Genomic DNA, 47,215 nt, shown 5'->3' with positions numbered 1-47,215 from the left:
CGCACATTCCCCCTTCTCCATTTCAGCCGCTCGGTGGCTAACCAGGCAGGGCCGGATGTCCCAAAACTTGGAGATGATCGGCGGCCGGGAAACCAGCGGCCTGGTCACCGGAAGCCCGATCGCGCGGGTGCGCCCCGCCGCCGCCCATCACCTCGGTTCCGAACAGGTGCTGCAGGGGCGCCAGGTAGACCTGGTCGGGGCCGTCTATCGCCGGCCTGCGGGCCGCCTGCCGCCTCGACAGGCCCCGCGGCCCTGTCCCCGGTTCCTTTTCATTGCCAGAGGGCTTCGGCCTCTGGCAATGAAAGGACGTTGGCCTCTAGTCGCCGAGTCCACGCGTAGGTCAACTAGAAGAAGGGAGGTCGGTCATCACTCTGTTCGCGGACGGGACGGCACGGGCGGTGGCGGCGACACCGACCGAGGTCGAAGGGGAGAAGTCATGAAGGCAGCAGTCGGAGACCGGTTGGTGATCCAGAGCGCTCACCTGGGGGAGGAGCGCCGCATCGGCGTCATCATCGCTCTGCACCACGATGACGGCACGCCGCCGTATGACGTCCACTGGCTCGACGAGGAGCACGAAACGCTGGTCTATCCAGGGCCGGATGCCCACGTCGAGCCTCGGGAGACCCGGGCCTGAACGCATGGCTGCGTAACGGCACAAGATGGCCGGGGACCGTGGAGAAGGAGAGATTTCTGCCATGGAAGCCAAGGAATGGTCCGTACGGATCGACATCACCGAAGAGGGCGACGGCACCTCTGCCCGAGCGGTCCTGTTCACTCGGGACAGGACCAGTCTGGCCGGGGTCGGGACCGCGCGCCGCAATCCGATCGACCGATCGGTGCCAGAGATCGGTGACGAGCTGGCGGCAGGCCGCGCACTGGCCGACCTGGCACACAAGTTGCTGGTCGTCACAGCCGAGGACATCGCTGAACTGGCCCGGCAGCGGCCCGGTTTCGCCGGAGGCGCGCCATCGGGCCGCGCCTGATTTCCTCAAGTTCAGGTCCGCGTGGCGGGGAGGGCGAATCGGCCGGCGTGGATGGCGACTCTTCGAAGGTCATGGCCTTGCATGAGCAGGTAGGCATCGACTCGGTCGAGGACCTGGAGGCGGCGATCCGCGCAGGCAGGCTGCACGGCATCGGGGCCAGGGCCGAGGAGAGTCTGCTGGACGGCATCGACGCGCCCGTCACCGTGGTACGCATGTGACCGAGTAAGCCGTATTGACCTGGGGAAATACGCACACAGGGCGATCAGGAGAGTGCATCGCAAGACGAGCCCCGCCCGTCGAGCCAGGTCTCGGCCACATGGGCGGCAGAGCGCGGAGGCGTCATCGATGGGACCGTGGGCACAGATCAAGGAGACGCATTCCGCAGTGGTGATCCTCCTCGGGGATCAGGCCATCAAGCTGAAGAAACCGGTGAATCTCGGTTTCCTGGACTACACCACTCGCCAAGCACGGCGAGCCGTGTGCCACGAGGAGGTGGAGCTCAACCGGCGGCTGGCACCCGATGTCTACAAGGGGGTCGCCGACGTCCTCGGCCCCGACGGGGAAGTCTGCGAGCATCTCGTCGTGATGCAGCGCATGCCCGAGGAGCGCCGCCTCGCCACGATGATCCGCTCCGGGAACCCGGTGGACGAGCATGTTCGCCAGGTCGCCCGGATGGTCTCGAGCATGCACGACCGTTCCCGGCACTGCCTGCGGATCGACAGACAGGGAGAGGCACAGGCACTGCGGTGCCGCTGGACGGCGAGCTTCGCGCAGGTCCGCGCGCTGCCCGATGCGACTCTCGACACCCAGGTGATCCAGGAGATCGAACGACTCGCTCTGCGGTTCATCGACGGCCGTGAACGCCTGTTCTCCACCCGGATCAGCGAAGGGCACATCGTGGACGGCCACGGCGACCTGCTCGCCGACGACATCTTCTGCCTCGACGACGGGCCACGGATCCTGGACTGCCTGGAGTTCGACGAACGGCTACGCTTTCTCGATCGCCTGGACGATGCCGCCTTCCTGGCCATGGACCTGGAACGGCTGGGCGCCCCCCGGCTGGCCGAGCTGTTCCTCCACTGGTACACCGAGTTTTCCGGTGACCTCGCATCGCCCTCGCTGTGGCATCACTACGTCGCCTATCGGGCCTTCGTCCGAGCCAAGGTCGCCGGCCTCCGACGTCAGCAGGGAGACCTCGGCGCGGCGCGACAGGGCCGTGAGCTCGCTGAGCTGGCGCTACGCCACCTGCGGGCCGGCGCGGTGACCTTGGTCCTTGTCGGTGGGACTCCGGCCACCGGCAAGACCACCATCGCCGCCGCCATGGCCGACCGGCTCGGCTACACGCTGCTGAACAGCGACCGCATACGCAAGGAACTCGCCGGCATCACGCCCGAACAGCCGGCGCCAGCCCCTTTCGGCGAGGGCATCTACAGTCGGGAATGGACCGAGCGCACGTACCAGGAACTGCTGTCCCGGGCTGAAAGGCTGCTACGTCACGGCGAGCCGGTCATCCTCGACGCTTCATGGAGCGATGCCGAGCAGCGGGAGGCCGCCGGGCGCCTCGCGCGGCGCACATTCAGCGACCTCGTGGCCTTGCGCTGCACCGCTCTGCCGCAGCTGATCGCGGAGCGCTTGGCCCACCGTGCGGGTGGGATGTCGGACGCGGACCAGGCGATCGCCACTGCCATGACGGCGAAGGCGGCGCTCTGGCCCGATGCCATCGAGATCGACACCAGCGTGTCCCCGGAGCAGGCGCTCGAGCGGGCCCTGGCGGCGATCCACGCCCGCTGGACGACGGTGCCCTGGCGGTTCCGTCGCCCTGAGCTGGAACCAGGCTGATCGCTTACCGGCTTGGTCAAAAAGGGGCTCGGAAGCGTTAAGGACATCATCGCCACCCGCGTCCGACGCATGGTCAGTGGGCATCCGAAGGTGGTGGGGCCAGTCCCCGGTCATGGACCAACGGCATCCGGTTTTGGGACTTCAGCCCCGGGCGGTCGGGACCTCTGTTCGCGAGGCTTGGGCTCGGGTGGGGGCCGGACGAGAGGGGTGCGTGATGGCAGGACAGATCATAGTAGGCGTGGACGGTTCCGCTTCGGCGACCGCGGCGGTCGAGTGGGCGGCCGCTGACGCGAGCCGCCGCGGGCGCTCGCTACGCCTCGTGCATGTGTGCGAGCAGTGGTCGCCCAGCCTGGGCGAGGCCCAGTGGCCGCTCAGCCTGGACGAGGCTCAGGCGGAGTACTGCGCCGAAGCGCTCCAGGCCGCCGCCAACCGGGCGCGCGAGCTGGCGCCGGGTGTGGAGGTGACCACGGACCTGCGCGAGGGCAACGTCATCGAGCAGTTGATCGCCGAGTCGGCCTCGGCCGACAGCGTGGTCCTGGGCAGCAGGGGACTCGGCGGGTTCACCGGGATGGTCCTCGGCTCAGTCAGCACGGCCGTGGCCGGGCATGCCGCCGGGCCCGTCGTCATCGTGCGTGGCCCCGTCGAGGCCCTCCACGGGCAGATCGTAGTGGGCTACGACGGCTCGAAGGGCGCGCAGGCGGCGATGGAGTACGCCATCGACCAGGCGCGTGCCCGCCAGGCCCGCTTGCAGGTGGTCTACGCCTGGCAGGCGCCGCTGTCCGCGCCGTACGCCCGCGCCTACAGCAGCGCGCTGGACAGCGCCTTCGAGCAGCAGCAGCGTGCGGCCCGTGAGGCGGTGAACCCGTGGCGGGAGAAATATCCGGACGTCGAGCTCACCGATGAGCAGCTGTGTGAGCATCCCGTCGCCGCTCTTATGAACGCCTCGGCCTCGGCCGATCTGGTCGTGGTGGGCTCGCGTGGGATGGGCGGCTTCGCCTCTGCGGTGCTCGGCTCGGTCAGCCGCGGTGTGCTGCACCACGTCACCTGCCCGGTCGCGGTGGTCCGGCCTCGGAGTGAGCGGGCGTCATGAGCATGAGCCGGTATCACGGCCGAGGAAACGACTCAGGCGGCGCTTGACCCACCACTCGTGTTCCGCCCAGAGCCTTCCGCATGCCCCTGGCCCGTATGGAGACCCAAGCTCACGGAGGCGGAATCAGTCGACGATCCAGGTGGGGCGGGCGAAGCGCAGCGGCTCGCCGCCACTGATCGACGGGCAGGCTGGTGATCACGCCCGTCCGGCGGGCGCGCCGGATCTCGGGGGTGTGGGCGTCGAACAGCCATCGTTATGCGTCTTGCGGTACTTGGTGAAGATCTTCCGTACCAGGGGATCGAGGATGTGGCCGTAGGCGGCGAGGCCGGATTCCATCATGCGCGGTCCGCCCGCGGGCATGATGGCGCGCTTCAGCGGTGCGTCGGTCTGCAGGCCGACGATCAGCTCCCGGTCGGCGCAGCAGTGGAATGGGCCGCCGCCGACGCGCGGCGCAGAGGGCTTGACCTGCGGCTCGTACATGTGTGCGAGCAGTGGCCGCACGGGGTCGGCGAGTTCAGCACGAAGTACTGCGCGGGTGCGCTGGAGGTCGCCGCCGACCAGGCGCGTGAGCTGGCCGGTGGGGTCGGGGTGTCGACGGAACTGCGCGCCGGGAACGTGATCGACGATCTGATCGATGAGTCCGCGTCGGCCGACAGCGTGGTGCTGGGCAGCCGGGGGCTCGGCGGGATGGTTGGCGGGGCAGGCCGAGAGTGATCGAGTCTTCAACGGGGGGTGACAGCGGCGTCGGGGGCCGTGTTGGTGTGGCTGGAGGCGGGCAGGACACCGGTTCGCTGGAGCCTGTCGCGGGCTGCGGCGATGGCCTGGGGGGTAGTGGCGAAGACATGGCCGGCTTGATCGAGGCGGGCGATGACGCCGAGAGCATGCAGGGGCTGGTGATGGCCGTCGCGGATGCCGGAGATGTAGACGGTGATGCCACGCCGCTGTAGCCGTTGGATGGCGTCGCCGAGGACCAGAGCGCCGCTGGCGTCGAGGGTGGTGACGCGGGACATGCGCAAGATCACCACGGAGACGGTGGCGACTTCGGACAGCTCCAGCAGGAAGCGGTGGGCCGCGGCGAAGAACAGCGGCCCGTCCAGGCGGTAGGCGACGATGTGCTCGGCGAGCAGGGCGTGTTCCTGCTCGGTGTGGTCGCCGGGCAGGTCGGGGTGAATCGGCATCGCGTCCAGGCGGACGTCGCGGGCGATGGCACGCAACGCCAGCGCGCCGGCCACGATCAAGCCGAGGATGACGGCCTGGACCAGGTCGAGGGCGAGGGTGGCGAGCGCGGTCAGGGCCAGCACGACGGCGTCGCCACGGGTGGAGCGGATCATGGCCTTGACCGAGCCGACTTCGACCATCCGCACCGAGGTGGCCAGCAGCACGCCGGCTAGCGCGGCCAGCGGGATCCGCGCGACCAGGCCGGCCGCGCTGAACACGATCACCGCCAGGATGCCCGCGTGTGCCAGGGCAGCCAGCCGCGATTGGGCGCCCGAGCGGACGTTGACCGCGGTCCGGGCGATCGCCCCGGTGGCCGGGACGCCGCCGAACAGTGGCGTCAGGAGGTTGGCCAGACCCTGCCCGAACAGCTCCCGGTCGGGGTCGTGCTTGTGGTTGACGCTCATGCCATCGGCGACGGCGGCTGAAAGCAGCGACTCCAGCGCGGCCAGGGCGGCGACCGCGACCGCCGGGGCCAGCAGTGAGCTCAGCGCGGCCGGGTCCAGGAAGGCCAGGGAGGGGGCGGGCAGCCCGGCGGGCAACTGCCCGATCCGGGCCACCGGCAGATCGGCCAGCTCGGTGGCGAGGGTGGCGGCGGCGACGGCGAGCAGGGAGAACGGCAGCGTGGGCCGCCAGCGTGCGCCCACCAGCATCAGCGTGGCCACCGTCAGAGCGATGCCCAGAGCCCACCAGCGCGGCTGGGCGAGGAAGTCCTGGACGGCGTGCCAGGCCACGGCGGTGACCTTGTCCCCCGTGGGAGTCGCCACCCCCAGGGCGGCCGGGATCTGCTGCAGGCCGATCACACAGGCGATGCCGATGGTGAAGCCCTCCACCACCGGGGCCGGGACCAGGGCCATGTACTTGCCGGCACGGGCCAGCGCCAGCGCGATCAGCAGCAGCCCGGCCAGCACTCCGACCATCAGCACCCCGGAGGCGCCATGAGCGTGCATGATCGGCACGAGTACTACCGTCATCGCCCCGGTCGGGCCGGACACCTGCAGGCCCGAGCCGCCGAACAATGCCGCCAGCGTCCCGGCGACCACCGCGGTGGCCAGCCCGGCTTCGGCACCCATGCCGGAGGAGATGCCGAACCCCAGCGCTAGCGGCAGCGCCACGATCGCCACGGTGAGCCCGGCCAGCAAGTCACGGCGCGGGCGACGGCCCATAGCAGCCAGCTCCCCGCTCTCGGGCAGCACACCGCGGATACGGGCCCAGCCCGAGGAGAACAAGAGGGTCACGAGGCGCCGGTCTCCGCCTTGAGCAACTCGCTCAGCAGCTCATGCTGACCGGTGAGCTTGTGCGTCAACAGCGTGCGCGCCGCGCGCAGCAGTTCGGCCACATCCCCGCCGGACAGGGCATAGGTCACGGTCGAGCCATCACGGTGGGCAGTGACCATGGCCGAGCGGCGCAGCACGGCCAAATGCTGCGACAGCCCCGTGGCCTCCACCTCGATGGCGGCCAACAGGTCCCGCACCGGCATCGGCCCGTCCTGCAACAACTCCAGCACCCGGATCCGGACCGGATGGCCCAGCAGCTTGAACAGCTCCGCCTTGGCCTCATACAGCGGCATCGACATCACTGGGCCGCCGCCTCGCCTGTTATGGGGCCGCCCGAATCGGTGGTGCCCGCATCGGCATCCAGACGCATCCCGTGTGAGCGGGCCAAGTGCGTCACGTCCTCCCACTCCGCCTCGGCCAACATCAGCGCGTCGACGTCATCCTCGGCGCGGGCGGCCTGAAGCGCCGCGTCCGCCAGACGTAGTCGTTGCCTGACCGCGGCGGCAAAAGACCCGCTCACATCACGCTCCTGGTTCTCGATCGCCAACTAAGCCAGCCCTATGATGTATCAAATTGCGAAAATGCGCAATTCATGGAGGTGCGGATAGCGTAGCAAAGAGGCCAGCCCGATGACGCAGCGGCGCCACGTGATCTCGAAGCGGAGAGTTCGCGAAAGGTCAGAGGTTGTCGGGTCCTTCGACGTCATCTCTCCAGAGGTCGGTGGGACCGCTCTTCGCTGGAGTGTTCCTCTCTGATGCGCTCAGATTCGCCGTCGCACTTAGGACGAAGGCCTGTCATTCTCGCCGATCTGCCCGCAGCCGGGCGGCCAGTGCGGCGGCCTGGGTACGGCGTTGCATGTCGAGCTTGGACAGCAGGTTGGACACGTAGTTCTTGACCGTCTTCTCGGCCAGGAACATCCGCTCGCCGATCTGCCGGTTGGTGAGCCCTTCGCCGATCAGGTCGAGGATGTTGCGTTCCTGATCGGACAGGGCCGCGAGCGGGTCCCTTCTGGCGGCCTGCTCCCGCAGTCGTTGAAGCATTGCCGCGGTGGTCTGCGGATCGAGCAGCGACTGGCCGGAGGCGACCGTGCGCACGGCGCCGACCAGGTCGGAGCCGTGGATCTGCTTGAGGACGTAACCGGCGGCGCCCGCCATCACCGCCTCGAACAGCGCGTCGTCGTCGGCGTAGGAGGTCAGCATCAGGCACGCCAGCCCGGGCAGCCCGGACCGGGCCTCACGGCACACGTCCACGCCGTTACCGTCGGGCAGCCGGACGTCCAGCACCGCGACGTCCGGCTTGAGCGCCGGAATGCGGGCGATCGCCGACTCCGCGGTGCCGGCTTCGCCGATCACCTCTATGTCGTCCTCGGAGTCCAGCAGGGCGGCCACGCCTCTCCGTACCACCTCATGGTCGTCGACGAGGAACACACGAATCATGCTCCGACGTTAACCGGTTCAGCCCACCACAAGAAAGAGCCAAAGCCCCTATTCAGGGCAGCGGTTTCCCTGAGGTGAACAGCTCCGTTCCTCCGAGCCCTTCTCAGGTTCGGCGGCTTTCGTCTGAGAGGCATTCGGTGCCAGGCCGCCGCGGCGGCGCTGGTGCGAGTAGGCCACGCGCGTACTCCGGTACTCGCCGGGCAGGCGAGTGAAGACCACAGCACAAAGCATTCAGCAGGCAGGACGATCTACGGTCGCCACCTCCGAGGGCGATCGGCAGCCGTCACGGGACTTTCGTCCCTAACCCCTCAGGCAGGGGCGCTGACAGGCTGACGGCATGAAACTCGACTCGGCCGGCCTGCAGGTGCTCTCCCACGAGGAGTGCATGCGCCTGCTGCCCTCCTGCCCGATCGGGCGGATCGTCTTCACCGACAGCGCCCTGCCAGCCGTGGAACCGGTCAACTTCTGCCTGGACGGGGAGGACATCGTCATCCGCACGGCGGCCGGTTCTAAGCTGGCCGCCGCCACACGCCATGCGGTTGTGGCCTTCGAGGTGGACGACTTCGACTCAGTGGAGCGCACGGGCTGGTCAGTCACCGTCGTGGGGCTGGCTCGTGTCGCCGACGATCCCGCGCAGATCGCCCGGCTGGAAAGCCTGCGGCTGACGCCATGGACACGCAGCCCCGACCACTTCATCGTCATCACCACGGTGGAGGCCACCGGCCGGCGCATCCAGCAGTCCGCCTGACCATCCAGATCCGGCAAGCAGACGGTGCGGCCCCCACAGCACAGGCACCCCGGGATTTCGTCCCCGACGCCAGTGTCACGGTCCTTCGTTGATAACGGAGTCGCCGGCACGTTTGGAGTCGTCGTGCTTCCAGAGCAGCTTGTCGATGATGTCGACGACGCCGTTGACGCGGTGGGCCATGCGTGTGGCGAGCATGGTTTCGCCGCGTCGGTCCATCCAGCCGTTCAGTGTCACCACTCCCCGGTCGACGTGTACGGCAACGTCTGAGGTCTCCATGCGCAACGAGCCCTCCAGAACCTCCTCGCGGATCTCGCGGGCAATGTCGGAGTCGGCTCGCACGAACGTCTTGAGCAGATCGCCTCTGCTGACGATTCCTTCGAGGTAGCCGTCCTCGGCGACGATCAGGCGCTTGACGCCGTGCTTGTTCATGAGACGGGCGGCCGTGACAGTCGAGGAGCGGGGCGAGATCGTCACCGCGGGCGATGTCATGAGTTCGGCGGCCGTGTCACCCACCGCCTTCCGCCGGAGGCTGCCTCCTTCCTGCGCCATCAGATGGCGTAGCCGCGCGCGCAGCGGCGGTTGGTAGGCGTCGCCGTAATACTGTTCGCGGAACTCCTCCTTGTACAGCAGGTCCGCCTCGGACACGGCTACCTCGGCCGCCGGTCTCGGGGGCTCCGCACTGTCGCCGCATCGCCCATACCCATCTGGGGCACAGTGGCGGCGTCGCGCTCGCCGTGGACGACGTAGGTGACCAGCGGTGTCCGGCCGCCACCTAGGGCCCGGTGCAGGCGCTGCTGGAGGCCGGTGTTTGCGCAGGCAGCCAGCTGGGCGAGCACCCGCGGCCGCAACGGAACGGGGCGGCTTCTGCGGTAGCGGGTTGGCCCCATTCCGCTCCAGACGCACGGCCGCCTCCATGGAGGACAACCCGGCGGATCCAGCCTGCCCTGGTGACTTAGGTCACACCACTCCGGGTCGTTCGCCCCGGGTGCGCGAAGAAGATCGGAGAGAGGGTGAGGTCACCACCAAATCCTGAGCGAACAAGGGCGATCGAAATGTCTGTTTTCCTGGGTATGACGCACGCCGAGAATGACTTCCTCAGCGAGACGTACTTCACGAGAGCGGCCGGTGCGCTGGATGTACACCGCGCGGGTTCGGGGCACGCCTGCCTCTCCTGTGCCGCCGCATGGCCGTGTGCACCTGCGTTAGCCGCAGCCTTCATGCTCGATCTGCACACCGCCTGATGAACATCGAGGTTGGGAAGGTGTGCCCACACGCGTGTTGGATGACGCCAGGCAATGCGTACGTCCTACGGATTGGCCCGTAGGTGACCTTGTCGTGGCGGTCGTGGCCGTCGGCCTGGTCGAAGCGGACCTGCAGCAGTGCGCTGCCGACCGCGTTGACCGTCTGCCCGGAGCCGTCGGCGATCAGCTTGGACACGTAGCGGACGTCGCGCCGGGCCGGTAACCGGCCCGGAACTCGAAGACGAGCCGGTCCAGGCCGACCTGGTGTGCGGCCCGGATGCCTACCAGCATGGGTGGGACGGCCTGCTGAGCGGCCTGCGCCGGTACGGCCATCAGCCCAGTGGCACTGATCACCATCGCGGTGGCGATGAGAGGGCGGATCGAGAGCATGATCGGCGAATTGGATCCGCTCAGGCCGTGGGAGCGACTGGTGAGGAACCGCATGTCCGAGCTAAGGTGATTTTGCCAATAGGGGACATTCTTCATCAAGGATGGTCTGCACTGACGATGGCCGGACGTGGAGGCGACAGGGATCGCAGCGGGACGGGGCAGGGGATGCTTCCGTTCGTCCTGCTGGCGTTGGCCGAGGCTCCCATGCACGGCTATGTGCTGGCCGCTCGCATGGCCGACCTCAGCTTTCGCCGAGCCGCCGAGGACCCGTCCGTGGTGTACCGGGTGTTGCGCCAGCTCGCCGCCGACGACATGGTGACGGACGAGTGGGTGCTCGGCGACGACGCGCCACCCCGGCGCACCTACCGCCTGACCCCCTCGGGCGAGGCGTACCTGCACGAACGCGCTGCGGACCTGCGACGACAGGCCCGGCGTATCGAGGTGTTCCTCGACCGTTACCGCCAGTTGTTCCCCCATGAAACAGCCGCCGACAGCACCTCTCGCCGCACCCGCGAACCACGTACACCCGACGGCAGAAAGGCAAGCGGATGAGCTCCAATCAAGGCGACGACACGACACGCGAGGCGGAGGGTCCGCGGCTGACGCGGCGGCACGCGGTGCAGGCAGCCGGGCTGCTCGCGCTGGGAGCCGTGGCAACGGTGGGGTCCAGGCCTGCCATGGCGGTCTCGACCAGCACCACGACGCGCACCGGCGTGATCCGGCTGGCCAGCGTCCGGACCGTTCAGGATGGCGGTCTGCTGCCGCGGTTGCTCGACGCGTTCGAGGGCCAGAGCGGTCAGCAGGTGCAGGTGCACACCGGTGAGGACGTGTACGCCAAGGCCCGGGCCGGGCAGGCGGATGTGGTCTTATCGCATTTCGGGCACAAGGACGCGCAAGCTTTCATCACCGACGGGCTCGGGCAGTGGCCGCGGATGGTGCTGTTCAACTCCATCGCCCTCATCGTGCCCGCCGGCGACCCGGCCCATGTCGCGCAGCTGGCGGATCCGGTGAAGGCGTTTCGCCGGATCGCGCACGCCCGCGCGCCGTTCATCGTCAACGGCATCCCGGAATTGGTCTATCTGACCGACAACCTGTGGCAGGCCGCCGGGCGTCCGGACAAGACGGGCTGGTATCGCGACACGGGCCTGCAGCAGGAGGCGGCCATGCGGGAGGCCGCCCAGCAGCGCGGCTACAGCCTGTGGGGCGCCACCCCGTTCCTGGTCTTCCAGCAGGACAACCACCTTCCACTGCGGCCCGTGCTCTACAGCGACCAGCTGTTCCACCGGATCATGGCGACGGTCGTGGTCAACCCGGTCGCCTTCCCCGGCGCGAACGTGGCCGGCGCGCTGGCGCTGCAGGAATTCCTGCTCACCCCGGCGATTCAGGTGCTGATCCGCGGCCATCGATATCCCGGTGTGGACCAGCCGCTGTTCTGGCCCGCGGGCCGCAACAACGCCACGGAAATCCTGCTGCCCTCACCGTCCGGTTGACCCAGTTCTAGGGCGTGACGGCGGCCGCGGCGAGGACGTCGCCGCGTTCGGGTCTGTTCGTCAGCCAGCGGTCGAGGTCGTCTTGGCGGGGCTCGGCAGTTCCCTGCTGATGATCCAGCCAGGAGGTCGAGGGCGATCAGGATCCGGCGGCGCAGTTCGCGGCCGATCGAGGTGGGGAACTGGCGCCTTCGCCGCGCCGCCGTGATCGCTCATGTACGTGATAACAGATCATTATCACGTACATGAAGCTCTCCGCGGATCAGGAAGCAGCGACTTCCGCTTTCCGGATTCATCGAATATCGTCGATGGACGATGGATGAGGAGAAGCGCCCGCTGCCGCGTGCGGAGGCCGAGGAGTACGCGAGCTGGTTCAAGGCTTTGGCCGACGCCACGCGGATCCAGATCGTGTCGCTGCTGGCCCGTCGGCGCGCGCCGATGAGCGTCGGCGAGATCGTGACCGCGTCCGGAGTGGGCCAGTCCACCGTCTCGCACCACCTGAAGATCCTGGCCGAGGTGCGGTTCGTGCTGGTCGAGAAGCAGGGCACCTCCAGCCTGTACCGGATCAATGAGACCTGCGTGAGCTGTTTCCCGACCGCCGCCGACGTGGTCATGGGCAATCCCGTGCCGGCCGCGCCCACCTGCGAATGAAGGGAGTTTCGCCATGGCGCACGACGAGATCATCGACCACTACTCCGCGCTGGCCCGCGCCGCGGCCGCCGACCGGACGGCCGCCGACTGCGGGCAAGACGCGTTCGAGCAGGGCTGCTTCGGCGCGGCCGACTATGACGAACTCGGCGTGCTGCCTGCGGGGGCGGTGCGGGCCGGCCTTGGGCGCGGCAACCCGGTGGCCGTCGCCGAGCTCCAGCCCGGTGAGACCGTGCTCGATCTCGGCTCGGGCGGCGGCATCGACGTGCTGCTGTCGGCACGCCGCGTTGGCCCGCACGGCAAGGTCTACGGGCTGGATGCCAGCGTGGACATGCTGGCGCTGGCCCGGCGCAACGCCGAGCGGGCGGGCGCGCGCAACGTGGAGTTCCTGCACGGCACGATCGAGCACGTGCCGCTGCCGGACCGGTCGGTGGACGTGGTCATCTCCAACTGCGTGATCAACCTGTCCGACGACAAGGCCGCGGTGTTGACCCAGGCGTTCCGGGTGCTGCGGCCGGACGGCCGGTTCGGCGCCAGTGACGTCGTGGTCGACGGCGACCTCGACCCGCAACGGCGGCAGGCGGCCGAGCAGCGCATCGGGTGCGTGGCCGGGGCACTGCCGATGGCTGAGTACCGTTCGCTGCTGGCGGCGGCTGGGTTCGTCGATATCCGGATCACGTTGACAGCTGATCATGGCGACGGGGTGCACTCGGCGATCGTGCAGGCCGTCAAGCCCGCCGCAGGGCAGGACGTGGAGATCCGTCCGATGCGGGAAGCCGACGCCGCGCAGTTGCTGGCGATCTACCAGGCCGGGTTGGACACCGGCCAGGCCAGCTTCGAGACCACCGCACCGAGTTGGGAAGGCTTCACCGCCGCCAAGCTGCCGCACCTTCGGTACGTGGCCGCGGACACCGAGACCGGTGAGGTGCTCGGCTGGGTGGCCGCTTCGCAGGTGTCGGCCAGGCCGGTCTACGTGGGTGTGGTGGAGCACAGCGTGTACGTTCACCCTGGTTGCCAGGCGCAGGGCGTCGGCAGGGCGTTGATGGAGGCGTTCATCGCCGCGAGCGAGGATGCCGGGGTGTGGACGATCCAGTCCGGCATCTTCGGTGAGAACACCGCGAGCCTGGCCCTGCATCAGGCGGTCGGCTTCCGGGTGCTGGGCACGCGTGAGCGCATCGGCTGCCACCACGGCATCTGGCGGGACGTCGTGATGGTGGAGCGTCGCAGCCTGGTGGTCGGCAGTGGTGGCCGGTCTACATAGGGGTTTCCACGACTCCGCGGGTGCCGTCGACGATGACGTGCTGGCCGTCGTGCAGGCGTAGCGTGGCATCGCCTGTGGCGACGACGGCGGGGATGCCGTACTTGCGGGCGATACCGGATCGGGCAACCACTCGCCGAGCCGGAAGTTACGCAGCCACAGTCCCGGCCCCGGCGCCTTCCAGGACACCGGCTCCGGCAGCGCGGTCACACTCTTCGCCCACCGCTGCCCCGGACACCAGCGACTCGCCCAGCCCACGTACGGCCGTGATCACCACCTCGTCGCGCTCGCCGCTGAGCGGGTTGGCGGTGAAGGCCACGCCCGCGGATCGCGCGGCGATCATCGGTTGCACCAGCACCGCCACGCCTTCACCGCGACCAGGGGCGTGGTACGCGAGCACTCGCTGTGTAACTGCTGCGGCGCGGCAGCGGGTGACGGCGTCGGCCACCTGACCTGCGGGCACGTTCAGGTAGGTCTCGTACAGTCCGGCGTAGGAGGCGTCCGGCAAGTCCTCGGCGACGGCCGAGGAACGTACGGCGAATGGCCCGGCACCAAGGGCCTCGACCACGCGGTCCAACTCGTCCGCAGACGGGGCGGCATCGGTAGGGATGACGAATCCGTCCGGCACGGGAAAGCCCTCGGCGGCCAGCACGGCAAGGGCGGCGGCCTTACCCCCGATCCGTTCCCGGCCCAGACCTGCCGCGTCCGCCAGCCTAATGATCATGATGTGCGCTCCCTCGTCATGATCGCGCGAACGATGAGCGGGAAGCCGGCCAGCGCGGGAATCACCCAGAACGACCAGGCCGGCAAGTGCTCCCAGAGGGGCAGGTGCGGGCCGTTGTCGACGTAGAAGGCGGTCAGCAGCACCACGTACGACAGCCCCATGGCGGTGATGTGCACCCTGTCGCAGGATCGCCTGTGCCGATCCAGGTATCCGGCGCCGCCGGCCGCGAAAGCCAGCACGCCCAGGACGAACAAGTGGGTGTTCTCCCGCCACCGGATCGCCGACATCACGCTCATCGTGATGAACACGACCGCCAGCGCCCAGACGTAGGCCCGGCCGTAACGCCGGTGCGCGACGCCGCCCTTGCGGGCCAGCATCGCCACAGCCCCGCAGCTCACGCACGTCAGACCGGCCGTGACATGGACACCCAGCACCATTAGGAAGACCGGCCCGGCGTCAGGGATCGGGATGCCGAGGACGTCCATCGCAGCCCCCTATAGGTTGCGTTGCTACCTATAGCGACGCTACTCCGGCCGTTGCTGTACGGGAAGGCCCGATATAGCGTTACTACCTATGAGAGCCGAAGCGCTCAAAGGACACCTCGACGGACTGCTACTGGCCGCCCTGGAAGACGGTCCCCGGCATGGGTACGCAGCCAAGGAGGCTCTGCGCGAGGCCACCGAAGGCCGCATCGACCTGCCCACCGGCACCGTCTATCCGGCGCTGCACCGCCTGGAGCGCGCTGGACTGATCACCGGTAGCTGGTCAGTCGTCAGCGGACGCCGCCGACGAAGCTACGAGTTGACCCCCGCCGGCCGCTCCGCGCTCGGCGGCGAGCGGGCCACCTGGCAGGAGTTCGCCACCGCGATCAACGCGGCCCTGGGAGCACGGCCATGGCCGGCCACCCACTGATCACCGCCGAACTGGACGCGCTCGCGCAGCGGCTGCCGCCCCAGGCCGTAGAAGAACTCGCCGACGGACTGGCCGAAGCCTACGAACATCAATTGCACGAGCACGGCGATCCCGAGGCGGCCGCGCGGGCGGCCATAGCCGAGTTCGGCGACGCCGACACGATCTCGGCTGCCTTCTGCGGCCAAGCACCGTGGCGACGGACCGCGCTGACCCTGCTGGCCACCGGCCCGGTCATGGCCGCCGTGTGGGCGGCCACGCTGGCAATCGGCCAGGCATGGACATGGCCGCTGCCGGCTGCGGCCAAGGCCGTGTACGGCATGACGCTCGTGGTGGTCGTCGGTTTGCTGGCCGTGGTGATCCGTGAACGGCGGGCCTATCGGCGTGGACGGGTGCGGACCGTCGGGGCGGCGGTCGGGCTGCTGATTCTGGACGGTCTGATGCTGGCCACGCTCGCCCTCCTTGTGCCCGTCCCGGTTTGGCCGATGGCCTTGGCCGTACCCGCGAGCCTGATCCGGATCCTGCTCACCGTCCGAACCCTGCCCACCATGCTCTCCTCCGGCTGACCGCACTGCTACAGGAGACGGGGCAGACGTTCAGCAGCAAAGGCGGCAACCTGGGGGTGCGGGACGCCGCCGTGCATGAGCAGGTGCTGGGACATCATGACCGCCATCATGTGATGCGGGATCATGTCGCAGAGAAACATTCTCATCCAGGGCATCGCCGGACAGCTTGGACAGATCGCGCATCATCGGCCGATAGCCGGTTACTGGCGAATGCCGGCGATACCAGGTGGCCAGCCACGTGTTCATCGTGGCGATCTCGGCACTTTGCGTGGTGACGATCGAGGCGCCCAGGGTGCGGATCTGTGCACGGCCCGAGCGCTGAAGCTGGCGGGCGGCAGCCACCGCCTCCTGATGGTGGGCCACCATACGGCGCAGATAGTCGGCCTCGTCACTCACGGCCACGCCGTGCATCGAGCCGCCCGGCCCCATCATGCCCCCGGCGGTCGGGCAGACGATGGGGTGCCCGGCCGCTTGCTGCAGGGTGGCCCCCCCTGGCAGCCGCGCCAGCGGCCGCCGTTGCGATGCCGGTCGCCGCGGTGGCTGCCAGGACCGCGCCTGCCGCGATCCCGGCCAGTATCGAACGTTTCATCTCGGCCCCAACCCCTTTTGCCGAGGGCATCCTTCTACCCAGGCTGAGGGGAGCTCGCTGCACCGGTACAGGATCGTAGGACCCGTGATGACCAGGACCAACGCCGCCACCACAGATGGCCCTTTTGGGTGCCGCAGGTCTGGGCAGCCCTGCGCCGCCGACCGCCTCCGGCTCAGAGCGTGGGGACATGGATGATGCGGACGTCGGACCGGCTGGAGGTGGTACGGCAGGCGTCGGAGGCGCGGAAGAGTTCGGCGCGACCCGCAACGGCGGCGAGCGACAGAGCAGCGTATCGGCCGCCACCACGGCGTCTGGCGTGATGTCGTCTTCATAAAACGGCGCAGCCAGGCCATCTGATCAGGGAAGAAGGCGCCCCCGCTGCGAGCGCGTCCACTTGTTGTTCATCCCTCCGCCACTGGACGGACATCGATAGCTGCCAATATCGGTTCCCATCGATATCGATCGTTACCGATAGGGACTGGTCATGGAGGAATTGAACCTGCTGGAGTGCTGCTCACCAATGGCGCGTGAGCCCCTCGGCGAGCCGGAGGCAGCCGCTCTCGCGCGGGCCTTCAAGGCGCTCGGGGATCCGGTGCGGCTGCGCATCATTTCGATCGTGGCCAGCCACGGGGGTGGCGAGGCGTGCGTGTGCGACCTGACCGCGAGTTTCGAGGTGGGCCAGCCGACGATCAGCCACCACCTCAAGGTGTTGAAGGATGCGGGGCTGCTGACCTCCGAGCGGCGCGCCTCGTGGGTGTACTACCGCGTCGTGCCCGACCGGCTGGCCCAGCTGTCCGCGCTGCTCCACCTCCCCGCGGAGGTGGCCCAGTGATCCCCCTGCCGCGCAGGCTGCTGGCGGAGTTCCTCGGCACCGCGCTGCTGGTGACCGTGGTGGTGGGCTCCGGAATCATGGCCCAGACCTTGTCCCCGCATGACGTCGGCCTGCAGTTGCTGGAGAACTCCACCGCCACCGTCTTCGGCCTGGCCGTGCTCATCGTCACGCTCGGCCCCGTCTCCGGCGCCCACTTCAACCCCGTCGTCTCCCTGGCCGACTGGTGGCAGGGCCGACAGGGCGGCGCGGGCCTGTCAGGGGGCGAGCTCGGCGGCTACATCACCGTCCAGGTCCTCGGCGCCATCGCCGGATCCATCCTGGCCAACGCCATGTTCGACAAACCCGCGATCACCTGGTCCACCCACGAGCGCGCCAGCGCCCACCTGTGGCTGGGCGAACTGGTCGCCACCGCGGGGCTGCTCCTGGTCATCTTCTGCCTGGCTCGAACCGGGCGTACGGCGGTCGCGCCGGCGGCGGTGGCCGGCTACATCGGAGCGGCGTACTGGTTCACCTCCTCCACCAGCTTCGCCAACCCCGCCGTCACGATCGGCCGGGCCTTCTCCGACACCTTCGCCGGCATCGCCCCCACCTCGGTGCCCGGCTTCATCGCCGCCCAGCTCATGGGCGGCGCCGTCGGGCTGCTGCTGGTGCACGGCTTGTTCGGCCGGCCGCGGGCGGGCACCCCCGAGCCGGTCTTCCCGCACCCGCAATCTCGGTGAGTGGGGTGCCGTTGACGAACGGCGAACCCACCGACATGTAGCTGAGCGTGACGAACTTCGGGCCGGCTTCACCGAGGGTGCTCGCGATGGGCTTCTTCCAGCACCTGGCCGGCGAGCGCGCGGTGGCCTGGTCCGGCGGCTCGGAGTTCGCCAGCGAGATCAACCCCGCCGCAGTGGCATCCATGGCCGAACGGGACATCGACATCTCCCGCGAATTCCCCAAGCCCTGGACCGAGGAGGTCATCCGCGCCGCCAACGTCGTCGTCACGATGGGCTGTGGCGACGCCTGCCCCGTCTACCCCGGCAAGCGCTACCTCGACTGGGAACTGGACGACCCGGCGGGCAAAAGCGTGCAGGACGTGCGGCCCATCCGTGACGAGATCGAACGCCGCGTCCGCCACCTCCTCGACGACCTTGAAGTCCCCGCGACCTGAAGCCAGACCACCCCAAGGAAGGTATCCACCCGTGAGCGACACCCCCACCGTCCTGTTCGTCTGCGTCCACAATGCCGGCCGCTCCCAGATGGCCGCCGGCTGGCTACGCCATCTCGCCGCCGATCGCATCGAGGTCCGATCGGCGGGCTCGGCGCCCGCCGATCACATCAACCCGGTTGCGGTCGAGGCCATGCGCGAAGTCGGCATCGACATCACCGACCAGCAGCCCAAGATCCTCAGCGTCGACGCGGTCGAAGCCTCGGACGCGGTCATCACCATGGGCTGCGGCGACGCCTGCCCGATCTTCCCCGGCAAGCGGTATGAGGACTGGAAGCTCGACGACCCGGCCGGGCAGGGCATCGAGGCCGTCCGGGCGATCCGGGACCAGATCAAGGAACGCGTCGGCAAGCTGATGGTCGATCTGCTGCCCGCCTGACAATCGGCCGCAGGACCGGGGAAACCGTCTCGCACCACGGCCGGGGGCTGCGTACCGTCCCAGAGGTGGATACCAACGAACAGCGGGATCTGCGCCGGCTGATCAGCTGGCTGGAGCGCATCGAGCCGTGGCAGCAGCTCACCGGTGAGGACTCGCGTGCCTGGCAGGCCGACCCTCGGAGCTCTCTGGCCGGTGACGGTGCCAAGACCGACCCCTTTCAGGTGTCCCATGCCGTCTGGCACGCGTTGACCGTGTCGGTGGATCATCTGGGTTGTCTGCGCTCGTCTTTGCTGGGTGATCTGCATGGTGAGTACCGCGAGGTGCGTATTCACACACACGCCCAGTCCTCGCTGCTGCGCGGGGCGATCGAGAACGCGGCCCGTGCGGTCTGGCTGCTGGGTCCGAAGGACCGGCTGACTCGGGTGAGCCGCCGCCTGGGGTTACAGGCCAAGGAGACCAAGGACTCCTTTCGCATGCGGGCCCTGACCCAGCAACCCGCATCGCAGACTCAGCAGGAGCGACTGCAGCGTCTGACCGATCTGCTCGTCGCGGCGGGCCTGACCGAGGAGCAGGTCAAGGCCACGGTAAAGACGACGCCCAGCTACACCGAGATCGTGCGCGGCGCGGGCGAGCAGACCACGCTGGGAGCCGACCTGACGCAGCTGGTGTGGAGCGGCTGCAGCGCGCTGGCCCACGGCGACGCCTACGGCACGTTGGCGATGCTGGACAAGGACATCGTGGCGCGCAACCAGGACATGGCGCTCGTGCGCGTCACCGGTTCGATCAGCGGCCTGTATTGGTGCACCGTCGCGGCCGTGCTCATGGTCCAACAGGGGTCCGAGCTGCTGCAGGCACGCAGCCTCTCCTACCGCTGAACCGAGCTCCCGTGCCTGCTGACGGCCGCGAGCGAGCGGTATGAGGGCCTGGCGGCGGCGTTGACCGACGTCGATCCGTTCTACCGGTACGAGTTCGAGGTGCGCGAAGGGCAGGTGACCGAGCAACCCTGGGACGCGGACGTGCACCGCGACGAGCTGACCGCCTTCGTGCGCTACCGGCAGCTCAACGACCAGCGCTACCTGGTGATGCGCCTGGTGGCGCGAGCGGTGGAGTCGTTTCGGCTACGCCCGATCACCGGGTCGTTCAGCCTTCAGGTCCCCGTCGATTCGGCCGAGCAGCAGGTGGTGGAGGAGTTCCTCCAGTACGGAGCCCCCTTCGCCGACATCGGCGGCGCGATCACCCACACCTCGGGACCGCCTGGACTGCCCAGCGAGTCGGGTCCTGGCAGATTGACTTTCATCGTCGCCGCCGGCGCGGCCGGTGATCGTCCTGACCTGGAGGTCCGCCTGATCGGCCCCGACAACGACGTGCTGCACACCCTGGGACCTGGTCGGCGTGCGCGCCTCGCGCGGCGTGGACGGCCCCGGCGTCTGGCTGGCCGGCCACGACCCCAGCGGCCTGCTTCATCTGCACTTCCTGGTCAACGCCGGCGACCACGACACCTTCCGTCTGAACGTGGACCCTGGATGACCTGGCCGGCAAGACACCGACCGACGTGCTGCCGGCGATGCGCCTGCTCACGGATTTCGTCCCGGAGAACACGGTCCTGCTGGCCGTGCGCGGCGGTCCGGCGTATGCGCCCCGCTGGCAGCCCAAGGAGTCCGGGCCGGCGATGCGCGTCCGCCGACAGGTCCGCATCCTCCAAGCGCCGCAGGTGATTCAGGCCCACAGCTACCAGCGCATCGTGATCCCGGAGCCGAGCCGCACCTCCGATGAAGAGCTCAGGCAGCTTGTGCATCTGGCCCGGCTGCTGCGGGCCCTCAGATCGAGGCGACCTGGACGTATGCGGATTTCCCGATCCCGCCGACGCCGGCCCACCGCCCGCCGAGGGCGAATTCCCGGTCGCCGTCATGCGCGAGCTGCACGCGAAGCCGGGCGGACGCCAGATCCCCTTGAGCATGTACCGGTGTGTCACCTACCTCGCCGCGCGGATCGCCGACCCCGCCGAAGCGGCAGCGGCCCAGGGCGGTGACAGCATCCGGCTGCTGCCAGGCTCCACCAACAGAGCCATCATCACCGCGGTATCGGCCGCCGAGGCCATCGCCGCCCTCGCCGCGCGGAACGTCACGCCGCCGAACGGATGTCTGGCGGTCGGCCGGGGCTCAAACGTGCGCGGGCTCGCTCAGCGGGGTGAACAGCGCACCGAGCCGGGCCACCTGCGCCGGGACAATCCAGTAGTAGACCCAGGTGCCGCGCCGCTCGCCGCCAATCAGTCCAGCGGTGCGCAGCACCTTCAGGTGGTGGCTGATGGTGGGCGCGGTCAGGTCGAAGACGTCGGTCAGGTCGCACACGCACGCCTCGCCACCGGGATGGGAGCCGATCATCGACAGCAGCCGCAGCCGGACGGGATCGGCCACGGCCTTAAGCAGCGCGGCCAGCTCGGCCGCGTCGTCTTCGGTGAGTGGCTCGCGGGCGATCGGCGCGCAGCATGGCCCGGCCTGCACGTCCTTGCTCGGGGCGAGGGGCAGGGTGGTGGGGGTCATGCGAGAGCCTCCGGTCCGGGCTGATGGTTCGATATCTGGCTAAATGATAGGCGGTGGGAGGCGGCCAGTGACGCGGCGGCGATCAGACAGGTGAGCGTGGCGGCAGCCATCACCACCCGTACCCGGCGGTCTGGGCCATGGTCAGGGCGGCGGGGGTGCTGGCCTTGGTGGTCTGGGGGATGGCCAGCGCCGCCACCAGCCGCCACCCCTCGCCAGGGACGCGGACGGGCCGGGCGACGGCGCCTTGCCCGTTGCTCGATGGCGCAGCGGTGACCGAATCGGCATCGGTGACGCTCACGAGGCATCCAGACACTCCAGCAAGCATGCGGTCAGCCGGTCGCCGGGCCTCGCCATCTGGAAAGCCCCGGCCAGACCCGACACCTGCCGGGGTGCGGCGGGCATGACGTACCTCCGTCAAACGGGTACGGCTGTCGCGTGCTGGGGACGGGTCAGCCGCAGCAACCGCCGCCCTGAGGCGCACCGACAGTCGCCAGCGGCAGTGGGGTGCCCAACAGACCGCCGCTGATCCCGGTGGCCAGGCCAACCCGCTGCTCCTGGGCTTCGGCCAGGCTGGAGGAGCACACCCCGGTCTCGGGCAGGTCCAGTTGCACGTCCCGGGCGGCCTCCCAGTCGCCGGCCAGGGCTGCGACGACCGAGCGCGCCTGCTCGTAGCCGGTAGCCAGCAGGAAGGTGGGGGCGCGGCCGTAGCTCTTGACCCCCACCGCGTAGTAGCCGGGTTCGGGGTGGGCCAGTTCGTCCGCCCCGTGCGGCGGGACGGTGCCACAAGAATGTGCGTTGGGGTCGATCAGCGGGGCCAGCGTGCGGGTGGAGCCGAGGATCGAATCCAGATCGAGACGGAGCTCACCGGCGATGGCGTGGTCGGGCCGGTAGCCGGTGGCAGCCACGATGCGCTCAGCGGTGATGGTCTGCTCGGCGCCGGCCGGGTCGCGGCTGATCACCCGCACCTGCTCGCCGTCGCGTTCGATGGCGTGGGTGAAGAAGCCGGTCACCAAGCGGATACGGCCGCTTTCGACGTGGGCGTGCAGACGGGTGCCGAGCGCTCCGCGGGCGGGCAACGCGTCGGCCTCGCCGCCACCGTAGGTGCGGCTGGCGTTGCCCGCGCGAATAGCCCAGGTGATCGGAGTGTCGTCGAGCTGGGCGAGGGCGAGCAGGGTGGTGGCGGCCGAGTGGCCGGCGCCGACGACCAGGACATGCCGGCCCGCGTACCGGTCGCGGTCGGCGCCGAGCACGTCGGGCAGCGCGTGGTCGACCAGGTCTGCCGCGTCCGTCTCGCCGTAGGCGGGCAGGCCGCTCGCGCCCAGCACACTCGGGGTGGCGTAGGTGCCGGAGGCGTCGATGACGGCGCGGGCGTGCAGCTCGGTTCCGTCTGTCAGGCGGATCAGGAACGGCGCCGCCTCACGGCCGGTGGTGCGGACCCGGTCGTAGCCGAGCCTGCTGATCGCGGTCACCTGCGCGCCCAGGCGGACCCTGTCGCCGAACAGCTTGGCCAGCGGCGCCACGTAGTCATCGATCAGCTCGGCACCTGTCGGCAGCCATTCGGGGTCGGGTGCGCTCCAGCCATCGGCCTCCAGCAGGCGACGGGCGGCGGAGTCGATGTTGTACCTCCACGGGCTGAACACTCGGACGTGGCCCCACTTGGCCACCGACGCGCCCGCCTGGCCTCCCGCCTCCAGCACCACGAAGTCGAGACCCCGCTCGGTCAGGTGGGCTGCCGCCGCCAGCCCGACTGGGCCCGCGCCGATGACTGCGATGGGCAGGTCATCGGGCCGTGCGGCCTGACGGCTGGGCTCCAGTTCGACGGCGGTGGGCCCGCAGCATCCGCTCATGGCGCATCTCCTCATCGGTTCTCGCGAGCCCGGAGACCCGCGCTGTTTCGAAGTTTGTCTAAGTAAGCTCGTCGGCAGGATGCCCGACAACTTAGATCTATGTCAAATTAGAGACATGTCTAATCAAGCGACCAAAGGAGGCGCGGCAGCTCAGGCGCGGACATGCTTTCGGTGGCCACGCAGGTGCCGGCCGAGAGCGGCCACGACGCGCCGGGCGTCGGCGCCGACACCGCGCAGCGTGTTGGAGGAGGGGGTGCGCTGCCACTCCAAGCCCAGGTATCCCAGGCCGCCATGTGTGAGGGACAGGCCCCGGCGCTGGCGTGGGCGGCCATCGGCTGTCAGTGCGCCCAGCCCGGCCAGATAGGGTAGATCCGGCTGGTAGCCGGTGGCCAGCAGCACCGCATCGACGCGTTCACGCCCGCCGTCGGGCCAGGTCACCTGATCACCGTCCAGGCGCGTGAACATCGCTCGGCGCCGATAGCGGTCCTCGCGCAGCGCCTGGCGGTAGCGACCGTCGTCCAGTACGGGCGAGGCGGGCGGATGCTCCGCGCGGGCCAGCGGCAGCCGGTCGAACCCGGTCACGCGGAACCAGAAATGCAGGTCCCGCCCCAGCGGGCGCTGCTGTACGAACCGGATCGGCGTTCGGCTGGCGAGCGTCACCCGGCGCTGGCTGGCCAGCTCGTAGGCGACCTGGACCGCCGAGTTGCCCGCCCCGACCACGATGACGTGCTCACCGGGTAGTGAGGCCGGAGAGCGGTAGTCGGCAACATGCAAGACCTGGCCGGTGAAGGTGCCCAGACCGGGCAAGGCGGGCCGGTGCGGGCGGCCGAAAGAACCGCTGGCCGCGATCAGGATGCCGGCGCTCAGCCGTTCGCCGCCCTCCAGCCGCACGGCGAACCCCTCCTCACCGGCTTCGGCCGTGCTCACACGGGCGTCGGTGCGCAGCTCGGCGCCGCGCTCGATCAGGGCGGCGGCATAGCGCTCCAGATAGGAGACCACTTCGTCGCGGCGCGGGTAGCGCTCGGGATCCCCGTCGAAGCCTATGCCGGGCAGGCTGCTGTAGCGAGCGGGCGAGAACAGGGCGAGGCTGTCGTAGTAGCGCGGCCAGGACCCGGCCGTCCGGCCGGAGGCTTCCAGTAGCAGGGGGCGTAGTCCGTGCTCAAGGGCGGCGTGCGCGGCGGCCAGGCCGGACTGTCCGGCCCCGACGATCAGGATGCGGTCGTTGTCGTTGGGCATGCCGCAGAACGTACCGTCATTTTCTAATATGTCAATAAGTTGGTATGAGGGTAGAGTGCAGCGGCAGAAGGGAGCCCGTATGGCCGAGAGCACGACATCACCAGCCGCAACCTCGCCAGCCGCCACGGCGGGCACCGCGTGCGCGCCGCAGCTGCCGCAGGCCGCCCAGGACTTCCTCAAGGCCCTGGCCAACCCCGGACGCCAGCAGATCATGCTGCTGTTCGCCCAGGGCGCCGAGCTGTCGGTCAACCAGGTCGCCGAACGCGCCGGCATCAGCCAGTCCGCCGCCTCCCAGCAACTCGCCCTGCTCCGTCGCGGCGGCATCGCCACCTCCCGCCGCGACGGCAAGGAAGTGCTGTATCGGGGCGATCGCGACGGCGTCGCCCGCATCCTCGGCGACCTGCAGGACTATCTACGCTTTTGCTGCTGAACCGTTGGCCGATGCGGGCCAGCTGGTCCGCGTTGGTCCGAGAGGCTGACACACCGCAGCAGGGGCACAGAGCGTTCAGCATGATCAAGCGTGTGTCACTCCTGGCCCTCAGCCTCCCCGTTGTGCACCGGCTTCAGGGACAAGTCCCAGCCATGCTTGGCTGCCAGAGGGGCGAGCAGGGCGCGCAGCCGGTTGATGCGGGCGGCGGCGTCGGGCCCGCGCGCATCCGCCGGTAGGCCTCCACGTGGATCACCTGGAGCAGGTGCAACGCCTTAGGACGCGGCCGTAGGCGGCGAAAGCGCCACCCAGGCCGGTCGCCTCCCGCCGGCGGTCATCATCTTGATCAGTCGTAGGCACGGACCTGGCCGGTGGCCAGCGAACCGCACCATTTCATCCCATTCGCGCACGATCGCGGGCAGTGACACCCGACGCAGCGGCAACGCGTTGAAGGCGCCCCAGCCGTTGACGGCGTTGTGGTCGCGGGTGATGCCGCCCTGCAGCATCGCACATCGATCCACCACAGCTGAGTGTCGGTGATGTCGGCGTGACGCGGCGCGAACTGATAGCCGCAGGCGGCGAACATGCCATAGACGATGTCGCTGTAGCTACCCTGATCGGTCGTGATGACCTCGGGATGCTCGGCCGCGTCCAGGCGGTGGATGGCGTCCAGGATGTACAGCGAATCGCGCAGCGTGCCGGGCACCACCAGCCCGCCCAGCCCCGTCACCTTGGCCGACACGGTGTTCAGCCACGTGGTCCCGCGCGGCCGCTTGCCGACCCCGAAACACAGGGGTGAGGGGCGGGCGTGCAAGGAGCGCACCGGGACCACGAACCGCAGCCCATCGGTGGAGGCGACCATCCCGCCGCCCCAGTCCGCCGTGATCGGGATGCCGGCCTGGGATTTCATCAGCACCGCCGAGGCGGCGCCGATGCCCTCGCCGTGGAAGTAGCCCTTCTCCACCCCGATCAGCCGGTGCTCACCCAGCGCGGCCGTGCCGGGCTGGACGACCGGCGTCAATCCGATGTTGCGGGACCGGGCGACCAGCAGCGCCGCCAGCGACAGGTCCAGATCCTCACGGCGGGCCTGCGACCCGGACAGGTGCGGCATCGCGTCCAGGAACCCGGTGCGGGCGTTGACCTCCAGCAGCAGCTCCAGATAGTCGATGCGGGGCAGCATCGCCGCGAACGCGTCATGCACCGCGGCGAACTCCTCCGGCGGCGGGGCGGCCTCCAGCCGTGCCGGCGATAGCTTCCCATTCTTGATCTCAGCCGCGTCGTTGGCCTCCAGGCCCGCGCCGACCTGCCGGAAGGCATCGTTCAGCAGCTCGGCGAGCTCGGCCAGGTGCTCGCGGGGATCGGCCGGCTGGTCCAGCGCCCGCAGCACCGTGTCCCGCTCGGCCGCCCACAGCCGCGGCTCGATCAGGCGCACCCGCAGATCGCCCCACTTGTCCGCGCCGACCGCGTACACATCCCGTCGGCGCAGCGCGTCGTGCAGCGCCTCCAGCACGCAGAACACGTAGGCGGGCCGGTCGATCAGCGACGCCTCCAGCTTCGGCCTGTGAAGACCAGCCGCCGCCACGATCCCGTCACCAACTCCTGGAAGCCCTTGATGTGCTCGATGCCGGGCTTGCGCGCGGTCATCAGCTTCGGCAGTGCGCGCAGCGCCGCCAGGATCGGCGAGCCGGCCGCCGTACCTCCCCAGGGAATCACCGCGGCCAGCAGCTCGATGAACGGCCGCACCGTGGCGTACCGGTCAACCAGCGCGGCCAGCCACTCCGCCTCACCGTCGCCGTCGTCCTCGGCCGGCGGCACCAGCGCCCGCACCGTCTCCACCGCGGCCGCCAGGTCCCCACGCGAGACGACCTGCTCCACCGCCGCCATCATCTCCGGGATCGACGCCGGCGCGGCCTTGTCGCCGGGGGCGCTCCCGCAGCACTACCGCCAAGGCCGCCGCCATCCGCGCGGCCGCCGTCTTCAGCTTCGGGAAGGTTTTCAGCTTCTCCTTGTCGCTCTTGCGGACCGCGCCCGACAGCAGCTTCGCCGACATCAGCAGGTCGAACAGCAGCAGCGCACCGTCCGCCGCGCACGCCGGTGACCAAGCCGTCGGGGACAGGGATGAGCGACGCGCTGGATCGCACCTCCTACGTGCTGGGGCTGGGCGCCGGGGTGGTGGATCTGTCGGCGGTGGCGACGGTGAAGCTGGCCGAGCTGGCCTCCTATGGGCTGCATGCCAAGGCCGCGAAGATCAAGCAGTTGCAGGGTGAGCGGCGGGTGGCGACGCCGGTGGCCACCGTGCGGGAGCTGGAGACCTCGTCGGACCTGCGCCTCGGCATCGGCGAAGTCGCGAAACCCCAGCAGGTCCCGGATCTCCCACGCGTGCTCGTAATGGGTCATCCGCCACGAAGGCCCCGTACCGGCGGACCTGCTCAGCCGACAGATACTCCGCAGACACAATCGGTGACGTTACGACCGCTTGGAGCTACTACCGCTCGGTACAGCAACGACTGGTACATCCTGCCGTGCGACGTGCCGACCGGCACGTTCGCGGCGATACAGGGGCTCGCGGTGACCGATGTGTTCGGCGCCCGCCGCTGGATCACCCCCGCCGGCGCGGGCGCCGAACACGACTGGCAGCAATGGTCGATGTACGTCCACGGCGACGCGCCCGGCCTCCTGCTGCCGCCGGGAACGCCGAAGGTGGCCGACGGCCCGGCGCTGGAGGAGGTCCAGCTGGCCCGGGACGAGAACGCCAACATGGTGTGGGGCATCGAGCAGACCGTCCGCATGCCCACCGGGGACCCGCGCCCCGGCGCGGAGGCCGCCGCCGAGACCCTCGCCTTCCGCCGCCGCCGGCCGCGCCCGACGACGGGGCTCGACGACTCTCGGGCGGCGCTCGCGTACCGGGTGATGAGCTCGGTCCCGGAGCACTGGATCCCGTTCATCCCGGTCCACGTCCCCGGCGACAACCGCAGCGTGCAACTGCAGCGCGCCCCTCTCACGGGCACCCGCCTAACGGCCGCGTACAACCGCACCCGCACCCGGACCGGCCAGGTGATCGTCTGGCTCACCGTGCGGCGGGACACCGGCCGCGGCGGGCGCGCCAGCGGGCTGGCCTTCGACCTGCTGACCGACACCGCACCCCAGTGACCTACGGGCTGCTGAAACGTGGCTTCAGTTCACCGGGCAGAGCACCGCCTCGACGGCCTTGATCATCGCGGGGATGACGCTGCGGGTGTCGGCGGTGCTCACCGTGACGGATATGGCGAACTGGCGCCGGCCGTCGGCCGAGGCGAAGGTCAACGCGGTCAGGCCGGGTGCAGACCCGCCGGGCATGTCACCTTTCACCTTTCCTCCGCACAGGCCCGATCCTTGCTGCCCGCCTCCGCCCGCAGGGGGTGGGGTGAGGATCTGCCGCAGTGATGGCGGCAGCAGCTTGCCCTGTGTGAAGGCTCGCTGGAAGGCGCTGACGTCGTGCGTGGTGGAGACCACACCTCCGGCTCCGTTGCCGTAACTGGCGTTGAACCGGTGCACGTCGCGCAGCCTGCCGGTGGCGTCAGGGTAGTACCCGTGCCCGTGCGGGCCCTTGATGCCCTGCGGAGGCTTGGTGAGCTGGTAGGTCCGGGTCATGCCCAGCGGGCGGAACAGACGCCGCTTGAGCTCGTCCGCCAGAGTGCGGCCGCTCACCCTCTCGATGATCATGCCGATGAGGGTGTAGTTGGTGTTGGAGTAGGCGAACTTCTCGCCGGGTTCCCCGGTGCGTGGCCACCCGCGGGTCATCTTCACCATGTCGATCGGCCGGTAGTAGGTAGTGAAGTCGAAGACGTCGAACGCCGGCGTCGTTGAGGAGCCCTTGTGGAACCAGTCGGGGATGCCGGACGTGTGCTGGATCAACTGCCGCACGGTGATCTCGTCGGCCAGCTCCACCAGCCCGTCGGCGGCCACCTCGGGCAGCAGGTCGCCGAGTTTGTCGTCCAGGCCGAGCCGGCCCTCCTCGACCAGTTGGAGCAGCACGGTGGCCACCATCTGCTTGGACTGTGATCCGATGCGGAACCGGGAGTTCGCGGGAATCGTGCCTCCCTTGCCGTCGAGCAGCCGGGAGCCCGCGGACCCCTGGCCGGCCGGTTCGCCGTCCAGGTACACCCCGCCGATGGCGCCGACCACGCCGGGAGTCTTGGCCAGGGCGTCCATCGCCTGCTGAACGTCCCCTGTCGCAGCGCTGCGAGTTGAGCCTGCGATGGCCGGCGAGGTGGCGGCCAGCAGCAGGGTCGCCGCGGTCGCGGCGGTGATGGCGCGGACAACGGTCGCGTGATTCAAAGGAACAACTCCCTCAGAGTCGAATATGTCGGGAAATGGCGCCGGCACTCGGCCGGGCGTATCAGGTGATGATCTGGCGTGCCATCTCGACGATGGGGGCTATGGGGGTGTCGTAGTTGCCGAGGATCATCGCCACCCAGTCCTGGCCTGGGAAGGTGTCCAGGTTGTTGGCGGCGCCGGCGGAGCCGCCGGAGTGGCCGACGACGTGCCGGCCGTTGACGATGGCGTCGATGAAGCCGTAGCCGTAGAACAGGTGCTGGCGGGTGAGGCCCTGCTGTTCTGACGGAGGCATGATCATCTTCGCCGTGGTGAACAGTTCGGCATAGGCCGGGCTGAGCAGCGTCCCGTTCCGCAGGGCGCGCACGAAGCCGAGCACGTCGGTGGCGCTGCAGTAGGCGCCGCGATGCGGGCCGCCGACGAACGGGAAGAAGTCGCTGGTGGTGAAGTCGACACGCGGGCCGGACCGCTGGGTGGCATAGGGGCGTGCGATGGTCGGGTCGGCCGTTACCTGGGGCTTGGTGAAGAAGTCGGAGCGGGTCATCCCGGCCGGCGTGAAGATGTGCTCGCGGACATAGTCGTAGTAGGACCGTCCTGACACCGTGGCCACGATCTCGCCGAGCAGGAAGAAGCCGTCGTTGCTGTAGCGGTACTGGGTACCGGGGGTGAACTGCGGCGGCAGCGCGCGGATGGCCTTGGCGGTGCCGTCCCACAGCTTCTGGACCGTGTCCCATTCCGGTCTGGTCGGCGGTTCCGTGCCGACGGCCGGCCTGCCGATGCCGGAGGTGTGCGTCAGCAACTGGTGGACGGTGACGGTCTGGCCGATCTCCGCCGGGAACCCCTGGAGATAGGCGCCGATCTTCTCGTGGAAAGCGATCTTTCCTTGCTGCGCGAGCTGGGCGACCGCCACAGCGGTGAAGGTCTTGGTCACCGACGCGAGATCGAAACGGGTGTCCAACCGGTTGGGAAGGGACGCGGCCTTGTTCGCCATGCCGTAGGCGCGGCGCAGCACCGGCCTGCCCCGGTAGGCCAGCAGCACGACGCCGGAGAACATGTCCTTGGCGGCCTGGTCGGCGACGAAACGGTCGAACTTTCCGCCGGGCCGCAGATCCGCGGGTATCGAGCGGGAGGTCGAGGCCTCCGCCTGCGCGGGCCGGCCGGCCGCGAGCAGGCCGGCCGCGACCGGAACGCTGCTCAGCAGGCCCAGTACCGAGCGCCGGGAGGTACGCGAGGTCGATGGTTCGTGGGTCATGAAAGGCTCGTCTCGTTGTAAACGACTGTCGCGATCTCGCCCAGCGCCTGGCCCGCGACCGTGAGGAGATCGGCGGAGGCGGCTTCCTGCTCCATGAACGCGGCGAACGCCGCCCAGGAGCCGTCGGGAAGCTCGATGTATCCGGCCAGCGCCTTGGCGAGCAGCGGCTTGCCGGTGGCGGGGGAGGTCGTGCCGGCTGTGCCGGTCTTGGCGTAGACATGCCCCGCGGCGGGCGAGTCCACCTGAACGCCGGCCAAGGTCCCGTCTCTGCCCATGATGGGCATGGCCCGGTGGAAGGCGTGGAAGTACGGCTGTCGCGCCATGTGGCGGAGGAATCCGATGAAGAAGTCGGGCGTGTATTTCACTTCGGAGGCGCCCGGCGGGTTCGGGTCCAGTCCGGCCTGCCGGAAGAGCCGGCTCTGGAGTTCGTCGCCCCGCTGCTTGGCGTTGCGCGCCTCGTGTCCGGCGATCGCCCCGACCAGATAGGGGAAGTGGACGGTATGCACGTTCGAACTCACCTTGAGCATGACCTTCACCTCCTCCGACAACGGCGGTGAGACGTGCTCCACCAGGAGGCTGCGGGTCTTGTCGTCCGCCACCCGTCGGTCGCGGTCCGTTGCTGCCCGCCGGTCGGCGTCCACGCCTACCCCGGCGCCCTGGAGTGCGTGGGTGAAGGCGATCTCGGCGAAACGCGTCGGCTCGGGCACGTGGTAGGCGATGAACTGCTCCTGGCCGCCGAGCACGGCGTCGCCGGCCAGTCGCACCTGACGCGTACCGTCCGGGTTAGCGGCGTCGCCGGTGAGCGTCAGCCGTCGCGCGTCGGCCGTGCCCGCGGCGATGGTGGTCACCTCGTTGATGATCCGTACGTACCCGAGGTCCGGAGACAGCCGCACGAGCCCCGGAGCGCCCACCCGCGCCCCTGGCCGTACCGACACGTCCACGACGTTGTCGTTGACCATCATGGGGGACACCGCCGCCTTCATGCCGTCGCTGAAGATGTCCTCCAGCCCTTGGCGGAACAGCCCCAGCGAGAGCCCTGGAACTCAGGCCTGCGGATGATGTCCTGGATTCTGGCGGCGACGGCGGGACCGCCTGTCCCGCTCTGGCCCAGGGGAATCGGATGGAAGACGCCAAAGCCGGATGGGCCGCCCACGCTTCCTAACGGAAGTGCCCCCAGCAGGCCAAGCATCCTTCGCCTGGACCATGCCGGCGGCGATGACGATGATCGGTATCGAGTCATGCGGACATGCAACACAGCGGCGTGTTTCCTCACCGTTTCCGCCGCCGCGCTACCCCCTGAGCGCACGAGGTCCCCGGCGGGCGCGACCTTGGGCGTCCAGGAACCCGGTCCAGGCAGCTCCGGCAGGTCGATGCGGGGCAGCATGGCCTGGCAGGTCGCCCGCAGCCACCCCGCGGCGACGGCGGGGCGAACACAATCCCTAGAAGTCTCAGAAGCCGACGTGGGCGATGATCTCCAGCACGAACGGCGCGGCGACGACGAGGACGGCGATGACGATCAGCAGCGCGATCACGTTGCCGACGAAGCTCGACCGGCCGGACCGGTCCGGCGCGGGTGAGCCCGTACTCCCGAATCGAGATCAATGATCCGTACTCACGACCACCTGTCGATGCGCTGGCCTGCTGGTTAGACGCTTAGCGCTAATACTGGCGAGTAGAGTCCCGGCTCCCCGTCCCCAACCCCGCGGCCTTCGGTCATATCAGGGACGAAAGTCCCGGGGAAGTCGAGAGGGACGACTCTAAGCGGCACCGCATGCTCGGACGATGGTGAGAGGACAGCGTCCGAGCGGAGGCAATCATGAGGAATCAGCTGGGTGTGGTAGTCGGCTACGAGAACTCGCCGTCGGCGCAGGAGGCCCTGCGGTGGGGCGCGGCGGAGGCGGCCGCCAGGAAGGTGCCGCTGACAGTGTGCCGCGCGTGGGAGTGGCCCTACCACGAATGGCCGGGCGAGCTGGTGCCGCTCGAGCTGGAACGCCGCCCGGCACAGCGGCTGCTCAAGGACGCCGCCGCATGGGTCGGGCGCCACTATCCAAAGGTGCCGCTCAACACGCTCACCGACAGGGGCCTGCCGGGCGTGATCTTGACCGCTCTGTCTAGGGACGCGGAGCTGATCGTGGTGGGCACTCGTGGCTACGGAGCACTCGCAGGACTGGTCGCGGGCTCGGTGAGCGCCCACGTCGCAGCGTACGCTTCCTGCCCGGTGATCGTCATGCGCGAGGTCCCGGACGAACGCGAGGTACTGGTCGGCTTCGACGGCTCACCGCCGTCCGTGGCCGCCCTGGGCTTCGCCGCCATGGAAGCGCACCGGCTGGCGGCGCCGCTCAAGACACTGATCGCCTACCGCGAGCGGGGCAGGGAAGCGGGCATGGGGGAACCCCGCATCGAAGCCCAGGGGCTCGCCTGGCATGAGCTCATCTCCTGGCAGCGCAGGTATCCCGAGCTCCAGGCCGATGTCGAATTCGTCGACGAGCCCGCGCGCCCCGCGCTGTTGGAGGCGGCGCGGAAGGCGCGCCTGCTGGTGGTGGGCGCCCGTGGCCTGGGAGAGGTCAGAGGGCTGCTGCTCGGCTCCGTGAGCCAGGCCGTACTGCATCAGGCGCCATGCCCGGTCGCCGTGGTGCACGCATCACGAAGGACGACTTCGCTTCTGAGCCCAGATGGGGACGACCGGCCCTGTCCGCGACCCGATACCGCATCGCCTGATCGGACCGGATGACCTGAGGGCGTTTGCCAGGCGATCCGCCTCGGAGGCCGTGGTGGCGTTCGAGGCGGACCATCTGGACGTCGAGGAGCACCTGGGCTGGAGCGTCGTCGTCACGGGCGTCGCTCGGCTGGTGAAGGATCCCGCGGAGGCGGCCCGCTACAAGGACATCTTTCACCCCTGGGTGGCCGGTGAGATGGATCAGGTAATCCGCATCCGTCCAGAGATCATCACCGGCTTCGAGCTGGTCCCGGCCGCTGTCTCGGACGAGAGGTTCACGAACGATCCCAGATGACAGGCAGTTCCAGGACGTCGTCTTCCTGCCAGGTGAGAGCTCTTCGCACGTCGACGATCCCGTCCAACCCTTCGGCCGTGCGGACGGCGGCGGCCGCCTCGCTGCGCTTGCCCGTGTGGCCGGACAGCGTGACGATGCCGTTGTGGACCTCCACGATGATCCCGTCGCGGTCGTTCCACCGGGCATGCGAGGGGATGCCCTCGACGACGCGGCGCCTGATCTCGTCATCGTCGCGCAGGTACATCCTGAGCAGGTCCCGTCTGCTGACGATGCCTTGCAGCCTTCCCTCGGCATCGACCACGATCAGCCGCTTGACGCCGCACTCGTCCATGATGCGTGCGGCCCTTGCGGTGGAGGCGGATGGGGCGACGGTCACCGCGGGCGCGGTCATCAGGTCGGCCGCGGTATCCCCGGCAGCCTTCCTTCTCCCACCCTCGACCTGACCAGTCATCCGCCGACGCAACCGGGCGCGCAGCGGCGGCTGGTAGCTTTCGCCGCAGTACTGCTCCCGGAACTCCTCCTTGCGCATCAGGTCTCCCTCGGACACCACACCAAGGACCTGCTCATCGCCGTCCACCACGGGCACGGCGCTTATGCCGTTCGCCACCAAGACCTCGGCGACGTCCTTGAACAAGGTGTCCGCCATGACCGAGGTGACCTGGGCGGTCATGACATCCCTCACTGTGGTCCGCATCATGGACCCTCCTTCCGATCCTCCCTTCCATGAGATCGCCATCCGCTGCGCCATCGTAGGGACGAAAGCCCTCGGCCCCGCCTCCTTTGGAAACGCCGAAAGTCCCAAGTCGGCGCACGGCCGGCGCCGCTGCCGCCGGTCAACCCACGAGGCCGGGGGAGGGACCGCGGCCTGCGCCGGCGAATCCCTCTGTGAGGTTGGACCCATCAGACCATGACCAAGGTCCCTAGGCCGCGGATGCGGCTCCGGAAACCATCGGAGAGGAGCCTCGCCTGGCTCTTGCGACCCGCAGGCGATGCCACCGCCAACGGCCGTTTCACGCGGTGCGGGCGGACAGGTGAAGGAGGGATCGATGAGGGAGACGAAAGGCCGGGAGGTGATGCCGGCCCAAGCCGATGTGGACCGCGCCGGCGCCGGCGACCTGTTCAACCTCGCGGTCGATGTCGGCCCCGTTCCTATGCAGGTCGGCGCGTGCCTGATCCTCGATATCGGACCCCGCTTCGACCTGAAGCGGGCGCGGCGGCTCATCGCCGAGCGTGTCGGCGCGGTGCCGCGGCTGCGGCAACGGCTGGTGCCGGCCCCGCCAGGGTGCGGGCGGCCGCTTTGGATCGACGATCCGGCTTTCGACATCGACCACCATCTCCACGTCGTCGCATGCCCGCCGCCCGGCGACGATGACGCTCTGCTCGACCTTGCCGCCGCGGTGATCGGCCTGCCGCTCGCGCCGGCCAAGTCCTTGTGGTCGGTGACTCTGGTGACCGGACTGGCCGGCCATCGGCTCGGGATGATCGTCTGCTTCCACCATGTACTCGCCGACGGCCTCGGTGGTCTGGCCGTGCTCGGCTGTCTCGTGGACGGGGCCCCCACGGCGGTACCGCGGGCGTTCCCCCTCCCAGCACCGTCACTCCGCCGGATCGCCGCCGACGCGTGGACCGCCCGGTTGCGCATGCTCGCCCGTCTGCCTCACGCCGGACGCGCCATCAGGCGCGCCGCCACCGAGCTCGGAGCTCCGCGGCGGGTGGCGCGTTCCTCGCTGAACGAGCCCGTCGGTGCGGAACAGCGCATCGCGACGGTCACCGCGCGACTCGACGACGTCCGCCGGTTCGCACACGCCCACGGCGGCACCGTCAACGACGCCATGCTGTCCGTGATCACCGGTGCCGTGCGTACGCTGCTGGACGGCCGCGGGGAGAGCATCCCCGACTTGGTGGTCTCCGTGCCGGTGTCGGCACGGGGAACTGCCACGACGGCCCGGCTCGGCAACCAGATCGGGGTCATGCCCGTCCGCCTGCCCACCGAGGGCGACCTCGGACAACGGCTCGAACGGATCGCGACGATCACCCGGGCCAGAAAGTCGACAGCCCCGGGAGCCTCGGCCGAACTGCTCGCCAACGCAGGCCGTCTGCTCGCCCGCCTGCACCTGGTGGGCCGGCTGTTCGAGCATCAGCGCCTCATTCACACCGCGGTGACGAACCTGCGGGGGCCGCAGGAGCCGCTGTCCTTCGGCGGCGCGGGCGTTCTCACGATCATCCCGATCTCCCTCGCCCGGGGAAATGTGCCCGTGGCCTTCAGCGTGCTCTCCTACGTGGGCACGCTGGTCATCACGATTGTGGCCGACGTCGGCCGGACACCTGACCTGCCCGTCCTCACCGGCGCGCTGCGGGAGGAACTGACGGTGATGCGTCGCACCGCTCCCGGAGTGGATAGGGACCAAGGTCCTGGCGTATCGGTGGCTTAAGCCTCGGTACCTGAACCGCTGGTGCTGGTGTGCTGGTGATGATCGTATGAGAGGGAGATCACCATGCCCGTCACACCATTACCGCGACGCCGCAAGCTGGGTCCGTGGATGGCGACCGCACTGGTCGTCGGCAACATGATCGGCTCGGGCGTATTCCTTCTGCCCGCCTCCCTGGCCGCTTTCGGCAGCGCGAGCCTGCTGGCCTGGGCGCTCACCGCCGCCGGCGCGTTGCTGCTCGCCCTGGTCTTCGCGAGGCTCGGCCGCGCCTACCCCCAAACCGGCGGCCCCTACGCCTACGCCCGCCGTGCCTTTGGCGACTTCATCGGGTTCCAGACGGCCTGGGGGTACTGGATCGCGGTCTGGGTGGGCAACGCCGCCATCGCGGTGGCGTTCGTCAGCTACCTCGGCTACTTCTGGCCCGCGCTGACCGATACCGCGCTGACCGCCTCGGGGCTGGCACTGGCGGCCGTCTGGTTGCTGACCGCGGTCAACATCCGGGGCGTGCGGCAGGGCGGCTGGGTACAGCTCGTCACCACCGTCGCCAAGCTCCTGCCACTGATCGGCCTGGCCGTGGCCGCGCCCTTCTTCATCGAAAGCGGCGATTTCACTCCGTTCAACCCTAGCGACCAGGGCACCTTCGGAGCCGTCACGGCCGCCGCGGCGCTGACTCTGTGGGCGTTCATCGGCATCGAGTCGGCCACCGTGCCCGCCGAGGACGTCGAGAACCCCGAGCGGACGATCCCACGGGCCACCGTGATCGGCACGATCGTCTCCGCCGCCGTCTACATCCTGGGCACCGTCGCGGTGTTCGCCGCCGTGCCCCGCACCCTGCTCGCCCAGTCCACGGCGCCGTTCGCGGACGCCGCCGAGGCGATGTTCGGCGGCTGGGCCGGCACGGCGGTCGCGATCGGCGCGATCATCAGCGCGTTCGGCGCGCTCAACGGCTGGATCATGCTGCAGGGGCAGGTGCCGCTGGCGGCCGCCCGCGACGGGTTGTTCCCGCAGGTGTTCGCCAAGCTGTCGCGCTGGGGCACCCCGGCCGTCGGGCTGATCGTCTCCAGCGTCCTGGTCACCGCCCTGATGGTGCTCAACTACAACGCCGGCCTGGTCGAGCAGTTCAACTTCGTGATCCTGCTGGCCACCCTCACGACCTTGATCCCGTACGCGTACGCGGCGGCCGCGCAGCTCATGCTGGCACTCACCGACCGCGAGCACTTCTCCGGCAGGCGGCTGGCGGCCGACCTCACGATCGCGGGTCTGGCCTTCGCCTACGCGCTGTGGACGATCGCCGGATCGGGCTACGAGGTGGTCTACAAGGGGACGCTGCTGCTGCTCGCCGGTATCCCGGTCTACGTGTGGCTCAAGCACCGTGCCCACGACACCACGGTCCAGATCACTAGGAAGGCGGCATGACGGTGTTCCATGTCGACAGCGAGGTAGGCCGGTTACAGCAGGTCGTCCTGCACCGGCCCGGGTTGGAACTGAAGCGGCTGACCCCCACCAACTGCGATGAGCTGCTCTTCGACGACGTGCTGTGGGTGACGCGCGCCCGCCAGGAGCACGACGCCTTCGCCGACACCCTGCGCGAGCGCGGTGTCATCGTCCACCTGTTCGACGAACTGCTGGCCGAGACGCTCAAGCTGGATCAGGCCCGCGCGTGGGTGCTGGACCGCGTCGTCACCGAGGCCGCCTTTGGCCCCACCCTGGCGCCATCGCTGCGCGAGGCGCTGGAGGAGATGCCATCCGACGCTCTCGTACGGCACCTCATCGGCGGGCTCACCAGGCGCGAACTCGGCCTGCGCATCGACAGCCTGCGCCTGGCGGGGCTCAGCGAGGATGACTTCGTCCTGCCGCCGCTGCCCAACCACCTGTTCACCCGGGACGCCTCCGCCTGGATCTACGGCGGCGTGTCCCTGCACCCGATGGCCAAGCCGGCTCGCCGCCGGGAGACCACGCATGTGGCCGCCGTGTACGCCTTCCATCCATTGTTCGCCGGGAAGGCGCCGATCTGGTATCCGGCCGAGGCAGAGCAGCCGGCCACCATCGAGGGCGGCGACATCCACGTTGTCGGTGATGGCGCGGTCCTGGTGGGGATGAGCGAGCGCACCACGCCGCAGGCGATCGAGCTGCTGGCCCGCCGGCTGTTCGAGGCGGAGGCCGCCGAACGTGTCATCGTCGCCGCCCTGCCGAGGAAGCGGGCGTTCATGCACCTGGACACCGTGATGACCATGGTCGATCGCGGCGTCTTCGTGGCTTACCCGGAGCTGCCGCCGCTGCGCTCGTTCACTCTCACCCCCGGCTTGCGGGTACGCGAGAACGACGACCTGTTCAAGGCACTCGGCACGGTCAGTGTGTTGCGCGCGGAGCAGGACGTCTGGGCTGCCGAGCGCGAGCAGTGGGACGACGGCACCAATGTGCTGGCCATCGCCCCAGGCGTGGTCGTCGCCTACGAGCGCAACGTCACCACCAACACCATGCTCCGCAAGCACGGCATCGAGGTCATCACCATTCCCGGCGCCGAGCTGGGCCGGGGCCGGGGCGGCCCCCGGTGCATGAGCTGCCCCATCGAAAGGAGCCCGCTGTGAAGGACTTGCTGCGTGTCGCCGACCTGGCCTCGGACGACCTCGCCCACCTGCTCGACCGCGCCGAACACTTCGCACGCAAGCCCTTCGGCGGACACGAACTGCTCAGCGGCCGGACCGTGCTGCTGTACTTCGCCAAGCCGTCCACCCGCACACGCATCTCCGCCGAGACCGCCGTGGTCCGCCTCGGCGGGACGCCGCTCACCGTCGGACCGGCCGAGCTCCAGCTCGGCCGCGGCGAGACCATCGGCGACACCGCCCATGTCGTCAGCTCCTACGCCTCCGCCGTCGTCATCCGGACCTTCGCCGATGACGACGTGAGAGCCTTCGCCCGCTCGGCGCACGTCCCGGTGATCAACGCCCTCACCGACGGTCACCACCCGCTGCAGGCGCTCGCCGACCTCATGACGCTCCGCGCCCACGTCGGCGACCTGCGAGGACGCAAGATCGCCTACGTGGGCGCCGCCACCAACGTCACGCACAGCCTCATGGAGGCCGCCGCCCTGGCCGGGCTGTCCATGTCCGTCGCAACCCCTGCCGGGTACGCGCCCGACCCGGCCGTCGAAGCCGTGGCCAGGAAGCTGTCCACCGGTGGGGAACTGCTGCTCACCGACGATCCCCGTGAAGCGGTCGTGGGCGCGGACGCCGTCTACACCGACGTGTGGCTGTCCATGGGCGATGCGGCGGAGGAGAAGGCGGCGCGCGTCACCGCGCTTACCCCATACCAGGTCACCGCCGGCCTGATGGCCGTCGCCCGCCCCGGCGCGATTTTCCTGCACTGCCTGCCGGCCCACCGCGGCGAGGAGGTCACGGCGGAGGTGATCGACGGCCCCACGTCCCAGGTGTTCCATCAGGCGGCCAACCGGCTGCCCACGGCGCAGGCCGTACTGGAGGCGCTGCTCACCCGTACCCTGGCGGGAGCCCTATGAGGATCGTCATCGCGCTCGGTGGGAACGCGCTGCTGCACCGCGGCGAACGTGCCGACGCCGCGACGCAGCTCCGCAATGTCGCGACCGCCGCCGAGCAGATAGCCCGCGTGGCCGCACGCCACCAGGTCCTCATCGTGCACGGAAACGGCCCCCAGGTGGGGCTGCTGGCCGAGGAGAGCGAGCGCGACCCCACGCTGGAGCGCGGCTACCCCCTGGACACCCTGGTGGCAGAGACGCAGGGCATGATCGGCTACTGGCTGGCGCGCGGCGTCGGCCGCCGCCTGCCCGACACTCATGTGGCCGCGCTCATCACCCAGGTACGCGTGGACGCCGCCGATCCGGCCTTCGACCGTCCCGAGAAGCCTATTGGCCCGTACTATCCGGCCGCCGAGGCCGAGCGGTTGGCAGGACAGCGCGGCTGGACCTTTACCCAGGACCGGCACGGCATGCGGCGCGTCGTCCCCTCGCCACGGCCCGTCGGGATCGTCGAGTTGCCGATCATCCGGCGCCTGCTGGACGACGGTTGCCTGGTGATCGCGGGCGGGGGAGGCGGGGCGCCCGTCACGGCCGACCAGATGGGAGTGGAAGGCGTCGTGGACAAGGACCTGGTCGCCGCGCTCCTCGCCGAGCAGGTCGGGGCCGATCTGCTGGCCGTCCTCACCGACGTGCCCTACGTGTACGCCGAGTACGGAACGCCCCGTGAGCATCCCATCGTGCACGCCGCGCCTGACGAACTGGACGCCGGATCGTTCGCGGCCGGCTCCATGCGGCCGAAGATCAACGCTGTCTGCGCGTTCAGCAGTGCCACCGGACGACCCTCGGTCATCGGCGACCTCGACGAACTGGAGGCGGTCGTGACCGGCGCTCGCGGCACCCGGATCCAGCCAGGACCTGCTCAATTCCACACCGGAGGCCCGAAATCCCCTGAGACGACAGACCCGCCGAGCGGCATGGCCCGTCCAGGAGACGGTGAAAGGGGGGCGATCAGGCGGAGGGCACGAGGAGGGATCTAACCAGGCGTGGCGTGCTGCCGTGGAATGGTGACCGTCGGTGCGGTCGTCATTAGCGCGGCCGTGGTGCTCGCGCCGACCCCCTTCAAGGTCCGCCCGGAGGCGGACGCCGTCGGACGCGTGCCCGATACCGGTGCCGATGGTCATGACATCGGCGCCGGCTGCCTGCGCTCGGGGGCGGGGCCGACAGTTCTCCTGCTCGCCGGCACCACGCTGATCCTCATCGGTGTCCGCCTGGCCGACAAACAGGGTCTTTCGGGTTCTGTCCGACGGACTTCCGGCCCTGCGACGACGCTCTGCGAGCGAGTCCGATGGAAGGTGACGAAGGAGGAAAAATCATGATCATAGTAGGGGTGGACGGCTCAGTGACCGCGCGGGCCGCGGTGGAGTGGGCGGCCAACGACGCCTTCCGGATGAGAGAGCCGCTGCGGATCGTGCACGCCGTGAACCGCTCGCCGTACCAGATCGGCAGGTTCCCCAACGCCGCGCTGCCTGACACGCTGCTGCGCGAGGGACAGCGGATCCTGCGCGAAGCGCTGGCTCTGGCTCACGAGCGCCAGCCTGAGGTCGAGGTCACGACGGAGGACATCGAGGGCGCGCCCGCTGAGGTGCTGCGCGAGCAGGCCAAGGAGGCGAGCGAGATCGTGCTCGGCAGCCGCAGGCTCGGCGGGTTCGCCGGAGCGCTGCTGGGTTCGGTCAGCACGCATGTGGCCGGCCATGTGCATGGCCCGGTCGTGGTCGTTCGCGGCGATCATCAGCCGGTCCACGGGGAGATCGTGGTCGGCGTGGACGACTCGCCCGGGTGCGAGCCCGCGCTGGCCTACGCCTTCCGGCAGGCCGGGCTGCGCGGAGCCGTGCTGAGGGTGGTGCACGTCTGGCAGCCGGTGCATGCGTTCGCGCCTGGGGTGCCGTACGAGATGGATGAGGTTCGCACCGTGCGGCACCAGGTCGTCCGTGACCGGCTGGGAACCTTCAAGAAGGACTACCCGCAGGTGACGGTCATTGAGGACGTCCAGCCGGCGCCGCCGGTGGAAGCCCTCACCGACGCGTCCGCCCGAGCCGATCTGCTGGTGGTGGGCTCGCACGGCCACGGCGCGACGGGCGCGCTGCTGCTCGGCTCGGTCAGCCGCGGCGTCCTGCACCACGCCCGCTGCCCGGTGGCGGTGGTACGCGCATAGAGGCCCTCCGCCGACGGGGAGGTCGACCCTCAACCCGTGGTATCCGCGCCTAGCAGGGACCAAAGGCTCTGCGACGAGGGACGTTCGCCCATGCCGCCCATGGCCGCCCAAAGCGCATCGTTGCGGGAGAGAGATGAGGAGGCCACCATGTCCATCAAGGTCAGGGACATCATGAGGAACGTCGCCATCGCGGTTCGGGAGGACGCGTCGTTCGCCGAGATCGTACGTACGATGCGCCGGTACACCCTGGGGGCGGTCAGCGTGATCGATGCCGATGGCCGTCCTGTGGGGGTCGTTTCCGAAGACGACCTGTTGCTCAAGGAGACGGGCCCGGTACGGCACAGTGCCTCGATCTTCGACGGCCGTAAGCGGCGTGCGGAGCAGGAGAAGGCGGCCGCGATCACCGCGTCGGCGCTCATGAGCACGCCCGCGATCACGGTGACCCCGGGAACCCCGGTTCGTGAGGCGGCGCGGCTGATGCACGACAAGCGGATCAAGCAGCTGCCGGTGATCGACGTCGTCACCGGGCGCATCACCGGCACCTTGCACCGATCAGACGTGCTGCGCGTCTTCAGCCGTTCGACGGGCGAGCTGGAGAGAGAGATCAGGGCCGTGATCGGTGACCTGAGGTCGGTGTCGGCAGGCGTCTCCGGTGGTGTGGTGCGGCTCAGCGGCCGGGTGACTCGCGGCTCCGAGGCCATCCGGTTGGTGGAGGAGATCCGCCGGGTGGAGGGCGTGATCGACGTCGTCTCGGAGCTGACCTACGACAGGGCCAACCTTGTCGCCGTCCCGCCGCTGCTGTAGGGAGCCGGCATGGAAGCCACGACCATGGTTACCGATCAACAACCCGAGTCGTACCACCTTGACCAGATGGGCGACTACCTGGCCCGGATCGGCCGTACGCCGTTGCTGACGGCCGAACAGGAGGTGGAGCTGGCCAAGCGGATGGAGGCCGGCGTCTACGCCGCCCACCTGATCGGTCAAGGAGCCACGAAGCCTGAGCTGGAGGCTCTTGCCGCAGACGGGAGGGTGGCCAGGGAACACATGATCAAGGCCAATCTGCGGCTGGTGGTGTCGGTGGCCAAGCGGTACACGCACCGCGGGCTGCCGCTGGCAGATGTGATCCAGGACGGCAACCTCGGGCTGATCGAGGCCGTCCAGCGCTTCGACCACGCCCGCGGCAACCGGTTCTCCACAGTGGCCGTCTGGTGGATCCGCAAGGCCATCCAACGAGGGCTGGAGCAGGCCCCTACGGTGCGGTTGCCGATCGGGACGAGGGACCAGCTCGCCAAGATCGCCCGCGCGGAGATGGCGATCACGCATCGGCTCGGCCGCACGCCCACGGAACGCGAACTGGCCGAGGAGACGGGACAGGAGCCGGCGAAGCTTGTCACCTTGCGAAGGCTGCCGCGAGAATGCGTCAGCCTGGACACGGTGGTGGGGGAGGGGCCGCACCGCTCAACGCTGGGCGAGCTGCTGGAGGACGTTCAGAGCCTGCCCGCTGAGCAGCTTGTCGAGCGCAAAGCGCTGACGGAGGTACTCACGTCGCTCATCAACGGGCTGGCTCCACGGCAGGCACTGGTCATGCGGCTACGGTTCGGCCTGGCCGGGTACGCCCCGCACACGCCCCGGCAGATCGCCGGCCAGATGGGGCTGACTCCGCACTGGGTGCGTCAGCTGGAGAAGGAGTCGCTGGCCTGGATGCGGCGCCACGGTAGCGAGGGATTGCAGGCATGGGCATCGTGACCCGCCTCGGGGCAGGTTGCGGCAGGAGTTTCGCGACAGGAGTTTCGCGACAGGAGTTTAGCGGCAGGAGTTTTCCAGGTAGGTGGGACATGACACACGACGCACATCGACCTGGACGCTGGCATCGGTGGCTGTATCGAGGCGGCCGGCCGAACCGCCTTGCGCGGGTGATGGGGGAGCGTTACCTGGTTGCGATGCCGGGCCAGAACGCAAACTGGGTGCGCGACCTCCACGCCGTTCAGGGTCGGGCGGTGCTGCGACACGCCCGCCGCGAGAGAGTGCGCCTCGACGAGGTCGAGCCCGGTCTGCGCGCGATCCGCTTGGCACACTGATCGCGTTATCGATGGCGGCCCGGGGGCGCCCTGCTCTGGCCGATCACGCAGTGAGAGCGGCAGTGGAACCTGCGGCGACGGTGGCCAAAGGCCTCTGATCCCGGGCCCTTCGGCCTGGGGCGACCGGCAGGGAGCCTGACAGGCTCCTGGTGGAGGTAACGCCGAGAGAAGGGACAGGGCCGATGCGCTGGAACGAGCTCTCCGAGCGGCAGCGGGGCCTGCTGTTGGTGGCTGTGTCAGCAGAGTTCGCGTTGACCGCGACGGCGGCGGTAGACCTGTGGTTCCGGCCGCGGGAGGAGGTACGGGGACGTAAGGAGTTGTGGTGGCTGGGCATCTTCGTCCAGCCGATCGGACCTATCGCCTACCTGATGTGCGGGCGGCGGTTCCAGTGTGGGCGCTAGGCCGGCTGCGGACCCGGCTGGTCAACCCGATCGTCGCATGGGTACTGCGGACCCCGTTATACAACCTGCTGTCGCGATGGGTAGCGCTCGCGGAGGTCACCGGCCCCGCAGGAGTGGCGCGAGGTTGTTCGTGCCGGTCCAGTACAGCCAGGAGGGGGACACGCTCACGGTGATCAGCCGCGGCTCCCGACTGTGGTGGCGCAACCTCGCGCTCGGCGCGTTCGCGGCGGTGACCACGCCGTGGCCAACAGCTGTAGGACGACGGGGGACAGTTCCTCGTCGTGCAAACGCGAGAACGCGTGCCGTGCACAGGGCGCCGAACGCTCGGCACTCGCCGTACGACGACCGGCCGGGCGGCATGGCGCCCTTCGGGTCGGGCTCGGTGCGCTCAGGCGCTCGGAGCCGCGCTGGCTGACGCGGGGTGCAGGTTCTCCACGATCCGGACGAGCGTAAGGTTTGCCGCGGTCAGCGTCCGGACCAGCTCCTCCAGCTTCTCGACTCGCCTCTTCAACGACAGCAGTTCGACGTCGAGCGCCGACGATTCCATGACCATTCGACCGCCGATCATGATCGGCTCACCTCCATAAGACGGTACAAGGACATGGTGGGCGCCCGCAGCCGTTGCGCGACAGGGGGTCCCGGTAGTAATGAAGAAATTTCCAACGAAGTAGCCTCTGACCTGCAGTTATGCTGAGCCCTGTGCGCTAATGTCTCGATTCGCTTACGGGTGGTGGAGGCCTGGTGAAAATCTGGGTCGAAGTGCCTGACCTGTACGGATGTACGGTCCTGTGACCGCCGCCGTATCGCGATCCCCGGGCTGCCCTTGCCGAAGACTTTGACCATGACGTTCCTGCGGTCTGCTCAGTGCTGGATACGGCTCCGGCATGAGCAAGCACACACCGATGGACAAGGAAGCCGCCGCCCGGATCCAGTCGGCCGCGGCGAAGAACCCCGGCAGCGATACAGCTCAAGAGGAGTTCGATCGCCGGGCGGAGTCGGCCGATGATCGAAATGCGGTGCGCGATGACGACGGCGAGTCCACTACGCCGGGGAGCGCGTGACCGGACCGCAGGCGAGCCCATGACGATGACCTTCCGGCCTGCGCTCGGCCAGCTCTACGATCCGATGCGCGGGCAATTGCCTGAGGCGGCGTCCTGGCGGCTGTCGCCCCAGGATGTGGAGCTGCTCATCGCGGTGCCCGAGCCGACGGCCGAGGAGGTGGCGGCCACGCACGGCCAGGCCGTGCGGGCCCGGTTCGCCGTCATCGAGCGGCCGAACATGCTGGCGCTTCGGCACCGGCGGCTGGGGGTTGCAGCCGCGTAGGCCGTCCGGCAGGACGATCTGGACCTCTACCCGCCCGGACTTCCTGCCCGTGAGAGGTTTCCCATCCACGTCTACCTCGCTGACTCCCGCTCCGGGCGCGTCCGTGCGCACGGTCTGACGTCCTGGCCGCCCGAGTTCGCCGCCCAGGTGCAGGGGGCGATCGAAGACACTCGAAGGCAAGCCGGTCGTTCTCCCCCACCACCAGCTCGCCGTCGAGCGCGGTGGCGTCGGGCAGGCGCATGTTCTCTGGAGTAAGAGGTGTGACGTGAGGCGGAGTTCGATGACTCGGTGCAGCTCAGCGCCGGTGTCGTCGACGATATCCGGCACAACAGGTGTGAGGCCGTCGTCGTCACCCGGCCCGGCGGCCTCGACGCACTCGAGATCCAGGACGTGCCGGTGCCCGTACGCAATCCCGGCTGGGTGCGGATCAGGGTGAAGGCGTTCGGCGTCAACGAGTCCGAGGTCACCACCCGCAAGGGCGAGTCGGACGCGGTGGTCACCTACCCGCGTGTGCCCGGCATCGAGGGCGTCGGCGTGGTCGATGACGTCGACGAGAACAGTTCGCTGAGGCCGGGACAGCAGGTGGCCACGATGATGGGCGGCATGGGCCGCTCGTACGACGGCGCGTACGCCCAGTACGTGACCGTCCCCGCGGCGCAGGTCATCCCGTTTGAGACCGGCCTGCCGTGGGAGGTCGTCGGTGCGCTTCCGGAGATGTTCCAGACCGCCTACGGATCGCTGACCACCGGACTGGACCTCAAGGCCGGGCAGACGCTGCTGATCCGCGGCGGCACCTCCACGGTCGGGCTGAGCGCGGCCACAATCGCGAAGGACCTCGGAGCCACCGTGCTGTCCACCACCCGCAGCCCGGAAAGGGCCGGGGGACTGCGGGCCGCGGGCGTCGACCATCCCCTCGTCGACAGCGGCACGATCGCCGACCAGGTGAGCGAGCTGATGCCGGAGGGTGTCGATGCCGTACTGGAGCTGGTGGGCTGCTCGGTCCTCGCCGACACCCTCCGCACCGTCCGCCGGCACGGCACGGTCTGCTTCACCGGAGCCCTGGCGGGCCAGTGGACGATCCCCGATTTCACCCCGTTCATGATCCCCAACGGAGTGCGGCTGACGTCCTACGGCGGTCAGGCCGCCGACCTCCCGGCCGACGTCTTCGCCCGCCAGCTCCAGGCCATCGCCGCAGGGCGTCTCAAAGTCCCGGTCGCGAATGTCTACCACGGCCTGGAACAGGTCCGTGACGCCCAGGCCGACGTCGAGTCCGGCACCACGCCGGGCAAGCACGTCGTCGTCCTGGACGACTGAGACCTGGACGACTGAGACCTGGGCGACTGAGACCTGGGCGACTGAGAAACGACAACCAACCACCCACGATGCGCGACGGTCGACAACGGCGGGCCACAGCATCCGTAAAAGGAACTGGCAGAGGAACTGATCGTGGGACGCGACAAGGTCATCGCACACCTCGAGTCGATCTACTCGAACTCACACATCGTGCGCAGTGAGTACCTCAACCCGGCGGCGAGCGTCGCCGACAGCGGCGACTTCGCGGTCCTGGCCTTGCCGATCTCGTAGGTCATCCTCGGCGAAACCAACTCGGGGGCTGATGCCTTCAAGAAGTACGACGGCACGGTCGACGTCACCATCGAGGCCATCGACTGAGACCCGGCCGGAAACCACCGAGATCGTCAACCAAGGAGAGGAGGGGGGACGGGCGTGGCCTCGCCGGCCGCGAAGGCGGCCGGGGTGAGACCGGTGCGGTCGCGGAAGAAGCGGCCGAAGTTCGCGGGATCGGTGAAGCCGAGGTGGACGGCCACAGCCCGGG

Annotated in this window: 61 protein-coding genes (1 of these 61 running past the window's edge); 37 read left to right on the top strand and 24 right to left on the bottom strand. The window is 69.2% G+C overall.

The genetic code is table 11. The features are described 5' to 3' along the window. The first annotated feature begins 436 nt into the window (after positions 1-436). The 5 genes from AB0J16_RS52390 to AB0J16_RS52370 all read left to right on the top strand — a co-directional run bounded on the left by AB0J16_RS52390 (position 437) and on the right by AB0J16_RS52370 (position 3,912). Complete coding sequence (locus tag AB0J16_RS52390; RefSeq protein WP_358554531.1) at positions 437-634, top strand: DUF1918 domain-containing protein; 198 nt, start codon at positions 437-439, stop codon at positions 632-634. Between the two features lie 61 nt (positions 635-695). Next, on the top strand, positions 696-983 hold the full coding sequence (locus AB0J16_RS52385) for a DUF1876 domain-containing protein (RefSeq protein ID WP_358554528.1): 288 nt from the start codon (positions 696-698) through the stop codon (positions 981-983). 77 nt (positions 984-1,060) lie between these two features. Beyond that, a complete protein-coding gene (locus tag AB0J16_RS52380) occupies positions 1,061-1,201 on the top strand; it encodes a hypothetical protein (protein ID WP_358554525.1) in 141 nt (46 codons plus the stop codon). A 127-nt stretch (positions 1,202-1,328) separates the two neighbouring features. Continuing rightward, positions 1,329-2,822, top strand: a complete 1,494-nt coding sequence (locus AB0J16_RS52375) for an AAA family ATPase (RefSeq protein WP_358554522.1) — start codon at positions 1,329-1,331, stop codon at positions 2,820-2,822. Positions 2,823-3,036: 214 nt separating this feature from the next. Next, positions 3,037-3,912, top strand: coding sequence for a universal stress protein (locus AB0J16_RS52370; RefSeq protein ID WP_358554519.1), 876 nt, complete (start codon positions 3,037-3,039; stop codon positions 3,910-3,912). A gap of 195 nt (positions 3,913-4,107) precedes the next feature. On the opposite strand, the gene AB0J16_RS52365 is transcribed toward AB0J16_RS52370, so the two are convergent. Then, complete coding sequence (locus tag AB0J16_RS52365) at positions 4,108-4,392, bottom strand: pyruvate formate lyase family protein (protein WP_358554516.1); 285 nt, start codon at positions 4,390-4,392, stop codon at positions 4,108-4,110. Between AB0J16_RS52365 and AB0J16_RS52360 the strand changes: the two genes are divergently transcribed. Further along, positions 4,336-4,626 carry a universal stress protein gene (locus AB0J16_RS52360; RefSeq protein WP_358554513.1) on the top strand — a complete coding sequence of 97 codons (291 nt, stop codon included), beginning with the start codon at positions 4,336-4,338 and terminating at the stop codon, positions 4,624-4,626. The genes AB0J16_RS52365 and AB0J16_RS52360 overlap by 57 nt on opposite strands. Before the next feature lie 8 nt (positions 4,627-4,634). Here AB0J16_RS52360 and AB0J16_RS52355 read toward each other — a convergent pair whose 3' ends face one another. The 4 genes from AB0J16_RS52355 to AB0J16_RS52340 all read right to left on the bottom strand — a co-directional run bounded on the left by AB0J16_RS52355 (position 4,635) and on the right by AB0J16_RS52340 (position 7,840). Next, the gene (locus AB0J16_RS52355) at positions 4,635-6,293 is read right to left on the bottom strand and encodes a SulP family inorganic anion transporter (protein ID WP_358554546.1); all 1,659 of its coding nucleotides are present in this window, start codon (positions 6,291-6,293) and stop codon (positions 4,635-4,637) included. A 68-nt stretch (positions 6,294-6,361) separates the two neighbouring features. Then, positions 6,362-6,703, bottom strand: a complete 342-nt coding sequence (locus AB0J16_RS52350; protein WP_357657552.1) for a metalloregulator ArsR/SmtB family transcription factor — start codon at positions 6,701-6,703, stop codon at positions 6,362-6,364. Then, the gene (locus AB0J16_RS52345) at positions 6,703-6,951 is read right to left on the bottom strand and encodes a hypothetical protein (protein WP_358554510.1); all 249 of its coding nucleotides are present in this window, start codon (positions 6,949-6,951) and stop codon (positions 6,703-6,705) included. Before AB0J16_RS52345 ends, AB0J16_RS52350 begins: the two co-directional genes overlap by 1 nt. A 247-nt stretch (positions 6,952-7,198) precedes the next feature. Beyond that, positions 7,199-7,840, bottom strand: coding sequence for a response regulator transcription factor (locus AB0J16_RS52340; protein ID WP_358554508.1), 642 nt, complete (start codon positions 7,838-7,840; stop codon positions 7,199-7,201). A gap of 337 nt (positions 7,841-8,177) precedes the next feature. Between AB0J16_RS52340 and AB0J16_RS52335 the strand changes: the two genes are divergently transcribed. After that, positions 8,178-8,588: a pyridoxamine 5'-phosphate oxidase family protein gene (locus AB0J16_RS52335; RefSeq protein ID WP_358554505.1), complete on the top strand. Its 411-nt coding sequence runs from the start codon at positions 8,178-8,180 to the stop codon at positions 8,586-8,588. Positions 8,589-8,663: 75 nt separating this feature from the next. On the opposite strand, the gene AB0J16_RS52330 is transcribed toward AB0J16_RS52335, so the two are convergent. The 3 genes from AB0J16_RS52330 to AB0J16_RS52320 form a co-directional block, all read right to left on the bottom strand. Further along, entirely contained in the window at positions 8,664-9,233 is a 570-nt protein-coding gene (locus AB0J16_RS52330; RefSeq protein WP_358554502.1) for a CBS domain-containing protein, read from the bottom strand. Positions 9,234-9,803: 570 nt separating this feature from the next. Next, a complete protein-coding gene (locus AB0J16_RS52325) occupies positions 9,804-10,025 on the bottom strand; it encodes a hypothetical protein (RefSeq protein WP_358554499.1) in 222 nt (73 codons plus the stop codon). Then, positions 10,013-10,219 carry a hypothetical protein gene (locus tag AB0J16_RS52320; RefSeq protein ID WP_358554496.1) on the bottom strand — a complete coding sequence of 69 codons (207 nt, stop codon included), beginning with the start codon at positions 10,217-10,219 and terminating at the stop codon, positions 10,013-10,015. The genes AB0J16_RS52325 and AB0J16_RS52320 overlap by 13 nt, the downstream gene beginning before the upstream one ends. A gap of 165 nt (positions 10,220-10,384) precedes the next feature. Between AB0J16_RS52320 and AB0J16_RS52315 the strand changes: the two genes are divergently transcribed. From AB0J16_RS52315 to AB0J16_RS52300, 4 genes are all read left to right on the top strand, one after another. Continuing rightward, positions 10,385-10,771 carry a PadR family transcriptional regulator gene (locus tag AB0J16_RS52315; protein ID WP_358554493.1) on the top strand — a complete coding sequence of 129 codons (387 nt, stop codon included), beginning with the start codon at positions 10,385-10,387 and terminating at the stop codon, positions 10,769-10,771. Then, positions 10,768-11,709 (top strand): substrate-binding domain-containing protein, encoded by a 942-nt coding sequence (locus tag AB0J16_RS52310; RefSeq protein WP_358554490.1) that lies wholly within the window; start codon positions 10,768-10,770, stop codon positions 11,707-11,709. The genes AB0J16_RS52315 and AB0J16_RS52310 overlap by 4 nt, the downstream gene beginning before the upstream one ends. Before the next feature lie 312 nt (positions 11,710-12,021). After that, on the top strand, positions 12,022-12,357 hold the full coding sequence (locus tag AB0J16_RS52305) for a metalloregulator ArsR/SmtB family transcription factor (protein WP_358554487.1): 336 nt from the start codon (positions 12,022-12,024) through the stop codon (positions 12,355-12,357). Positions 12,358-12,370: 13 nt separating this feature from the next. Then, positions 12,371-13,615, top strand: a complete 1,245-nt coding sequence (locus tag AB0J16_RS52300; protein ID WP_358554484.1) for a GNAT family N-acetyltransferase — start codon at positions 12,371-12,373, stop codon at positions 13,613-13,615. On the opposite strand, the gene AB0J16_RS52295 is transcribed toward AB0J16_RS52300, so the two are convergent. The 3 genes from AB0J16_RS52295 to AB0J16_RS52285 are packed head-to-tail and all read right to left on the bottom strand — an operon-like array spanning position 13,608 to position 14,821. Then, complete coding sequence (locus AB0J16_RS52295) at positions 13,608-13,745, bottom strand: PEP-utilizing enzyme (protein WP_358554481.1); 138 nt, start codon at positions 13,743-13,745, stop codon at positions 13,608-13,610. The genes AB0J16_RS52300 and AB0J16_RS52295 overlap by 8 nt on opposite strands. Positions 13,746-13,760: 15 nt before the next feature. After that, entirely contained in the window at positions 13,761-14,336 is a 576-nt protein-coding gene (locus AB0J16_RS52290; RefSeq protein ID WP_358554478.1) for a PEP/pyruvate-binding domain-containing protein, read from the bottom strand. After that, entirely contained in the window at positions 14,333-14,821 is a 489-nt protein-coding gene (locus AB0J16_RS52285; RefSeq protein WP_358554475.1) for a hypothetical protein, read from the bottom strand. Before AB0J16_RS52285 ends, AB0J16_RS52290 begins: the two co-directional genes overlap by 4 nt. A gap of 88 nt (positions 14,822-14,909) precedes the next feature. Between AB0J16_RS52285 and AB0J16_RS52280 the strand changes: the two genes are divergently transcribed. Then, positions 14,910-15,248 (top strand): helix-turn-helix transcriptional regulator, encoded by a 339-nt coding sequence (locus AB0J16_RS52280; RefSeq protein WP_358554472.1) that lies wholly within the window; start codon positions 14,910-14,912, stop codon positions 15,246-15,248. Beyond that, the gene (locus AB0J16_RS52275; protein WP_358554469.1) at positions 15,230-15,811 is read left to right on the top strand and encodes a permease prefix domain 1-containing protein; all 582 of its coding nucleotides are present in this window, start codon (positions 15,230-15,232) and stop codon (positions 15,809-15,811) included. The genes AB0J16_RS52280 and AB0J16_RS52275 overlap by 19 nt, the downstream gene beginning before the upstream one ends. A gap of 30 nt (positions 15,812-15,841) precedes the next feature. Here AB0J16_RS52275 and AB0J16_RS52270 read toward each other — a convergent pair whose 3' ends face one another. Next, positions 15,842-16,207: a DUF305 domain-containing protein gene (locus tag AB0J16_RS52270; RefSeq protein WP_358554466.1), complete on the bottom strand. Its 366-nt coding sequence runs from the start codon at positions 16,205-16,207 to the stop codon at positions 15,842-15,844. Between the two features lie 677 nt (positions 16,208-16,884). Here AB0J16_RS52270 and AB0J16_RS52265 point away from each other — a divergent pair. The 6 genes from AB0J16_RS52265 to AB0J16_RS52240 all read left to right on the top strand — a co-directional run bounded on the left by AB0J16_RS52265 (position 16,885) and on the right by AB0J16_RS52240 (position 20,348). Next, positions 16,885-17,232, top strand: coding sequence for a metalloregulator ArsR/SmtB family transcription factor (locus AB0J16_RS52265; RefSeq protein WP_358554463.1), 348 nt, complete (start codon positions 16,885-16,887; stop codon positions 17,230-17,232). Further along, positions 17,229-17,951, top strand: a complete 723-nt coding sequence (locus AB0J16_RS52260; RefSeq protein WP_358554460.1) for an MIP/aquaporin family protein — start codon at positions 17,229-17,231, stop codon at positions 17,949-17,951. The genes AB0J16_RS52265 and AB0J16_RS52260 overlap by 4 nt, the downstream gene beginning before the upstream one ends. A 47-nt stretch (positions 17,952-17,998) precedes the next feature. Further along, positions 17,999-18,385: a phosphotyrosine protein phosphatase gene (locus AB0J16_RS52255; protein WP_358554457.1), complete on the top strand. Its 387-nt coding sequence runs from the start codon at positions 17,999-18,001 to the stop codon at positions 18,383-18,385. A 31-nt stretch (positions 18,386-18,416) separates the two neighbouring features. After that, a complete protein-coding gene (locus AB0J16_RS52250) occupies positions 18,417-18,821 on the top strand; it encodes an arsenate reductase ArsC (protein WP_358554454.1) in 405 nt (134 codons plus the stop codon). Between the two features lie 65 nt (positions 18,822-18,886). Then, the gene (locus AB0J16_RS52245; protein ID WP_358554451.1) at positions 18,887-19,696 is read left to right on the top strand and encodes a hypothetical protein; all 810 of its coding nucleotides are present in this window, start codon (positions 18,887-18,889) and stop codon (positions 19,694-19,696) included. A gap of 517 nt (positions 19,697-20,213) precedes the next feature. Then, entirely contained in the window at positions 20,214-20,348 is a 135-nt protein-coding gene (locus AB0J16_RS52240; protein ID WP_358554448.1) for a hypothetical protein, read from the top strand. A gap of 632 nt (positions 20,349-20,980) precedes the next feature. Here AB0J16_RS52240 and AB0J16_RS52235 read toward each other — a convergent pair. The 4 genes from AB0J16_RS52235 to AB0J16_RS52220 all read right to left on the bottom strand — a co-directional run bounded on the left by AB0J16_RS52235 (position 20,981) and on the right by AB0J16_RS52220 (position 24,444). Further along, entirely contained in the window at positions 20,981-21,361 is a 381-nt protein-coding gene (locus tag AB0J16_RS52235) for a metalloregulator ArsR/SmtB family transcription factor (protein WP_358554445.1), read from the bottom strand. Between the two features lie 109 nt (positions 21,362-21,470). Continuing rightward, entirely contained in the window at positions 21,471-21,659 is a 189-nt protein-coding gene (locus tag AB0J16_RS52230; RefSeq protein WP_358554442.1) for a hypothetical protein, read from the bottom strand. Positions 21,660-21,810: 151 nt separating this feature from the next. Next, complete coding sequence (locus AB0J16_RS52225; RefSeq protein ID WP_358554439.1) at positions 21,811-23,208, bottom strand: FAD-dependent oxidoreductase; 1,398 nt, start codon at positions 23,206-23,208, stop codon at positions 21,811-21,813. 150 nt (positions 23,209-23,358) lie between these two features. Beyond that, positions 23,359-24,444, bottom strand: coding sequence for an NAD(P)/FAD-dependent oxidoreductase (locus AB0J16_RS52220; protein WP_358554437.1), 1,086 nt, complete (start codon positions 24,442-24,444; stop codon positions 23,359-23,361). Between the two features lie 79 nt (positions 24,445-24,523). Here AB0J16_RS52220 and AB0J16_RS52215 point away from each other — a divergent pair, with 79 nt between their 5' ends. Beyond that, positions 24,524-24,874 (top strand): metalloregulator ArsR/SmtB family transcription factor, encoded by a 351-nt coding sequence (locus AB0J16_RS52215; protein ID WP_358554435.1) that lies wholly within the window; start codon positions 24,524-24,526, stop codon positions 24,872-24,874. A gap of 343 nt (positions 24,875-25,217) precedes the next feature. Here AB0J16_RS52215 and AB0J16_RS52210 read toward each other — a convergent pair whose 3' ends face one another. Both AB0J16_RS52210 and AB0J16_RS52205 read right to left on the bottom strand, forming a co-directional pair. Beyond that, positions 25,218-26,453 carry a Tn3 family transposase gene (locus AB0J16_RS52210; RefSeq protein ID WP_358554432.1) on the bottom strand — a complete coding sequence of 412 codons (1,236 nt, stop codon included), beginning with the start codon at positions 26,451-26,453 and terminating at the stop codon, positions 25,218-25,220. Continuing rightward, positions 26,408-26,746, bottom strand: a complete 339-nt coding sequence (locus AB0J16_RS52205) for a hypothetical protein (protein WP_358554430.1) — start codon at positions 26,744-26,746, stop codon at positions 26,408-26,410. Before AB0J16_RS52205 ends, AB0J16_RS52210 begins: the two co-directional genes overlap by 46 nt. 243 nt (positions 26,747-26,989) lie before the next feature. On the opposite strand from AB0J16_RS52205, the gene AB0J16_RS52200 reads away from it, so the two are divergent. Then, the gene (locus AB0J16_RS52200) at positions 26,990-28,021 is read left to right on the top strand and encodes a hypothetical protein (RefSeq protein ID WP_358554428.1); all 1,032 of its coding nucleotides are present in this window, start codon (positions 26,990-26,992) and stop codon (positions 28,019-28,021) included. Positions 28,022-28,045: 24 nt separating this feature from the next. Here AB0J16_RS52200 and AB0J16_RS52195 read toward each other — a convergent pair whose 3' ends face one another. The 3 genes from AB0J16_RS52195 to AB0J16_RS52185 all read right to left on the bottom strand — a co-directional run bounded on the left by AB0J16_RS52195 (position 28,046) and on the right by AB0J16_RS52185 (position 31,420). After that, positions 28,046-29,188 carry a serine hydrolase domain-containing protein gene (locus AB0J16_RS52195; protein WP_358554426.1) on the bottom strand — a complete coding sequence of 381 codons (1,143 nt, stop codon included), beginning with the start codon at positions 29,186-29,188 and terminating at the stop codon, positions 28,046-28,048. A 61-nt stretch (positions 29,189-29,249) separates the two neighbouring features. Further along, positions 29,250-30,437, bottom strand: coding sequence for a serine hydrolase domain-containing protein (locus tag AB0J16_RS52190; protein WP_358554424.1), 1,188 nt, complete (start codon positions 30,435-30,437; stop codon positions 29,250-29,252). Further along, the gene (locus tag AB0J16_RS52185; protein ID WP_358554422.1) at positions 30,434-31,420 is read right to left on the bottom strand and encodes a D-alanyl-D-alanine carboxypeptidase; all 987 of its coding nucleotides are present in this window, start codon (positions 31,418-31,420) and stop codon (positions 30,434-30,436) included. Before AB0J16_RS52185 ends, AB0J16_RS52190 begins: the two co-directional genes overlap by 4 nt. 833 nt (positions 31,421-32,253) lie before the next feature. Between AB0J16_RS52185 and AB0J16_RS52180 the strand changes: the two genes are divergently transcribed. Both AB0J16_RS52180 and AB0J16_RS52175 read left to right on the top strand, forming a co-directional pair. After that, entirely contained in the window at positions 32,254-33,168 is a 915-nt protein-coding gene (locus AB0J16_RS52180; RefSeq protein ID WP_358554419.1) for a universal stress protein, read from the top strand. Next, positions 33,110-33,448 (top strand): pyridoxamine 5'-phosphate oxidase family protein, encoded by a 339-nt coding sequence (locus AB0J16_RS52175; protein ID WP_358554416.1) that lies wholly within the window; start codon positions 33,110-33,112, stop codon positions 33,446-33,448. The genes AB0J16_RS52180 and AB0J16_RS52175 overlap by 59 nt, the downstream gene beginning before the upstream one ends. On the opposite strand, the gene AB0J16_RS52170 is transcribed toward AB0J16_RS52175, so the two are convergent. After that, complete coding sequence (locus tag AB0J16_RS52170) at positions 33,429-34,145, bottom strand: CBS domain-containing protein (RefSeq protein ID WP_358554413.1); 717 nt, start codon at positions 34,143-34,145, stop codon at positions 33,429-33,431. The two genes, AB0J16_RS52175 and AB0J16_RS52170, sit on opposite strands and share 20 nt — an antisense overlap. 349 nt (positions 34,146-34,494) lie before the next feature. Here AB0J16_RS52170 and AB0J16_RS52165 point away from each other — a divergent pair, with 349 nt between their 5' ends. The 10 genes from AB0J16_RS52165 (at position 34,495) to AB0J16_RS52120 (ending at position 44,058) form a co-directional block, all read left to right on the top strand. Then, complete coding sequence (locus AB0J16_RS52165; RefSeq protein WP_358554410.1) at positions 34,495-35,880, top strand: wax ester/triacylglycerol synthase domain-containing protein; 1,386 nt, start codon at positions 34,495-34,497, stop codon at positions 35,878-35,880. Positions 35,881-35,943: 63 nt separating this feature from the next. Then, complete coding sequence (locus tag AB0J16_RS52160) at positions 35,944-37,293, top strand: amino acid permease (RefSeq protein ID WP_358554407.1); 1,350 nt, start codon at positions 35,944-35,946, stop codon at positions 37,291-37,293. Beyond that, complete coding sequence (locus AB0J16_RS52155; RefSeq protein ID WP_358554404.1) at positions 37,290-38,465, top strand: arginine deiminase; 1,176 nt, start codon at positions 37,290-37,292, stop codon at positions 38,463-38,465. The genes AB0J16_RS52160 and AB0J16_RS52155 overlap by 4 nt, the downstream gene beginning before the upstream one ends. Further along, a complete protein-coding gene (gene argF / locus AB0J16_RS52150; RefSeq protein WP_358554401.1) occupies positions 38,462-39,391 on the top strand; it encodes an ornithine carbamoyltransferase in 930 nt (309 codons plus the stop codon). Before AB0J16_RS52155 ends, argF begins: the two co-directional genes overlap by 4 nt. Further along, positions 39,388-40,404, top strand: a complete 1,017-nt coding sequence (locus AB0J16_RS52145; protein WP_358554398.1) for a carbamate kinase — start codon at positions 39,388-39,390, stop codon at positions 40,402-40,404. Before argF ends, AB0J16_RS52145 begins: the two co-directional genes overlap by 4 nt. Before the next feature lie 24 nt (positions 40,405-40,428). Further along, the gene (locus AB0J16_RS52140; RefSeq protein WP_358554395.1) at positions 40,429-40,743 is read left to right on the top strand and encodes a hypothetical protein; all 315 of its coding nucleotides are present in this window, start codon (positions 40,429-40,431) and stop codon (positions 40,741-40,743) included. Further along, positions 40,740-41,579, top strand: coding sequence for a universal stress protein (locus AB0J16_RS52135; protein ID WP_358554392.1), 840 nt, complete (start codon positions 40,740-40,742; stop codon positions 41,577-41,579). Before AB0J16_RS52140 ends, AB0J16_RS52135 begins: the two co-directional genes overlap by 4 nt. Positions 41,580-41,726: 147 nt before the next feature. Further along, on the top strand, positions 41,727-42,383 hold the full coding sequence (locus tag AB0J16_RS52130) for a CBS domain-containing protein (protein ID WP_358554389.1): 657 nt from the start codon (positions 41,727-41,729) through the stop codon (positions 42,381-42,383). Between the two features lie 9 nt (positions 42,384-42,392). Further along, positions 42,393-43,325: a sigma-70 family RNA polymerase sigma factor gene (locus AB0J16_RS52125; protein WP_358554386.1), complete on the top strand. Its 933-nt coding sequence runs from the start codon at positions 42,393-42,395 to the stop codon at positions 43,323-43,325. A gap of 514 nt (positions 43,326-43,839) precedes the next feature. Further along, positions 43,840-44,058, top strand: a complete 219-nt coding sequence (locus AB0J16_RS52120; protein WP_358554383.1) for a PLD nuclease N-terminal domain-containing protein — start codon at positions 43,840-43,842, stop codon at positions 44,056-44,058. A gap of 388 nt (positions 44,059-44,446) precedes the next feature. On the opposite strand, the gene AB0J16_RS52115 is transcribed toward AB0J16_RS52120, so the two are convergent. Beyond that, positions 44,447-44,626 carry a hypothetical protein gene (locus AB0J16_RS52115; RefSeq protein WP_358554380.1) on the bottom strand — a complete coding sequence of 60 codons (180 nt, stop codon included), beginning with the start codon at positions 44,624-44,626 and terminating at the stop codon, positions 44,447-44,449. Positions 44,627-44,960: 334 nt separating this feature from the next. Here AB0J16_RS52115 and AB0J16_RS52110 point away from each other — a divergent pair, with 334 nt between their 5' ends. The 4 genes from AB0J16_RS52110 to AB0J16_RS52095 all read left to right on the top strand — a co-directional run bounded on the left by AB0J16_RS52110 (position 44,961) and on the right by AB0J16_RS52095 (position 46,965). Continuing rightward, positions 44,961-45,119 (top strand): hypothetical protein, encoded by a 159-nt coding sequence (locus AB0J16_RS52110; RefSeq protein WP_358554377.1) that lies wholly within the window; start codon positions 44,961-44,963, stop codon positions 45,117-45,119. 19 nt (positions 45,120-45,138) lie between these two features. Then, positions 45,139-45,381 (top strand): hypothetical protein, encoded by a 243-nt coding sequence (locus AB0J16_RS52105; RefSeq protein ID WP_358554374.1) that lies wholly within the window; start codon positions 45,139-45,141, stop codon positions 45,379-45,381. A gap of 288 nt (positions 45,382-45,669) precedes the next feature. Continuing rightward, on the top strand, positions 45,670-46,695 hold the full coding sequence (locus AB0J16_RS52100) for a zinc-binding dehydrogenase (RefSeq protein WP_358554372.1): 1,026 nt from the start codon (positions 45,670-45,672) through the stop codon (positions 46,693-46,695). A 132-nt stretch (positions 46,696-46,827) separates the two neighbouring features. Beyond that, entirely contained in the window at positions 46,828-46,965 is a 138-nt protein-coding gene (locus AB0J16_RS52095) for a hypothetical protein (protein ID WP_358554369.1), read from the top strand. A 113-nt stretch (positions 46,966-47,078) separates the two neighbouring features. On the opposite strand, the gene AB0J16_RS52090 is transcribed toward AB0J16_RS52095, so the two are convergent. After that, on the bottom strand, positions 47,079-47,215 hold the 3' end of the coding sequence (locus AB0J16_RS52090; protein WP_358554366.1) for an AraC family transcriptional regulator. 709 nt of this gene lie beyond the right edge of the window; 137 of the gene's 846 nt are visible here — the last part of the coding sequence; the start codon falls outside the window, past its right edge — the gene reads right to left on this strand; it ends in the stop codon at positions 47,079-47,081.

Source organism: Nonomuraea sp. NPDC049750 (assembly GCF_040659625.1).
Classification (GTDB): Bacteria; Actinomycetota; Actinomycetes; order Streptosporangiales; family Streptosporangiaceae; genus Nonomuraea.
This window is presented reverse-complemented; position numbering and strand designations above follow the sequence as displayed.

What these genes read in the sequence shown, in the direction of transcription:
- AB0J16_RS52390 (WP_358554531.1), top strand. Translation starts at nt 437, where the DNA reads ATGAAGGCAGCAGTCGGAGACCGGTTGGTGATCCAGAGCGCTCACCTG.
- AB0J16_RS52385 (WP_358554528.1), top strand. Translation starts at nt 696, where the DNA reads ATGGAAGCCAAGGAATGGTCCGTACGGATCGACATCACCGAAGAGGGC.
- AB0J16_RS52375 (WP_358554522.1), top strand. Translation starts at nt 1,329, where the DNA reads ATGGGACCGTGGGCACAGATCAAGGAGACGCATTCCGCAGTGGTGATC.
- AB0J16_RS52370 (WP_358554519.1), top strand. Translation starts at nt 3,037, where the DNA reads ATGGCAGGACAGATCATAGTAGGCGTGGACGGTTCCGCTTCGGCGACC.
- AB0J16_RS52365 (WP_358554516.1), bottom strand. Translation starts at nt 4,392, where the DNA reads ATGTACGAGCCGCAGGTCAAGCCCTCTGCGCCGCGCGTCGGCGGCGGC.
- AB0J16_RS52355 (WP_358554546.1), bottom strand. Translation starts at nt 6,293, where the DNA reads ATGGGCCGTCGCCCGCGCCGTGACTTGCTGGCCGGGCTCACCGTGGCG.
- AB0J16_RS52350 (WP_357657552.1), bottom strand. Translation starts at nt 6,703, where the DNA reads ATGTCGATGCCGCTGTATGAGGCCAAGGCGGAGCTGTTCAAGCTGCTG.
- AB0J16_RS52340 (WP_358554508.1), bottom strand. Translation starts at nt 7,840, where the DNA reads ATGATTCGTGTGTTCCTCGTCGACGACCATGAGGTGGTACGGAGAGGC.
- AB0J16_RS52335 (WP_358554505.1), top strand. Translation starts at nt 8,178, where the DNA reads ATGAAACTCGACTCGGCCGGCCTGCAGGTGCTCTCCCACGAGGAGTGC.
- AB0J16_RS52320 (WP_358554496.1), bottom strand. Translation starts at nt 10,219, where the DNA reads ATGCTCTCGATCCGCCCTCTCATCGCCACCGCGATGGTGATCAGTGCC.
- AB0J16_RS52315 (WP_358554493.1), top strand. Translation starts at nt 10,385, where the DNA reads ATGCTTCCGTTCGTCCTGCTGGCGTTGGCCGAGGCTCCCATGCACGGC.
- AB0J16_RS52310 (WP_358554490.1), top strand. Translation starts at nt 10,768, where the DNA reads ATGAGCTCCAATCAAGGCGACGACACGACACGCGAGGCGGAGGGTCCG.
- AB0J16_RS52305 (WP_358554487.1), top strand. Translation starts at nt 12,022, where the DNA reads ATGGATGAGGAGAAGCGCCCGCTGCCGCGTGCGGAGGCCGAGGAGTAC.
- AB0J16_RS52300 (WP_358554484.1), top strand. Translation starts at nt 12,371, where the DNA reads ATGGCGCACGACGAGATCATCGACCACTACTCCGCGCTGGCCCGCGCC.
- AB0J16_RS52290 (WP_358554478.1), bottom strand. Translation starts at nt 14,336, where the DNA reads ATGATCATTAGGCTGGCGGACGCGGCAGGTCTGGGCCGGGAACGGATC.
- AB0J16_RS52285 (WP_358554475.1), bottom strand. Translation starts at nt 14,821, where the DNA reads ATGGACGTCCTCGGCATCCCGATCCCTGACGCCGGGCCGGTCTTCCTA.
- AB0J16_RS52280 (WP_358554472.1), top strand. Translation starts at nt 14,910, where the DNA reads ATGAGAGCCGAAGCGCTCAAAGGACACCTCGACGGACTGCTACTGGCC.
- AB0J16_RS52275 (WP_358554469.1), top strand. Translation starts at nt 15,230, where the DNA reads ATGGCCGGCCACCCACTGATCACCGCCGAACTGGACGCGCTCGCGCAG.
- AB0J16_RS52265 (WP_358554463.1), top strand. Translation starts at nt 16,885, where the DNA reads ATGGAGGAATTGAACCTGCTGGAGTGCTGCTCACCAATGGCGCGTGAG.
- AB0J16_RS52235 (WP_358554445.1), bottom strand. Translation starts at nt 21,361, where the DNA reads ATGACCCCCACCACCCTGCCCCTCGCCCCGAGCAAGGACGTGCAGGCC.
- AB0J16_RS52225 (WP_358554439.1), bottom strand. Translation starts at nt 23,208, where the DNA reads ATGAGCGGATGCTGCGGGCCCACCGCCGTCGAACTGGAGCCCAGCCGT.
- AB0J16_RS52220 (WP_358554437.1), bottom strand. Translation starts at nt 24,444, where the DNA reads ATGCCCAACGACAACGACCGCATCCTGATCGTCGGGGCCGGACAGTCC.
- AB0J16_RS52215 (WP_358554435.1), top strand. Translation starts at nt 24,524, where the DNA reads ATGGCCGAGAGCACGACATCACCAGCCGCAACCTCGCCAGCCGCCACG.
- AB0J16_RS52200 (WP_358554428.1), top strand. Translation starts at nt 26,990, where the DNA reads ATGAGCGACGCGCTGGATCGCACCTCCTACGTGCTGGGGCTGGGCGCC.
- AB0J16_RS52190 (WP_358554424.1), bottom strand. Translation starts at nt 30,437, where the DNA reads ATGACCCACGAACCATCGACCTCGCGTACCTCCCGGCGCTCGGTACTG.
- AB0J16_RS52185 (WP_358554422.1), bottom strand. Translation starts at nt 31,420, where the DNA reads ATGAAGGCGGCGGTGTCCCCCATGATGGTCAACGACAACGTCGTGGAC.
- AB0J16_RS52180 (WP_358554419.1), top strand. Translation starts at nt 32,254, where the DNA reads ATGAGGAATCAGCTGGGTGTGGTAGTCGGCTACGAGAACTCGCCGTCG.
- AB0J16_RS52175 (WP_358554416.1), top strand. Translation starts at nt 33,110, where the DNA reads ATGGGGACGACCGGCCCTGTCCGCGACCCGATACCGCATCGCCTGATC.
- AB0J16_RS52170 (WP_358554413.1), bottom strand. Translation starts at nt 34,145, where the DNA reads ATGATGCGGACCACAGTGAGGGATGTCATGACCGCCCAGGTCACCTCG.
- AB0J16_RS52165 (WP_358554410.1), top strand. Translation starts at nt 34,495, where the DNA reads ATGAGGGAGACGAAAGGCCGGGAGGTGATGCCGGCCCAAGCCGATGTG.
- AB0J16_RS52160 (WP_358554407.1), top strand. Translation starts at nt 35,944, where the DNA reads ATGCCCGTCACACCATTACCGCGACGCCGCAAGCTGGGTCCGTGGATG.
- AB0J16_RS52155 (WP_358554404.1), top strand. Translation starts at nt 37,290, where the DNA reads ATGACGGTGTTCCATGTCGACAGCGAGGTAGGCCGGTTACAGCAGGTC.
- AB0J16_RS52145 (WP_358554398.1), top strand. Translation starts at nt 39,388, where the DNA reads ATGAGGATCGTCATCGCGCTCGGTGGGAACGCGCTGCTGCACCGCGGC.
- AB0J16_RS52140 (WP_358554395.1), top strand. Translation starts at nt 40,429, where the DNA reads ATGGTGACCGTCGGTGCGGTCGTCATTAGCGCGGCCGTGGTGCTCGCG.
- AB0J16_RS52135 (WP_358554392.1), top strand. Translation starts at nt 40,740, where the DNA reads ATGATCATAGTAGGGGTGGACGGCTCAGTGACCGCGCGGGCCGCGGTG.
- AB0J16_RS52130 (WP_358554389.1), top strand. Translation starts at nt 41,727, where the DNA reads ATGTCCATCAAGGTCAGGGACATCATGAGGAACGTCGCCATCGCGGTT.
- AB0J16_RS52125 (WP_358554386.1), top strand. Translation starts at nt 42,393, where the DNA reads ATGGAAGCCACGACCATGGTTACCGATCAACAACCCGAGTCGTACCAC.
- AB0J16_RS52120 (WP_358554383.1), top strand. Translation starts at nt 43,840, where the DNA reads ATGCGCTGGAACGAGCTCTCCGAGCGGCAGCGGGGCCTGCTGTTGGTG.
- AB0J16_RS52115 (WP_358554380.1), bottom strand. Translation starts at nt 44,626, where the DNA reads ATGATCGGCGGTCGAATGGTCATGGAATCGTCGGCGCTCGACGTCGAA.
- AB0J16_RS52110 (WP_358554377.1), top strand. Translation starts at nt 44,961, where the DNA reads ATGGACAAGGAAGCCGCCGCCCGGATCCAGTCGGCCGCGGCGAAGAAC.
- AB0J16_RS52105 (WP_358554374.1), top strand. Translation starts at nt 45,139, where the DNA reads ATGACGATGACCTTCCGGCCTGCGCTCGGCCAGCTCTACGATCCGATG.